Source organism: Pedobacter sp. ok626 (assembly GCF_900100435.1).
Classification (GTDB): domain Bacteria; phylum Bacteroidota; class Bacteroidia; order Sphingobacteriales; family Sphingobacteriaceae; genus Pedobacter.
Window position 1 is genome coordinate 57,672 of the sequence record NZ_FNEX01000018.1, and the last position, 57,671, is coordinate 115,342.

General features: G+C 40.2%; 44 protein-coding genes (2 of these 44 cut by a window edge). 26 read left to right on the forward strand and 18 right to left on the reverse strand.

Annotated features, from left to right (window positions below; translation table 11 throughout):
* From BLS35_RS22085 to BLS35_RS22105, 5 genes are all read right to left on the reverse strand, one after another.
* Positions 1-155 carry the 5' portion of a hypothetical protein gene (locus BLS35_RS22085; protein ID WP_090785606.1) on the reverse strand. Its footprint begins 1,579 nt before the window's first position, so the window shows 155 of its 1,734 coding nt (coding positions 1-155); the start codon lies at positions 153-155; its stop codon lies off the left edge, out of view.
* A gap of 25 nt (positions 156-180) precedes the next feature.
* Positions 181-1,332, reverse strand: a complete 1,152-nt coding sequence (locus BLS35_RS22090) for a DUF4249 domain-containing protein (protein ID WP_165973340.1) — start codon at positions 1,330-1,332, stop codon at positions 181-183.
* A gap of 4 nt (positions 1,333-1,336) precedes the next feature.
* Complete coding sequence (locus tag BLS35_RS22095; RefSeq protein WP_090785608.1) at positions 1,337-4,102, reverse strand: TonB-dependent receptor; 2,766 nt, start codon at positions 4,100-4,102, stop codon at positions 1,337-1,339.
* 8 nt (positions 4,103-4,110) lie between these two features.
* The gene (locus BLS35_RS22100; protein ID WP_090785609.1) at positions 4,111-4,797 is read right to left on the reverse strand and encodes a hypothetical protein; all 687 of its coding nucleotides are present in this window, start codon (positions 4,795-4,797) and stop codon (positions 4,111-4,113) included.
* Positions 4,798-5,187: 390 nt separating this feature from the next.
* Positions 5,188-5,742: a hypothetical protein gene (locus BLS35_RS22105; RefSeq protein ID WP_090785610.1), complete on the reverse strand. Its 555-nt coding sequence runs from the start codon at positions 5,740-5,742 to the stop codon at positions 5,188-5,190.
* Positions 5,743-6,349: 607 nt separating this feature from the next.
* Here BLS35_RS22105 and BLS35_RS22110 point away from each other — a divergent pair.
* On the forward strand, positions 6,350-7,261 hold the full coding sequence (locus BLS35_RS22110) for an Rpn family recombination-promoting nuclease/putative transposase (protein WP_090785611.1): 912 nt from the start codon (positions 6,350-6,352) through the stop codon (positions 7,259-7,261).
* Positions 7,262-7,286: 25 nt separating this feature from the next.
* Here the strand turns inward: BLS35_RS22110 and BLS35_RS22115 are convergent, their stop codons facing one another.
* Entirely contained in the window at positions 7,287-8,738 is a 1,452-nt protein-coding gene (locus BLS35_RS22115) for an APC family permease (protein ID WP_090785612.1), read from the reverse strand.
* Between the two features lie 599 nt (positions 8,739-9,337).
* Between BLS35_RS22115 and BLS35_RS22120 the strand changes: the two genes are divergently transcribed.
* Both BLS35_RS22120 and BLS35_RS22125 read left to right on the forward strand, forming a co-directional pair.
* The gene (locus tag BLS35_RS22120) at positions 9,338-11,644 is read left to right on the forward strand and encodes a sodium-translocating pyrophosphatase (RefSeq protein ID WP_254779040.1); all 2,307 of its coding nucleotides are present in this window, start codon (positions 9,338-9,340) and stop codon (positions 11,642-11,644) included.
* Between the two features lie 177 nt (positions 11,645-11,821).
* On the forward strand, positions 11,822-13,528 hold the full coding sequence (locus BLS35_RS22125) for an amino acid permease (RefSeq protein WP_090785613.1): 1,707 nt from the start codon (positions 11,822-11,824) through the stop codon (positions 13,526-13,528).
* A gap of 77 nt (positions 13,529-13,605) precedes the next feature.
* Here BLS35_RS22125 and BLS35_RS22130 read toward each other — a convergent pair whose 3' ends face one another.
* From BLS35_RS22130 to BLS35_RS22140, 3 genes are all read right to left on the reverse strand, one after another.
* Entirely contained in the window at positions 13,606-13,818 is a 213-nt protein-coding gene (locus BLS35_RS22130; RefSeq protein WP_090785614.1) for a hypothetical protein, read from the reverse strand.
* A 147-nt stretch (positions 13,819-13,965) separates the two neighbouring features.
* Positions 13,966-14,613, reverse strand: a complete 648-nt coding sequence (locus BLS35_RS22135; protein WP_207909131.1) for a carbonic anhydrase — start codon at positions 14,611-14,613, stop codon at positions 13,966-13,968.
* Positions 14,614-14,625: 12 nt separating this feature from the next.
* Positions 14,626-16,509 (reverse strand): SPFH domain-containing protein, encoded by a 1,884-nt coding sequence (locus BLS35_RS22140; RefSeq protein WP_090785669.1) that lies wholly within the window; start codon positions 16,507-16,509, stop codon positions 14,626-14,628.
* A gap of 154 nt (positions 16,510-16,663) precedes the next feature.
* On the opposite strand from BLS35_RS22140, the gene BLS35_RS22145 reads away from it, so the two are divergent.
* Positions 16,664-17,566: a hypothetical protein gene (locus BLS35_RS22145; protein ID WP_090785616.1), complete on the forward strand. Its 903-nt coding sequence runs from the start codon at positions 16,664-16,666 to the stop codon at positions 17,564-17,566.
* Here BLS35_RS22145 and cobA read toward each other — a convergent pair.
* Positions 17,557-18,294: a uroporphyrinogen-III C-methyltransferase gene (gene cobA, locus BLS35_RS22150; RefSeq protein WP_090785617.1), complete on the reverse strand. Its 738-nt coding sequence runs from the start codon at positions 18,292-18,294 to the stop codon at positions 17,557-17,559. The two genes, BLS35_RS22145 and cobA, sit on opposite strands and share 10 nt — an antisense overlap.
* A 276-nt stretch (positions 18,295-18,570) precedes the next feature.
* Here cobA and nirB point away from each other — a divergent pair, with 276 nt between their 5' ends.
* The 14 genes from nirB to BLS35_RS22225 all read left to right on the forward strand — a co-directional run bounded on the left by nirB (position 18,571) and on the right by BLS35_RS22225 (position 34,431).
* On the forward strand, positions 18,571-21,084 hold the full coding sequence (gene nirB / locus BLS35_RS22160; protein WP_090785619.1) for a nitrite reductase large subunit NirB: 2,514 nt from the start codon (positions 18,571-18,573) through the stop codon (positions 21,082-21,084).
* Positions 21,085-21,100: 16 nt separating this feature from the next.
* Complete coding sequence (gene nirD / locus BLS35_RS22165; protein ID WP_090785620.1) at positions 21,101-21,445, forward strand: nitrite reductase small subunit NirD; 345 nt, start codon at positions 21,101-21,103, stop codon at positions 21,443-21,445.
* A gap of 33 nt (positions 21,446-21,478) precedes the next feature.
* Positions 21,479-22,537 carry a HesA/MoeB/ThiF family protein gene (locus BLS35_RS22170; RefSeq protein WP_090785621.1) on the forward strand — a complete coding sequence of 353 codons (1,059 nt, stop codon included), beginning with the start codon at positions 21,479-21,481 and terminating at the stop codon, positions 22,535-22,537.
* A 3-nt stretch (positions 22,538-22,540) separates the two neighbouring features.
* A complete protein-coding gene (moaCB, locus tag BLS35_RS22175; RefSeq protein WP_090785622.1) occupies positions 22,541-23,455 on the forward strand; it encodes a bifunctional molybdenum cofactor biosynthesis protein MoaC/MoaB in 915 nt (304 codons plus the stop codon).
* 2 nt (positions 23,456-23,457) lie between these two features.
* The gene (locus BLS35_RS22180) at positions 23,458-24,654 is read left to right on the forward strand and encodes a molybdopterin molybdotransferase MoeA (RefSeq protein WP_090785623.1); all 1,197 of its coding nucleotides are present in this window, start codon (positions 23,458-23,460) and stop codon (positions 24,652-24,654) included.
* Between the two features lie 61 nt (positions 24,655-24,715).
* On the forward strand, positions 24,716-26,026 hold the full coding sequence (locus BLS35_RS22185; protein ID WP_090785624.1) for a NarK family nitrate/nitrite MFS transporter: 1,311 nt from the start codon (positions 24,716-24,718) through the stop codon (positions 26,024-26,026).
* A gap of 16 nt (positions 26,027-26,042) precedes the next feature.
* Positions 26,043-29,558, forward strand: a complete 3,516-nt coding sequence (locus BLS35_RS22190; RefSeq protein ID WP_090785625.1) for a nitrate reductase — start codon at positions 26,043-26,045, stop codon at positions 29,556-29,558.
* A gap of 1 nt (position 29,559) precedes the next feature.
* Positions 29,560-31,050: a rubredoxin gene (locus tag BLS35_RS22195; RefSeq protein WP_254779042.1), complete on the forward strand. Its 1,491-nt coding sequence runs from the start codon at positions 29,560-29,562 to the stop codon at positions 31,048-31,050.
* A gap of 2 nt (positions 31,051-31,052) precedes the next feature.
* On the forward strand, positions 31,053-31,784 hold the full coding sequence (locus BLS35_RS22200; RefSeq protein ID WP_090785626.1) for a sulfite exporter TauE/SafE family protein: 732 nt from the start codon (positions 31,053-31,055) through the stop codon (positions 31,782-31,784).
* Positions 31,784-32,746 carry a GTP 3',8-cyclase MoaA gene (locus BLS35_RS22205; protein WP_090785627.1) on the forward strand — a complete coding sequence of 321 codons (963 nt, stop codon included), beginning with the start codon at positions 31,784-31,786 and terminating at the stop codon, positions 32,744-32,746. Before BLS35_RS22200 ends, BLS35_RS22205 begins: the two co-directional genes overlap by 1 nt.
* A 3-nt stretch (positions 32,747-32,749) precedes the next feature.
* A complete protein-coding gene (locus tag BLS35_RS22210) occupies positions 32,750-32,983 on the forward strand; it encodes a MoaD/ThiS family protein (RefSeq protein ID WP_090785628.1) in 234 nt (77 codons plus the stop codon).
* Between the two features lies 1 nt (position 32,984).
* A complete protein-coding gene (locus BLS35_RS22215) occupies positions 32,985-33,452 on the forward strand; it encodes a molybdenum cofactor biosynthesis protein MoaE (protein WP_090785629.1) in 468 nt (155 codons plus the stop codon).
* Positions 33,449-34,024, forward strand: a complete 576-nt coding sequence (locus BLS35_RS22220; RefSeq protein ID WP_090785630.1) for a molybdenum cofactor guanylyltransferase — start codon at positions 33,449-33,451, stop codon at positions 34,022-34,024. Before BLS35_RS22215 ends, BLS35_RS22220 begins: the two co-directional genes overlap by 4 nt.
* Positions 34,021-34,431, forward strand: a complete 411-nt coding sequence (locus BLS35_RS22225; RefSeq protein WP_254779044.1) for a hypothetical protein — start codon at positions 34,021-34,023, stop codon at positions 34,429-34,431. The genes BLS35_RS22220 and BLS35_RS22225 overlap by 4 nt, the downstream gene beginning before the upstream one ends.
* 5 nt (positions 34,432-34,436) lie before the next feature.
* On the opposite strand, the gene BLS35_RS22230 is transcribed toward BLS35_RS22225, so the two are convergent.
* The 3 genes from BLS35_RS22230 to BLS35_RS22240 form a co-directional block, all read right to left on the reverse strand.
* Complete coding sequence (locus tag BLS35_RS22230; RefSeq protein WP_090785631.1) at positions 34,437-35,123, reverse strand: Crp/Fnr family transcriptional regulator; 687 nt, start codon at positions 35,121-35,123, stop codon at positions 34,437-34,439.
* Positions 35,124-35,197: 74 nt separating this feature from the next.
* Positions 35,198-35,704: a molybdopterin-binding protein gene (locus BLS35_RS22235; RefSeq protein ID WP_090785632.1), complete on the reverse strand. Its 507-nt coding sequence runs from the start codon at positions 35,702-35,704 to the stop codon at positions 35,198-35,200.
* A complete protein-coding gene (locus BLS35_RS22240; protein WP_090785633.1) occupies positions 35,701-37,692 on the reverse strand; it encodes a TonB-dependent receptor plug domain-containing protein in 1,992 nt (663 codons plus the stop codon). The genes BLS35_RS22235 and BLS35_RS22240 overlap by 4 nt, the downstream gene beginning before the upstream one ends.
* A gap of 385 nt (positions 37,693-38,077) precedes the next feature.
* Between BLS35_RS22240 and BLS35_RS22245 the strand changes: the two genes are divergently transcribed.
* Positions 38,078-38,647 (forward strand): MarC family protein, encoded by a 570-nt coding sequence (locus BLS35_RS22245; RefSeq protein WP_090785634.1) that lies wholly within the window; start codon positions 38,078-38,080, stop codon positions 38,645-38,647.
* 1 nt (position 38,648) lies between these two features.
* On the opposite strand, the gene BLS35_RS22250 is transcribed toward BLS35_RS22245, so the two are convergent.
* Positions 38,649-39,680: a GntR family transcriptional regulator gene (locus BLS35_RS22250; RefSeq protein WP_090785672.1), complete on the reverse strand. Its 1,032-nt coding sequence runs from the start codon at positions 39,678-39,680 to the stop codon at positions 38,649-38,651.
* A 190-nt stretch (positions 39,681-39,870) separates the two neighbouring features.
* On the opposite strand from BLS35_RS22250, the gene BLS35_RS22255 reads away from it, so the two are divergent.
* Genes BLS35_RS22255 through BLS35_RS22270 form a run of 4 tightly spaced genes read left to right on the forward strand, consistent with a single transcriptional unit; the run spans position 39,871 to position 45,392 of the window.
* Positions 39,871-41,880 (forward strand): alpha-L-arabinofuranosidase C-terminal domain-containing protein, encoded by a 2,010-nt coding sequence (locus BLS35_RS22255; RefSeq protein WP_090785635.1) that lies wholly within the window; start codon positions 39,871-39,873, stop codon positions 41,878-41,880.
* 44 nt (positions 41,881-41,924) lie between these two features.
* Entirely contained in the window at positions 41,925-43,469 is a 1,545-nt protein-coding gene (locus BLS35_RS22260; RefSeq protein ID WP_090785636.1) for an alpha-N-arabinofuranosidase, read from the forward strand.
* Positions 43,469-44,404, forward strand: a complete 936-nt coding sequence (locus tag BLS35_RS22265; protein ID WP_090785637.1) for a glycoside hydrolase family 43 protein — start codon at positions 43,469-43,471, stop codon at positions 44,402-44,404. The genes BLS35_RS22260 and BLS35_RS22265 overlap by 1 nt, the downstream gene beginning before the upstream one ends.
* Positions 44,349-45,392 (forward strand): glycoside hydrolase family 43 protein, encoded by a 1,044-nt coding sequence (locus BLS35_RS22270; protein ID WP_254779046.1) that lies wholly within the window; start codon positions 44,349-44,351, stop codon positions 45,390-45,392. The genes BLS35_RS22265 and BLS35_RS22270 overlap by 56 nt, the downstream gene beginning before the upstream one ends.
* 19 nt (positions 45,393-45,411) lie before the next feature.
* On the opposite strand, the gene BLS35_RS22275 is transcribed toward BLS35_RS22270, so the two are convergent.
* From BLS35_RS22275 to BLS35_RS22285, 3 genes are all read right to left on the reverse strand, one after another.
* Entirely contained in the window at positions 45,412-46,689 is a 1,278-nt protein-coding gene (locus BLS35_RS22275; RefSeq protein WP_090785638.1) for a rhamnogalacturonan acetylesterase, read from the reverse strand.
* A 100-nt stretch (positions 46,690-46,789) separates the two neighbouring features.
* On the reverse strand, positions 46,790-47,821 hold the full coding sequence (locus tag BLS35_RS22280; protein WP_090785639.1) for a GntR family transcriptional regulator: 1,032 nt from the start codon (positions 47,819-47,821) through the stop codon (positions 46,790-46,792).
* Positions 47,822-47,943: 122 nt separating this feature from the next.
* Complete coding sequence (locus BLS35_RS22285) at positions 47,944-51,717, reverse strand: hybrid sensor histidine kinase/response regulator transcription factor (RefSeq protein ID WP_090785640.1); 3,774 nt, start codon at positions 51,715-51,717, stop codon at positions 47,944-47,946.
* A 236-nt stretch (positions 51,718-51,953) separates the two neighbouring features.
* Here BLS35_RS22285 and BLS35_RS22290 point away from each other — a divergent pair, with 236 nt between their 5' ends.
* From BLS35_RS22290 to BLS35_RS22300, 3 genes are read left to right on the forward strand one after another with little or no spacing between them, the layout of a single operon-like run.
* Positions 51,954-52,964 (forward strand): family 43 glycosylhydrolase, encoded by a 1,011-nt coding sequence (locus tag BLS35_RS22290; RefSeq protein ID WP_090785641.1) that lies wholly within the window; start codon positions 51,954-51,956, stop codon positions 52,962-52,964.
* 16 nt (positions 52,965-52,980) lie between these two features.
* Positions 52,981-55,947 (forward strand): glycoside hydrolase family 2 protein, encoded by a 2,967-nt coding sequence (locus BLS35_RS22295; RefSeq protein WP_090785642.1) that lies wholly within the window; start codon positions 52,981-52,983, stop codon positions 55,945-55,947.
* Between the two features lie 59 nt (positions 55,948-56,006).
* The gene (locus tag BLS35_RS22300) at positions 56,007-57,278 is read left to right on the forward strand and encodes a glucuronyl esterase domain-containing protein (RefSeq protein ID WP_090785643.1); all 1,272 of its coding nucleotides are present in this window, start codon (positions 56,007-56,009) and stop codon (positions 57,276-57,278) included.
* Here the strand turns inward: BLS35_RS22300 and BLS35_RS22305 are convergent, their stop codons facing one another.
* Positions 57,279-57,671, reverse strand: the 3' portion of a protein-coding gene (locus BLS35_RS22305) for a glycosyl hydrolase 115 family protein (protein WP_090785644.1). Its footprint extends 2,490 nt past the window's final position; the window shows 393 of its 2,883 coding nt (coding positions 2,491-2,883); its start codon lies off the right edge, out of view; it ends in the stop codon at positions 57,279-57,281. It abuts the gene before it with no gap.

Genomic DNA, 57,671 nt, shown 5'->3' on the forward strand with positions numbered 1-57,671 from the left:
TAAACCACGCGGTCGGTTTGAATTGATAATTGCGGCAGGTAATAATATTTAGCATGATCGCCTGGTGATTGTTGAGTATTACTCGGTTGTTCTTGAGCGTAAGTATTACCAACGATCAGCATAAACATCCAAGCTGCAAGCAGTTCCTTTTTCATGGGTATAGCTATTTAAATATCTTAATTAAAGTGGCCAAAAGATTGGTTTTTCATTTGTACCGCCAAGCTTGGTACATTCGACGCAACTGCTACTTATATACCCTGACCCTTTTTTAGGGTCATTATCCTCGTAAACAATATACCCTCCTCCTGAAAATATCCATGCAAGTCCTATTTTTGAGCGATCATATTCTGGGTCTGGGAAACCACAGGTATTTATATATCTCCAATCCATAGGCCTAGGTATGAACTGCCTTTTTATACTTTCTGTTGATGCAGAAATAAAGCCAATTACAGGCTCCTTAGGATTGTTGATGCAAAAAATATTACCCTTTACTTCAGTGGGTAAAGGACTAAAAATCCCACCTAGCTGTTCTGTAACTTTTCTCAAATTGAAGTAATAATAATAAGCTTCTTTAGTTAAGGCATATTGTTTTAAATACACACTATAACCAACGGAAAACTCAACACTTTTGTCACGAATTATTTTTAAAGGTGCCTGAAACACTTCGTCAACTGCAAGCTGTTCTGTACTGGCAATTAAGATGCTTGTATTTATGTCTTTTTGCCAACAACGCCACATTTTATCCTGGAAGGGGAAATCAGTAGGAACTAAGGTTGAAGTGGCGGGATCAAATTTCACCAATGCCAAGAATTGGGAATGGTATTCATAAGTACCATCATACAGCCAACGGTAATACCTTGTATTATTGGTTGCATCATGTGTATTTACGTATATCTGTGCGTCTTTATTTTTAATGTAGTAATCAATACGGTCAATTGCAGGAGAAATTTTCACCGGGACAAATGCAGAAGCATATTGCGATTGATTTTTTGTACTGATTTTTAACCTGCAATTGCCACCTGCTGGCACCACAATATCTTTTCCATAATAATTACCGGGTTTATCTTCTACAAAAGCAAAGCTTGTCCCATTTTCTACTTCCACACTCACTAATGCGCCAGTTTCCACGATGAGTTTTTCATCTGTATCAAGAGGGAGCGTGCGCGAAAGCGTAATATGTGTTGTATTACCCAAACCCGGTACAATAGTGCCGTCGACCACCAAGTAATTTACGTTGCCACTTTCTATTTTAGGTGTGAATTTATCTTTACACTGGCAGAAAAATAAGCTACAAAGTACTGCTGATATAATATAGTATAGATTCTTTTGCATGGATTTAGAATTTAAAGTTATAGGTGGCAAAAGGAATGGCAGCCCCAAAAATGGAGAATTTGTATCCATTTGTTTTTCCGTTCTCAGATACAAAATAGACTGAATAGGGGTTTCTTCGCCCTGTTAAATTATATATGCCGACTGTAAAACTGCTGTGGTATAATTTTTTCACTTTGTGGTTACCTTCAATATTCATACTAAAATCTGTTCTAAAATAATCGGGTATGCGATAGGTGTTTCTGTCTGTGTATAACATTCGATAAGCGTCTGCATAATAATACTTAGCTATCGGGTAAGTAATCGGCCTACCTGTACTATAATTCGTTGTCAACGAGACACTAAATCGATGTGATAATTTATAATTGCTAATAAAGTTTACAACGTGTGGCTTGTCGTAATCCGCAGGAAGAAAATTCCCATTATTAACGGGTGATGGAACCAATGGATCATCCATTTTTAAGAATGTTCTCGAAAAAGTGTAGCTCACCCAACCCGTTAATTTTCCGGTAGTTTTTTTGATTAAAAATTCAATACCATATGCTTTACCCGAAGCATTAGCGATATCTGTTTCGATGTGTGAATTTAATAACAACTCCGCTCCATTCTTATAAGTGATCGCGTGTTGAATGCGCTTATAGTAGGCCTCAATGGATGTTTCAATACTATTATCTCTGAAATTTCTGTAATATCCAAGGGCAAATTGATCACCAATTTGTGGTCGTATGTAATTGTCACTGAGCTTCCAGGTGTCCATTGGACTGATAGCTGTGGTGTTACTTAGCATATGAATATTTTGCCTTGTTCTATTGTAAGCCAATTTGATACTCGCGTCTGACGATAAAGAGTACCGTAAAGATACTCGTGGTTCTAGCCCCATATAGGACTTGATATTTCCTGTTTTCTGAATGGTATCGGTGATACTGAGTGTACTTCTGGGCGCGCCGGGAATGTATTCGTAAATAGTTTGCGGCCCATTATAATTGAATAGATTGAAACGTACACCGACATTCAAGGATAAATCGGGTGTGATAGTATAAGTGTCACTTAAATAGACAGCGGCATCTAATCCCGCCTCAGGCTCTACAGTGTTGGTAATGGCTTGTCCTTTCCCAATGGCAAAATAATCGCCTGGTCGTAATTTATAGGAGATTGCAGCAAGGCCAGCCTCGAATTTATGTTTTACATTTGGCACATAGGTAAAATCAGCTTTCCCATGATATTGCCTCACATCAAACTTAAATTTAAAGTCTTTTATATTGTAATTTTCGCTTTCCATAGAGAAATTGTAGCTATCGTATCCAGCTGCGATTACGCTAAAAAGACGATTATTAAAAATGTGTTTCCATTTGACAACAACATTTTTATTGGCATATTTATAAAGCGAATCACCATCTAAGCTAAAACGATCAGCACTTAAATAACCGGAAAGGTAGACACTGTTTTTTTCATTCGCATCATGACTGATCCGTACATTTAAGTCCTGAAAGCCACCATTGCTTCGCCGATATTTTTCATCATCCAATAAACCAAGGAGCCAGTTGGAATAGGTGGCACGACCACCTGCGATGAACGTAGTTTTTTTTCCGATTGGGCCTTCGAAGGTAAGATGTGCATTTAAAGGCCCGATACCACCTGAGCCTGAAAACTTGTTGTGGTTACCTTCCCGTGTTACTACTTCCAATACGGAAGAGAGGCGGCCACCATATTTTATAGGAATACTACTTTTGTACAGCTCTGCATCTTTTACCACATCGGGATTAAATCCTGAAAAGAAGCCAAAGAAATGGGATGGATTATAAATTGTTGCTCCATCATATAAGACTAGGTTTTGATCTACAGCGCCACCTCTAACATTCAGTCCCGTACTACCTTCACCTACACTAGTAACCCCCGGAAGGTTTAATATCACGCGAATAATATCAGGTTCGCCTAATAAGGCAGGTAACTGTTTTACAGTTTTGATGTTTACTTTTTGCATCCCCATAAGGGTAGAGCGAATGTTCGAGGTTTTTTCGCTGGCTATATTTACCACATTTAGGGCTGTAATATAGTCCGTCAGCACAATGGTCATCTTACCGTCGCCATACAACATCAATTGTCGTTTGGTATCAGTAAGCCCAACATACTTGAGATAAAGCGTGTGTTTTCCTTTTGGTAAGGTGATCGTGAAGTAACCATATTGATCTGTGATGGCTCTAATTTTAAACCCTTCAACAGAGATAGATGCTCCGCTGATGCCTTCCCCGGTTTTATTGTGTTTTACATAACCAGCCACAGTTGCATTTCCCGTACCGAAAGAGCTTGATTTAATGCCAATGTCATAGATTTTATTTTCTTCGTAGCTGATTCGAATTAAAGGATTGACAGTTGGATCGGGAGGACTTTTTTCATTTGCTTTTACACGAGGACTAATGTATTTCTTTGTGACTGTAATTGATGGTTTTTCACCTACGACAAAGGAAATAATGGCATTGGTGGTCAAATAAATGGTATTGTTATCTTCAATGCTATAGTAGATGCCTTTACTTTGGAAGGCGTCTTGCAAAACTTTTTCAAGCGGTTGGTCTTGCACATGCATAGTGATAAATAAACCATCAAATTTTTGTTCATCAAAGTAAAAGAAGCAATTGGTTTGATGCTCTATGGCATCAACAAACTGTTGAACTTTTGCGCTATCAAGAGATAATGTGATTTTCTTATTCAATAACTTTTCCTGGGCTAGTCCTATGAGAGGAGAGCAAAAGACCATCAAGGTCCATAAATACTTCATGTCTAATTTTATTTGTTTATAAACTCTACAACAATGGGGATTGAGGAGCCCGGGGTTTCTTTGATGAACAATTCATTTCTCCGTATGAAATCTTTTAATTCATTTTTCCTGTCTGGGAATATTTCATATAAAGATTTTTCATTTTTAACGAGATGGAATTGGTTGTTCTTTTCGATGTAAAACTTGCGATCATCCTCGTTAATCATAGTGTAGAACCTATGGTTATAGTTTACACCTGTCATATAAGTTTTTCTGTGCTTGCAGAGTATCCTCGTTTTTCCTTTTTGATATAGTTCGTAATAACCAGGTGGTATATTCTGTCCTTTCGGGATATTGATAAAATCAGTATTACCAATGGAGAATTCTGTTACTTCAGATTTTCTCAATACGACTTCGGATTGCAAAACGTGGTGTAAAATGGCCACTTCATCAATTACAATATCGTATTTTAGAGCTACATCATTGTAGGTTCTACCCATGTATACTAAGGTTCCTGGTTTACAAATGGAATCTCTAAAACATGCGTGTCTTGCTTCAAAAATAGAACCCGGTATATATGCTGGGTAGGCTATACCGTTATACAAGAAGGGATTAGTCGTCTCCTTGTATTTGTTGTACACCTCAATTTGTACATTGGTTTGAGCAAGACAATTTTGCGTAATCAAAAGCATCAGGAGAAAAATTAAATATTTCATATAATATATATCTGATTGATTTTGTATAACCGTAAAGCCATACATCTTATTTCCAAGGCAGTTTTCGCTTACATCATTTTTGTAAGTCAAGCCCTGCCAATTGATATGCTCCTTATTGGGCTTTACATCAATTGATATTCACGTTTGAGTGGTAGTGTTCTTCCGCAATGATATTCATTTCAATAAGGGATGCGGAATTCATTTACAATTTACTTATGCATAACGATAAGCACCCTTCAAATCAGAATTTTTACACGAAAAAAAAGAGACGCAACACGCAGCTTTTATATTTAGGGCATCAGTGCCTTTTTAGACTCTATTTTGTTTACCGAAATTCCAGTAAAAGGGAGCCAAATTCAATTGCGGTTTCTCCTTAAGACAAAAAAGATCTTAATATATATCAATCGACAAAGCACCTCCTAAAGGACTATGAGCATATACTTTCCGAATACACTTCGTAAAAAAGGATACGTGACCAAATATACTTTCATAAATGATTTTACCTTCAAAACTCAATCTGAGTTCAGAAGTTAAAACAATTAACCTACGATCTTTGGTTGACAGATTATAATCTGATTTGTCAAAAAAAATGATATCATTTTTTTCATTTTCTAAATATTCCAAAACAGGAGCATCCTTAGGCCTGACACTTAAAAAATCTAATGTAGGTTTACACTCTCTTGCATACCAATTACTATCCTCTCCATAAAAATCCTTGTAATATTCTTCAAGAAAAGGAACTAATTGACCTTCCAAAATATCTGGTTTTAACTTCCATGAATATGAGTCTTCACCTTCTTCCAGTACAAATGATTGAGGATTGGCTACGATAACCTTAAGAAGCCGGTTTAAACATACAATTTTATCTTTTGTCTCCATTTCATCCAGATGGTCCTTAGAGACACTTAAAGTTGTAATAAGCCTAGTTTGCAAAAATTCTCCCATTGCTATTTTATATAATTTGTTAAAAATTCAATTTGTTTTCAATTCCCTTATTGATTTCCGCAATTAACTGCTGTTCGGTAGGGAGCCCAATTCAATTGCGTTCGGATTGCCGACGTAATTAGAAAAACCCGATAAACCTGATTTTTTCTCTGGTGGGATCTAATACCCCTGATGTCGAATACGACAGCTGGGTCTAACATCATACGTATATTCAGCAAACCTAATCAGATCATACGTAAAAATCCACACTCACCTTAAATTCAGCGTATTCCACAAAAAAAACAACAATAAGCAACATAAAATATCGCAATAAACAGATTACATAATCGCTTACAAAATATTATTCTTTAACATTAAACCGCTTATCTTCAGCGTCAAATAACTCCATCCCAATTAGGACGGCAATAAGAAGTTTAACCCTCTCCACATTTGCCAGATTTAGTTATTAATCCCTCATCATTTTAATTTTGTTCTAGCGTATTTTCTTACTGCCTTTCGGTATTTCATTTTGGCCAAATGTAATTAGACTGCGCTTTCAACCAAATTTCAGTACAGTAAGGTTTATCATTAATTATCTCGAGAGGTTTGCCTAAATAACCAGGGGAAAATGAGTGAAGAAACAAGCATCAGCAAATCTACCGATCCACTAGACAAGAAAAAACTTCCACGCTTTATTGATCCTTATAGCGACTTTGGATTTAAACACATTTTTGGTAAAGCGCCCAACAAGAATCTGCTCATTAGTTTCATCAATCAGGTGCTAAAAGGCAGAAAAGTAATTATTGATATACAGTATAGTAATATAGAGTTTAAAGGTTCCGGTGTGGATTATAAGAAGACTGTATTAGATTTACACTGTACCGGAGATAAGGGTGAAAAGTTCATGGTAGAAATGCAAAAAGCAAAACCTAAAAACTTTAAGGACCGAAGTATTTTTTATACAGCAAATCTGATTCAGGAGCAGGGCATCGGTGTAGCTGGCAATTGGGATTATGAGATGCCTGAAATATTCTTTATTGGGATCATGAATTTTAATTTCGATGATAGCCATCCAGATCACTTTTTACATGATATTAGGCTAATAGACAACAATACCCATCAGGAATTTTATTCAAAGTTGTCATATACTTTTATAGAGACGCCTAAATTTAAAAAACTGGAAGCTGAATTGGAAACTGAACTGGATGAGTGGCTTTACATCTTAAATAACCTGGGAAAATTATCTGAAATACCGCTATCTTTGGTAGGCAATACAGAATATGAAAAAGTATTTGAGCTTGCAGAACTTGGCAATTTAACACGAGAAGAAATGTGCGAATACAATCAAGGATTAAAAATAACACGCGATAACTTTAGCGTGATGGAGAATGCGAGAGATGAAGGAATTAAAAAAGGACTTGAAAAAGGAATTGAGATAGGACTTAAAGAAGTAGCGCTCAAATTAAAAATTGAAAACGCTCCTTTAAGCCTTATCTCTAAAACTACGGGGCTCACTATTGAACAAATCGAGGCTTTATAATGAAAAAATATAAGGTCTCTTAGTGCTACTCCGCGGAGTCCTTTTGCTTAGTTAAATAGTAAACTGGTATCCCAATCAACATAATCAATACACCCCAGCCGCAAGTATCCGTTTTATAGATCAGCAAGGCAATACAAAGCGCAGAAGCCAAAACGATGTATAAAAACGGCAATACCGGATAACCAAAAGCTCTATACGGACGCTCTGCATCAGGCATCTTTCTTCTTAGAATGAAAATACCATAAATCGTTAGGATATAAAAGATCAAGACAATAATCACTACAAAATCTAACAAAGCACCATAACGTCCGGTAAGACACAATACTGAGGCCCAAGCTCCTTGAACCCATAGCGCCCAGCCCGGTACATCAAAAGCATTTAGTTTTGCTGCTTTCTTAAAAAACAGGCCATCTTTTGCCATGGTATAATAAACCCTTGCTCCTGACATAATCAAACCATTGTTACAGGCAAACGTAGAAATCATGATCATTACAGCAATGATAATCGTTCCTGCCTGTCCAAAAATATACTGAGCAGCCACAACCGCTACCCGATCTGATTTTGCTGTCGTGATGACATCCAAAGGCAATACAGCCACGTACATCAGATTGGCCAAAACATAAATGACACTTACGATAAGTGTTCCTAAAAATAAACTTAATCCAACATTGCGTTTTGGATTTTTAATCTCGCCAGCAATAAAGGTAACTCCGGCCCAGGCATCACTTGAGAAGATCGAACCTACCATTGCCGCAGCAATACCAGAAAGCAATAAGCTACCACTAATCGGTGTCCAGGTCAATGTTTCCAGACTAAAAGAGCGAGTTTCCCATGCATTGGCCCAATTCGCATTCCAAACCTCAGCTTTTGCGGCCAAAGTAAAACCAAATATGATGAGTCCGAATAGAGATAAAATTTTGACGATCGTTAAAACCGTTTGCAAAATCTTGCTGTCTTTAACCCCACGGCTGTTCACATAAGTTAGAAAAACAATGGTAACTATGGAAACCAATTGGGCAGCACTAATCGTATAAAGTTCCGGCAGGCCCTTATCACTTACCCCGGTTTGAATTTGCCAGAGGATGTTATTTTCACTAAAAGGTTCAAACAAATAGGCGGCAAACTTAGAGAAAGCTACTCCTACTGCAGCAATGGTCCCCGTTTGTATCACCCCAAAAAGGCTCCAACCATATAAAAAAGCGATCAGTTTATTGTAGGCTTCTTTGAGGTAAACATATTGCCCACCAGCTTTTGGAAACATGGCACTAAGCTCACCATAGCTTACAGCAGCAATAACCGTAATCAAAGCTGTTACCACCCAAATCAAGGTAAGCCATCCAGCAGAACCCACTTGCCTTGCAATATCGGCACTAACAATAAATATTCCGGAGCCGATCATCGATCCGGCAACAAGCATTGTACCATCTAAAAGGCCCAGCTCTCGTTTAAAAGAGCCATCCTGATTTTCTTTATTCATATTTTTTGTTTGGTCTGGTTGGTTTAGTTAGGATACTATCTTCTAAATCAGCATCACTTCCTAAAGCTAAGATATTTAAAAATCATTATTATCTGGTAAAACCATTTTTTTTGTTCTCGTTTTATATCAACCACCCAAATTTCCGTTAGAATTTAATCGGCTTACTTTTATAGCGCGATTATTTAACTGAGACAACCCAGACATTACCCGGACACTGTTCGGCCTAACCCGAGTAATATCCGGGTAATGTCTGGGTAATCTCCGGGAATAAGCCGGGTAAGTAGCGTTAACTAATAAGAAACTTCCAAACTACCTTTTAGAATAAGTTTAAAATATTTGCTTTCCAGCTTATTACTTCATATCGATTTTTACAAAATAAAAAATCAGCATTAAATGCAACAGAAAGCACAAAACTCCTTTTTTTCAAAAAAGGTTTGCAATCAATTGATTAAAAATTTGTTAATTACGTTTACTCAACTATTTTTGTTGTAAGCCCAATTGTGAAAAAACGCATATCAAGAACCACCGCGAACCACAAAACGGAGAACCAAATGAACTAAAAAAACAAGTTAAACAACCTAAACGAGAAGAATTAAAGTATGGAGTTTTTACAAAACAATTTAATTTACATGATCCCTGTATTGGGTTTAATTAGCCTTCTGGTAATGGCAATTAAGAGTGCGTGGGTAAATAAGCAGGATGCGGGCGACGCAAAAATGCAAGAACTTGCCGGTTACATAGCCGATGGAGCAATGGCTTTTTTAAAAGCTGAATGGAGGGTACTAAGTATTTTTGTGGTGTTTACTGCTGCATTACTGGCTTACTCAGGCAGCATTCATGAGGTAAATGGTATAGTCTTACATTCAAGCTGGATCATTGCTGTCGCCTTTGTGATTGGTGCTGTATTTTCTGCAACTGCAGGATACATCGGTATGAAAGCGGCGACTAAAGCAAATGTTCGTACCACTCAGGCAGCAAGAACCAGTTTAAAACAAGCTTTAAAGGTTTCTTTTACCGGTGGTACCGTAATGGGGCTTGGTGTTGCCGGATTGGCAATTCTGGGTTTAGGAGGTTTATTCATCGTTTTTCTTCAAATATTTAATGTTGTTGCGGCCAACAGCACAGAAATGAAAACGGCAATAGAAGTATTGACTGGTTTCTCACTGGGTGCCGAATCCATCGCTTTATTTGCTCGTGTTGGTGGTGGTATCTATACCAAAGCTGCCGATGTTGGTGCAGATTTAGTGGGTAAAGTTGAAGCAGGTATTCCTGAGGATGACGTGCGGAATCCGGCCACCATTGCCGATAACGTAGGTGATAACGTGGGTGATGTAGCTGGTATGGGTGCCGATTTATTTGGTTCGTATGTGGCGACCATCTTAGCCACTATGGTATTGGGTCAGGAAATTATTGTCGAAAAAATAAATGGAATTGCAGTAGATAACCTAAATGGCTTTTCACCGGTATTGTTACCAATGGTGATTTGCGGCTTAGGTATCATCTTCTCTATTATAGGCACCTGGTTTGTTCGCATTAAGGGTGAAGATTCAAATGTGCAGACGGCGCTAAACTTAGGAAACTGGGGATCAATCGTGATCACCGCCATTGCTTCTTACTTTATCGTAATGGCTATGCTACCTACGCATTTACATTTACGTGGTATTGATTTCACTAGCTTAGATGTGTATTGCGCCATTATAGTAGGTTTAGTAGTAGGTACTTTAATGAGCATCATTACCGAGTACTACACGGCCATGGGCAAAGGACCTGTTAACTCAATTATACAGCAATCAGGCACAGGCCATGCCACCAATATCATTGGTGGTTTATCGGTTGGTATGAAATCTACAGTTGCCCCTATCCTTGTTTTGGCTGGTGGTATCATTTTCTCCTATGCTTTTGCAGGTCTATACGGTGTGGCTATTGCTGCTGCGGGTATGATGGCCACTACGGCTATGCAATTGGCGATTGATGCTTTTGGACCAATTGCCGACAATGCTGGTGGTATTGCCGAAATGAGCCAACTACCTCCAGAAGTACGTGAACGTACAGATAACCTGGATGCGGTTGGGAACACAACTGCTGCTACAGGAAAGGGATTTGCAATTGCTTCTGCAGCCTTAACCTCACTAGCCCTATTTGCGGCCTTTGTGGGTGTAGCGGGTATTTCTGCTATCGACATTTACAAAGCTCCAGTATTGGCTGGCTTATTTGTAGGTGCGATGATCCCTTTTATTTTCTCTGCACTGTGTATCGCAGCAGTTGGTAAAGCCGCAATGGATATGGTACAGGAAGTTCGTCGCCAGTTCCGCGAAATTCCGGGAATCATGGAATATAAAGCAAAACCTGAATATGAGAAATGCGTAGCCATATCTACCAAAGCCTCTCTTCGTGAAATGATGTTACCGGGTGCAATTGCCTTATTGGTACCAATTATCGTTGGTTTCGGTTTCAAAGGTGTTTTCCCTTCTGTAAGTTCCGCCGAGATATTAGGTGGCTTATTGGCAGGTGTTACTGTTTCAGGCGTATTAATGGGCATCTTCCAATCTAACGCTGGTGGCGCATGGGACAATGCCAAAAAATCATTTGAAAAAGGTGTGGAGATCAATGGTGAAATGCATTATAAAAAATCAGAACCACATAAAGCCTCTGTTACAGGAGATACAGTTGGTGATCCGTTTAAAGATACTTCAGGACCATCAATGAATATCCTGATCAAGTTGATGTCGATCGTTTCCCTGGTGATTGCTCCTTATATTGCCGTGAGCAGTTCGGCAGAAACTTCAAAAACCAAAACGTACACAAAGAAGATTGAGGTTATTGCTCAAGCGGTAAACCCAACAAAAATCATTTCCAATACCAAAACCATTCAAGTTGTAAAAGACAGCGTAATAACGAAGCTGTAGTTTAAATACCGTCTAAAAATAAAAGGGATTTCTAAAAAGAATCCCTTTTATTTTTAGATATATTTTCTTTAGGTTTGACACTACGATGATAATTGCATTTTTTACGACTATCAGATAAACAATACTTTCAAATTAAACAGCACAAAAAAACTAACTTATTAAACTAAACCACAAATTATGAATTTTAGAAAGTCAATCGACTTACTCACCAAGGAGGCGTCAGAGAGCGGTGAGGGAACACTAAAAAGAACACTTGGGCCAGTAAATCTGGTTGCTTTAGGTATTGGAGCAATCATCGGAGCTGGGCTATTCTCTATCACTGGTTCGGCGGCAGCTAACAATGCCGGTCCTGCCATCACAATCTCTTTCGTTATTGCAGCTTTAGGCTGCGGCTTTGCAGGCTTGTGTTATGCAGAATTTGCATCCATGATACCTGTTGCCGGTAGTGCCTACACTTATTCGTATGCCACAATGGGCGAATTTGTAGCCTGGGTTATCGGTTGGGATCTTGTTTTGGAATACGCTTTAGGAGCTGCAACGGTTTCAATTAGCTGGAGTAGGTATCTGGTCAAATTTTTGGGCTATTACGACCTTCATCTCCCACCCCAGGTCACCATGTCACCTTTTGAACACGTTACCCTATTAGACGGCACTGTTGTTCATGGTATGATGAACCTACCTGCTGTATTTATCATTGTTTTAATGTCTTTCATTCTGATTAGAGGTACAAGTGAGTCTGCATTTGTTAACGGTCTTATTGTATCCATTAAAGTGGTGATCGTTTTCATTTTTATCTTCCTTGGATGGAAATATATCAATACAGAAAATTATTCGCCATATTTTATCCCTGCCGATAAACCAGGTCATGAGAGTGTGTTTACACATGGATGGGGCGGCGTAATCAGGGCTGCAGGTATTGTATTCTTTGCCTATATTGGTTTTGATGCCGTATCCACTGCTGCACAGGAAGCCAAGAATCCTAAAAGAGACATGCCAATTGGTATCCTGGTATCTTTATTTATCTGCACCATTTTGTATATTCTTTTTGCACACGTAATGACTGGTGTTGCCAATTACGATCTTTTCAAAGGTCAGGATGGTATTGCTCCTGTTGCGGTTGCTATTGACAATATGGGTCTTAAAAATGCCGCCGGAGTTGTGACACCTGCTTTCCCATGGTTAAACAAACTAATCATTCTAGCTATTTTAGGTGGTTATGCTTCAGTAGTTCTAGTGATGCTATTGGGCCAATCAAGGGTATTCTTCTCGATGAGTAGGGATGGTTTATTGCCTAAGGTTTTCTCAGAAGTACATCCTAAATTCAGTACTCCAGCAAAAAACAATTTATTGTTCATGGTATTTACGAGCTTATTTTCTGCATTTGTACCAGCTACTGTAGTTGGTGAGATGACCAGTATCGGCACCTTATTGGCCTTTATCCTGGTATGTATTGGTATAGTTATTTTAAGAAAGAGAATGCCGGATCTACCAAGAGCGTTTAAAGTGCCATTGGTTCCTTTAATTCCAATTTTGGGTGTTGTAGTTTGTCTAGGTATGATGGTATTTTTACCATTAGATACTTGGGTACGTTTATTGGTTTGGATGATTATTGGTGTAAATGTTTATCTGTTCTATGGTATGAAAAACAGTTTACTATCAGACAATAAAAAAGAAACCTTGATGAAAAGCACCAAAACAGTTTCCTATATTGGAATTGCATTAACTGTACTTTTAGTGATTGTAGCCATTATTCACCACCACATTACTGATGGTGTCGATACCGGACTATACTATTTCTCCTTAATTTTTGCTGCTGCACATTTCATTCTTTATGCATTTAAAGCTGCTAATGCTGGTAACGTAACGATTAAAGAAATCAAGTAATCAACTGGTAAAAAACATCATAAAAAAGCCGCCCTGCACATATGTAGGGCGGCTTTTTTAATGAACAGGCCAGGGACCTAGGCCAATCTCAGTTCTTCTCCTACCACACCATTCTCCCATAATATAGCCTTTACCATATCCGCACAAGGGACAGAAGACATTACTTTAAGCAACTTATCTTCAAATGAAAACAACCAGTTATGTTTACCAAACAAAAGATTAAAAACTGGTTTCACAGCAATCATGTCGATTCTGTTTTGTACTGATGTTTTAAAGATGACCGTGTTCATGGTTGTTAAATTATACACCAAAGATGGGTAGTTTAACTGAACTAGTAAATCGATTTAAGGTGGAGCCGGGCAAAAACCCCGGTGAACCACAAAAAAACATCGGTAAAAACTCCAGAGCACATCTCCCTTCTGAGCTATGCAATCTGGTTAAGGGTAAAACTGGAGGAAGCCTATAGAAATGTCATACATGGCAGGAACAATTCTAATTTCCCCATGATCCGCGAGTTGTCGGATCAAACTGCTCTGCTCTAATATCTGTTGTATAGAGCGGTATACATTTAGCACCGCCACTTTATTGACAAAAGATTCATTTTCACCGTTGCGATTATGATTTTCGGTAAGCTCCTGCGGGATACTGATTTTCACCTCTCTCAATAAGCCTGAAAGGTTCTCTATTGTCACACTGTTGCAGGCACTTTTTATAGCGCCGCAACCCGTATGCCCCATCACAATGATCAGTTTCACGCCGGCGGTTAGAATGGTGTATTCTAGTGAACCCAGGATATGTTGGGAGACCACATTTCCTGCAACACGAATATTGAAAATATCACCAATACTTTGGTCGAAGATCAGTTCTGCGGCGACCCTGGAGTCCATGCAGCTTAATATGGTTGCAAATGGTTTGGGCTCATCTTTTGTTTCCTGTACTTTTTGCAATAGGTTAGCGTGGATACTATACCCATTTTGAAATCGTACATGACCTTCCCGAAGTAACAGCAGGGCTTGGTCAGCTGTCATTTCCAGCGGCGGATACAGCCTGCCAGAATCCATGATCTCGTGATGTTCGTTTAGCATGATCCTATTTTATTATTTGTTGTTTGCTGATTTTTCTTTATCCTGTTGCATCATCTGCATGAGTTGCATCCCCATCAAACCGCTAAGACTTCCATCGCTTCCATTGCCACCGGTGACGATCAGATCGGGAATAATTTTAATCCTGCCTTTTCCAATCTCCTCTGTGATTTTGAATCTGGTGAAATTTTCGTTCCCCATAGCTTTTACCTGCAAGTCATAGGCATCGGCAGTAGATTTACCAATCGCCATGATCTTTTCCGCCTCGGCCAAACCGGTTTTAGTAATCTTTTCGGCATCCGCACTAGCATTAACTCTAGTAGCTTCTGCTTGTGCTCCAGCACGCATTTTTGTTGCGGTAGCTTCTGCATCAACCTGAAGTTTTAAGCTGTTAGCATCACCTTCTGCTTTTTTAACTGTAGCATCAGCCGTACGCTGAGCAATTTCTACGTTTTGTTGCGCTTTCACTATTTCCTTCTGCATATCTGCTATAGCGGTCTCTTTTTCCATACCCTGACGTTGTTCCTGTGCCATTCGTTGTATCTGATAAGTCTTTTGTTCCTCTTCGGCAATCTTACGATCGGTTAGAGTTTTCATTAAAGATTCCGGAGGAAGAATATCCCCAATCAGCGTGTCTACTGCATTGACATTATAGTCGTCCAACACGGCTTTAATATGCTCTTTTGCAGATTGCTGCCTTTCTTTACGGGTAATCAAGAAGCTGATTACATCGCTGTCCTGAGCAGAGTTTCGGAAATAGTTGCCAATGGTGGGTTCCAGAACCTGACTGACCAGGTTGCTCATGCTGCCGAAACGGGCAATGACTTTTGGAGCTTCAGTCGCAGGAATATGGATGATCTGAGAAACATCTAAGTTGAACGGAAAACCATCTCTAGAGCGAACAGTAATGGTACTCAGGTTCTTGTCTAACTGGTGCGATTCGTTCCTGGCATTAGCCCAATTGAGCACAAGGTTGGTGGTAGGCACAAGCTCCACCTTCATAATGTATTTATTGAAGGGGTATTTCCCTGGCCCATAGGCTTCCATCCAAACCCCGCGCTGACCTTTGCTGACAATATTACCATGTTTAAAGCTCTCCCCACTGATATCTTTGCCATCCTCTCCAATATAACTGATAACCACACCAACGAAGCCAATGGGGACATCAGTCATCGGTATTTCTTCAATTTGGATCGCCCATGGATTGATGTTATAACTTCCTGCCAAAATAATGCTGGGTTGTAAACCACGGTTACCGTCATGTTTTAAAAAAACATCTATGTCCTGAAAGTTATTGTGTCCCGCAATTAGCTTACCTGCAATTTGTCCACCTTCTATAGGCAGGCCATCGAGTGTGGTAACGATACCCACCATATTTTCACTGATGCTCACCATATCCGCAATGGTAACCGTGAAAGCGAAAAGGTTAATGCGGTAGGTTCCTGCTGTGATGTAGGAAGTCTGACGACCTTTTTGTCCATTGTTATTCAGAAACTTCTCGGCATCCTGGAAGTTATCTGATTCAACCCTGCGTCCGAGAATGGCGCCTGTTGGGATTTCTGCGCCGTCATTGGCAAGTATCAATCCTATCTTACCTTCAGGAATAATGGTGAATCCCTCCATGCCTACGGAATACTGCCAAGGCCACATGCCCCAGTAAAGACCGGGAGCAAGGGTTTTTGCCTGGAAACCAGCCTCACCTTTGGTAGCGATAATACGACCATCAGGTAGTTCTTTGTCCCGGCCGAAAAGCACGAATTTTTTAGTAACCATTCCCACTTTGTTTTCAGGCACAATGACCATCCCCAGGAAAACACGCAAGATAAATTTGTAAAACAAAAAGGTGAAGAGAGTGGCGGAGATCCACCAATAGTTCAGAAAGATTTGATAATAGTCCATGATCGTTGGTTTTAAGTTTTTGTTAATGGGATTATTTAAGTCTGTAACATTTGTTTTGATCTGATTTTCTTTCAAATCAAACCTCAGGAAATAAGAAAATATAGTCGTCTTATAACAGTATTATTATATATTATTTTAATCTTATATTAGTATTATGAATAAAGAAGACTTAGGACATCTGGAGAAGCTGATGAACTTTCTAGCGGGAACTTTTCTAAAGAAAAAGAGTTGGAAAGATGTTTCGAAATCTGAATGGACATATATCGTAGAAGAATTAAACGGGCTGTTACAGGAGCGTAACCGAAAGCAACGCATTAAAAAAGAGAGCGACCTGTTTGGAGCAAACTATCTGTATGAGCATCTGATTATCAATAAACTAAAAGCTTATGAAAACAAGAAAGATTTCAGTGCATTAAGCAAGCCTAACCTGGGCAAACTGAGTCGCATCGTACAGGTGCTGGGCTATGATAGCTACATCGATTTTATTAATTCTCATAATGAGGTTTTCAGTTTCACTGATTTAAAGATTGATATTCCTAAAGCTACGATTAACCATAAGTTGCTGGATGAGCTAGTCGGTTTATGGTATTCCTATAACCGGAATCTACCTGATAATCCGGAAAGGATTAATGAGGAAAGGATCTGGCGTTCTTCGGTTGAAATTTATAAATCCGAGTCGACAGGCGAGTATTTTATAGAAAGGAGTGGAGGGGACAACCATAAATATTATGGAAAAGTAACTTCCTATGCCGATTATATCTTCATCATCATGAACAGCAATACATTTATTCGTCAGAGACACTTTATTTCGCGACTGAAAGATATTGGCGAGAAATTAAAACAGCCAAATTACAGAATTGAGGAAGTGCACTTTATCAGTACCTGCATTAGTTTTAATCAGGAGCCGATAGCCTTATTTGAGATTTTCCAGAAGGTAAATACTACAAAAAACTATGTAGCGGATTCGGTGAGTTTTCCGATAGAAAGCAATGAACTTCCTGCAGGGGTAGTTGCTTATTTAAGAGACACTGAAGGAAACAGGATCAACTATCGATAAATGCTCCCCGCTTCCACAACCTTGCCAATCACAATGATTGCAGGATAAGTAAGTCCGCCCAGAGCAGCAGCTTCAGAAAGATTCTGCGCTGTGCAAACCACTTTTTTCTGATGCGGTAACGAAGCGTGTTGTATAATTGCCGCCGGCATATCGCCCAGACCAGCGTCCATATAAATCCCTGCAATTTCTTCAAGCTTTTTCATCCCCATATAAATCACAACTGTCGCAGAACTATTTATTGCGCAACGAAGATCTTTAGATAAGCTCCCATCTTTTTTAGTTCCAGTTATGATCCACATGCTTTCACTCGCACCACGGTGTGTCAAAGGAATTCCACTTAAACCTGTAGCCTGCATACTGCTGATACCCGGTATATAATAAGCAGGAATCCCATGCTTTTCCGCAAACAATACCTCCTCAAAGCCACGTCCAAAAATAAAAGGATCACCTCCCTTTAAACGGACCACAACCCGATGTGTTAAACTATATTCCTTTATTAAATCATGTATAACTTCTTGAGGAGTGTAATTTCCATAGGGTTGTTTACCTACGTAGACCAATTTACAATCCTTCGGAGCGATTTCCAGCAGTTTTTTATTGATTAAATTATCATAAAGTATCACTTCTGCTCTTTTTAATACCTTATATCCCTTCATAGTGATCAATTCCGGATCTCCAGGACCTCCTCCGACTACAAATAACCCAAAATCACCAATTTTTTCAGACATAAACACATAATTAACAGACAAAAAACAATAAATAGGTAAATAATTAAGTCAAAAATATAATATTTAATGATAAATATCACAAAAAATTGAATTTTATGTTTTAAAAACATACATTTGAATAACATAAATCATATTTAAATCAAAAACGTGATTAAAAAACATAAAAAACAATAAATAAAACACAACAAAAAATAATAAAACAAAAAAAATTAACAAAAAAGAAGAATAAAACACAAGCAAATTCACAAATCCATAAAACAATAAAAAATAAAGATCATGAAACAAGAAAAAATAGTCATAATTGGAAATGGAATGGTCGGATATAAGTTTTGTGAGAAAATAATTAGTAAAAAAAACGATTTCGACATCATAATTTTCGGAGAAGAGCCAAGAAGAGCCTACGACAGAGTTCATTTAAGCGAATACTTCAATGGCAAAAGCGCAGACGATTTATCTTTATCGACATCAGAATGGTATACGCAACAAGGAATAACACTTTACTTAAATGATCCGGTAAAGGAAATTGATAGAAATAATAGAACTGTACACTCATCAAAAGGCCTTACGGTAAAATACGATTACTTGATCATTGCCACCGGCTCTGCTCCTTTTGTCCCGGATATTCCCGGAATAGACAAAGAAGGTGTTTTTGTATACCGTACAATTGAAGACCTCGACCTCATTAGAAATTATGCTACTCATGCAAAAACCGGAGCTGTACTGGGCGGAGGCTTATTGGGTCTGGAAGCTGCAAAAGCATTGATTGACCTAAACCTTAGTGAAACAAACGTAATAGAATTCGCTCCCCGTTTAATGCCCAGACAAATTGATTCTGCCGGAAGCGGAATGCTTCAAAGCAAACTAAAAGCCCTGGGACTAAACATTTATACCAATAAAGGAACAAGTAGTATTGAAGGAACAGATCGCATCAGCGCTTTAAAATTTAATGATGGCACCGAACTAAAAACAGATATGCTGGTGATTTCTGCAGGGATAAGACCCAGAGATGAACTGGCTAAACTTTCTGGCATTGAAGTAGGCACAAGGGGCGGCATTATTGTAAATGAATATATGCAAACCAGCGACCCATCTATTTTTGCTATAGGTGAGTGTGCGCTTTTTGATCATAACATCTATGGACTGATTGCCCCTGGTTACGAAATGGCCGAGGTGGCTGCAGCCAGGATTTGTAACGACATCAAAACTTTTAAAGGTTTTGACATGAGCACCAAACTAAAACTTATTGGTGTGGATGTAGCAAGCTTTGGAGATCCTTTTACCACTGAACCAGATGCAAGAACCATCCTTTTTGAAGATAGCCACAAAGGAATATACAAACGCATCAACATCAGCAACGATGGAAAATATCTGCTTGGCGGAATATTGATCGGAGAAGCAGAAGCTTATAACATGTTGCTTCAAACCGTAAACAATAAAATCCTGCTCCCTCCTAACCCAGAAGACCTGATTCTTGGATCAAGGGGCGGTAGCGCTCAATCAGAAAATGCTGGTCTGGCCGGACTACCAGATGAAGCATTAATCTGCAGCTGTGAGGGTATATCTAAAGGTGCAATCTGCAATGCCGTTTCAGAAGATGGCTGCGAATCGATTGACGCCATAAAGAAATGTACAAAAGCAGGAACAGGCTGTGGCGGTTGCATCCCTATGGTTAAGGACCTGATGCTACATACTATGAAACAAAATGGCAAATATGTTAGAAACGTAGTTTGCGAGCATTTCCATTTAAGCAGACAAGAACTTTATGATCTGATAAAAATACACAACCTAAAGAATTACGAGCAAGTACTGGACAATCTGGGCAAAGGAGATGGCTGCGAAGTATGCAAACCATTGGTATCATCGCTATTGGCAAGTTTATGGAATGACATGATCTTAAAAAAAGGCAATGATACTGCCCAGGACAGTAACGATCGTTTTTTAGCAAATATTCAAAAGGGAGGTACCTATTCTGTCGTACCCCGAATACCAGGTGGAGAAATTACCCCAGAAAAACTGGTCATTATAGGCCAGGTTGCAGAAAAATACGGCCTTTACACCAAAATAACCGGAGGACAACGTATAGATATGTTCGGTGCACACCTGAGTGATCTTCCTTTAATATGGGAGGAATTAATCAATGCAGGTTTTGAAAGCGGACACGCTTATGGCAAAGCTCTTCGTACGGTAAAAAGCTGCGTAGGTAGTACATGGTGCAGGTTTGGATTACACGATAGCGTAAGCTATGCCATCCGAATAGAGGAACGCTACCGGGGTCTGCGAGCACCTCACAAATTAAAATCAGCGGTTAGCGGTTGCATCCGCGAATGCGCGGAGGCGCAAAGCAAGGACTTTGGAATTATAGCCACCGAAAAAGGCTGGAACTTATATGTATGTGGCAACGGCGGTAGCAAACCACAACATGCCTTACTACTAGCAGCTGATGTGGATAGCGACACTTGTATTAAATATATTGACCGCTTTTTGATGTTCTATATCCGCACGGCTGATCCTTTAACGCGAACAGCTCCATGGTTGAATAAGATGGAAGGCGGCATGGAATACCTGCGAAATGTAGTGGTAAACGATAGCCTAGGCATGGCCGAGCAATGGGAATTGGAAATGCAGGCACTTGTGGACAGCTACCAATGCGAATGGAAGACTGCGATAGAAGATCCGGAGATCAGGAAACGCTTCAATCACTTTGTAAACGCCCCAGAAGAAAAAGACCCAAGTGTAAAATTTGATGAAATGCGCGGTCAGAAAAAAGCGGCTGACTGGACATTAGCTTAACCCAAAGACAGAAATCATGATAGAAACAACAACAAACTGGTTTGCAGCCTGCCGCGTAGAAGATGCGGTAGAGAATGGTGGTGTATGTGTAAAGTGCGGAGATGATCAAATTGCACTATTTTATTTCACGCGCCGGAACGAGTGGTACGCCACACAAAACCTTTGTCCACACCGTCAGCAAATGGCCCTTAGCCGCGGCATGATTGGCTCTGCAGGAGAAGATCCCAAGATCGCCTGCCCCTTTCACAAAAAAACATTTTCACTGGCAACTGGTGAATGCCTGAGCGGAGATGAATGTGCAATACAAACTTATCCAGTAAAAGTAGAGGATGGGTTAGTATACATAGGTCTAAACAACTAAGCATAAATTGTAGTAATAAAAAAATGCCTGAACATGAATAAGCAATATTACAAGAGCCATTTAAAATTGGATTTTATAGCCATTACCGGTCAGCACATGCTGAACAGGTCGAAGGTTCTTGTAATCGGCGCAGGAGGCCTTGGCTGCCCATGTTTAATGGCCCTGACTGCATCTGGCATAGGCAATATTGGTATTGCAGATGGCGATATCATCAGCACCACCAATATTTCAAGACAAACGCTTTTTAATTATACCGACACCGGAAAATCCAAAACAACTGCTGCAATTCATGCACTCAGCACCAGAAATCCTTATCTACTTTATCATGAACACCGCTTTTTTGTAGATGAAGAAAACATTTTACAACTGATTGAGGCCTACGATGTGATTGTGGATGCCACCGATAATTTTGAAGCCCGATATTTAATTAATGATGCCTGTGTAGTCAAGGATAAACCATTGGTTTATGGGGCTATATTTCAAACAGAAGGACACTTAACGGTATTCAATTACAAAAACTCAGCTACACTTCGCTGTCTTTTCCCTGAACCGGATCAGGGAGCCTACATCCCCTCTTGTTCAGATACCGGTGCTTACATGATTGCGACCAATATCATTGGAACGATGATGGCCAATGAAGTCATTAAAACTATCCTGGGCCAGGAAGATATATTGAGTGGAAAACTACTCTCCTATGAAGCCTTAAGCAACCATACAATTCGAACGACCTACTATCCTGATAAGCTTTCGAAAAACATAAGCCACTCCAGATTTAAAGCCCTGCAAAAACCCATTGAACTGACCGCAGAAGCATTTATGGAAAAAGCACAGGCGACAGATGTAGAACTAATCGACGTAAGAACAACAGCAGAAAGAATCATCCAGCATATAGGTGGCAAGCATATTCCTTTACCCGAATTGAGCTTAGTCAATTTAACCAGATTTCCATCTACACAGCATTTTTACCTCTATTGCCAGACTGGGGCAAGAAGCCTCCAAGCCGCAAAATGGCTACGGGCTAAAGGCTACAAAAATGCCTTCAGTCTAAAAAATGGCATCACAAATTTTAATTATCAATTTCAAAACTCCTAACGAATGCGCGATATCACCAGCAAACAAATTACATTAAGAACAGCAAAAGCTGTAGCGGTGATTTATTGCACAAAGGAAACCCTCGCGCTCATCAAAAACAATGAACTGCCTAAAGGTAATCTTTTTGATGTAGCCAGAGCAGCGGGATTTTTAGGGGCCAAACTTACTCCACAACTCCTTCCACATTGCCATCCTGTAACCATAGACGGCATGGACATTAGTTTTGAGATCAATGAAACAGAAAGACCGGGCATTACCATCAGTGGAAATGCAAAATCTATAGGAAGAACAGGCATAGAAATGGAAATGCTGACAGCAGTTTCTATAGCGGCTTTAGAAATCTACGATATGCTTAAACCCGTTGACACCACATTAGAGATAGGCGGCATCAAGCTTTTACAAAAAACAGGCGGTAAAAGCGACCGTAAAAAATACTTTTCAACCCCTCCTACCTGCGCAATTTTAGTCTGCTCAGACTCGACTGCAGCAGGGAAGCGTGAAGACAAAAGTGGGTTGATGATCAAACAAATGCTGGAACAGGTAAATGCAAATGTTGTGGCTTATGAAATCGTAGCAGACGACAAAGCGTTGATTCAGCAACAATTACTCAAATGGGTTGCAGAAGATGTTCATTTTATATTTACCACCGGCGGAACCGGATTAGGACCACGCGACAATACCGTTACCGCAGTTAGCGAAATACTGGAGCGTGATGCAGATGGAATTACCGAAGCCATGCGCAATTTTGGACAAATGCGTACACCTATGGCCATGATGAGCCGAGCTGTTGCAGGATCCATTTCACACACTTTAATACTCACCCTCCCAGGCAGTACCGATGGTGCCAAAGAATCCTTAGAAGCAGTGTTACCGGGTATATTCCATGCCCGAAAAATGATGAAGGGAGGTGGACATTAGCTATGAAAACTTTTGAAGAAGCTATTGCAATCATTTCAGCCATATCCAGTCCTTTTGATGTGGAAACTATTAGTCTTGAAGAAGCCAATGGTAAGATACTGGCAGAAAACATTTACGCAGATCGGGATTATCCACCTTTTAACCGAGCAGCAATGGATGGGTACGCGATCATGCAAAACGACTGGGAAAAAGGCATCAGAAAATATAGCGTTATAGATACCATCTTTACTGGTCAGGCAGCCAAGTACCCTTTAGTTTCAGGGGCATGTTATAAAATAATGACAGGTGCAGCAACCCCAAAACTGGCAGACCTGATTATCCGCAGAGAAGATGCTGAAGAGCTTGAAGACAAGGTTCTATTACACGCTGATACAATTAAAACCTATCAAAACATTGCCCGACAAGGAGAAGATACCCTCAGCGGAACTTTACTTCTATCTGCTCCGCTAAGATGCACACCGCAAATCATTAGTTTACTAGCGACGGTAGGCAAGGCCAGATTACAGGTTTACAAATCACCTAGTATAGCCATAGTAACAACTGGAGATGAAGTGGTTAGTCCCGCTACCCAACTGAACCCTTTTCAGATTCGCAACAGCAACCAATACCTTTTAAAATCCTTACTTGAACAATGGAAAATCCTTCCCGTTTTATGCGAACATGTAAGTGACGATAAAGATAAACTAACTACCATTTTAACAGCTGCACTGGAAGCCGATTTAGTCATCATTAACGGAGCTGTTTCTGCGGGTGACGCCGATCATGTACCTGCAGTACTTAAAGAACTAGGGCTTAAAACACTGTTTCATAAGGTTAGCATCCGTCCGGGCAAACCTTTACTTGTAGGCAAAGCAGACAGCGGAACTGTCGTTTTTGCACTACCAGGCAACCCACTCTCCTGCCTTACCACGTTTACCATATTTGTTGAACACTACCTATATCGCAGCTTTGGATTCGAAAACAGACCTTTTCAAAGGATACCTCTTTTAGAAAGCAGAACTAAAAAACACCCTTTAACTGAATTTTTCCCTGTAAGCACAGGACATTCGGGCGGACTAAACCTCTTGCCCTTTAACGGATCAGGCGATGTCACGGCCGCTATCAATGCGAATGGCCTTGCAATGCAACCAGCCGTTTCGGCACAACTAAATGAAAACGACGTAATCAATTTTTATCCATTTAACAACTATATCAAATAACCATTATAAGTAAAAACCGGCGCCATAATCAATCATTTTAGAAACTTAAACCTAAACCAACATGACTGCTGACTTTAAACCACTAAGTAAACTAAACATTTTTTCAGCCAAAGGCATTCAAATGCGGACCTTTCACATCACATGGGTCACCTTTTTCTTTTGTTTCTTTGGTTGGTTTGGAGTTGCCCCATTAATGCCACTCATCAGAGAGCAGCTGCATTTAAGTAAAGACCAGATCGGGAACATTATCATCGCCTCCGTTTCTGCGACAATTATTGCCCGTTTAATTATAGGAAAGCTCTGCGATACCTTGGGTCCCCGGTTGTCCTACACCATACTACTTGCTGTAGGTTCTATCCCTGTAATGTGTATTGGATTAAGCAATAGCTACGAAAGTTTTTTATTGTTTCGCTTCGTCATAGGGATTATTGGTGCTTCATTTGTGATCACCCAATTCCATACATCGATGATGTTTGCACCCAATGTAGTGGGCACAGCCAATGCAGTAACCGGGGGCTGGGGCAACCTGGGTGGAGGAGTCACCAATTTAATTATGCCACTTATTGCAGCTGGTTTTGCAGGCTTAGGCTTTGTGAGTCATGGCGACTCCTGGCGCCTGGCTATGGTTGTTCCTGGTGTAATCCTGTTGATTATGGCCTTCATTTATTATAAATACACTAAAGATACTCCTGCTGGAAATTTCAAGGACCTGGAAGTCTCAAATGTCAAAACAACTAAAAAGAGTTCTTTTGTCGAGGCACTAAAGGACTACCGCACCTGGGTACTCGCACTTGCCTACGCAGCTTGTTTTGGAATTGAAATCACAGTAGACAATGTTGCAGCCACCTTTTTTACGGATCAGTTTGGGGCATCTATGATCATGGCCGGTGCGATGGCCAGCATATTTGGCGGCATGAACATTTTTGCAAGAGCACTTGGGGGCTATGTGAGCGATAAAGTAGGTAAATCTTACGGTTTGCGCGGAAAGGGATTACTACTTGGTGCATTATTGCTATTAGAAGGCATAGGAATTAGCCTTTTTGCCCAGTCGCACACCCTGGGTATGGCCATTGCAGCCATGTTGTTTTTTGCACTTTTCCTTAAAATGGCCAATGGCGGAACTTATGGCATCGTCCCTTTTATCAATAAAAATTCAATTGGAACCGTAAGCGGCATTGTGGGTGCTGGCGGAAACATTGGCGCAATGCTGGTAGGTTTCCTCTTCAAATCAGAACACCTAACCTACGCAGATGCCTTTCATTACATCGGTATTGGCGTAGCGATCATCGGCCTACTTGTATTTATTACAAAATTCCAAATCAAAGGGGTTGAAAAGACCGAAACGGTAAATCCTGAACTTCTACAAGCTTAACATTAATCATCAGCTTATGCCAGTGCACAGAAATAAGACATACACCAGTACCTGCTGTTATTGCGGGGTGGGCTGTGGCGTAAAAATCACACTGGATAAAAATAAAAATATAGCTGTTGAAGGCGATAAAGATCACCCGGTTAACCATGGCATGCTTTGTAGCAAGGGACTTAATCTACAATATACAGTTAACGACAAAAGCGACCGACTGCTGTATCCCCAAATGAGATACAGCAAAAGCATGCCATTACAAAGAGTAAGCTGGGATGATGCATTGAACCGTACAGCAGCTGTTTTTAAGACATTTATAGATAAATACGGGCCTGACTCTGTCGCGTTTTACGCATCAGGTCAGTGCCTTACCGAAGAGTATTACGTCATCAACAAACTCATAAAAGGCTTTATTGGCAGCAACAACATAGACACCAATTCCCGACTATGCATGAGTAGTGCCGTTACGGCCTACAAAATGGCCTTAGGAGAGGATAGCGTACCAATTTGTTATGACGATATTGAATTGGCGGATTGCTTTTTCGTTACAGGAGCCAATCCGGCATGGTGCCACCCTATTCTTTGGCGCCGTGTAGAAGCCCACAAAGCTGCCCATCCAGAAGTAAAATTGATTATTGTGGATCCAAGGGTAACAGACTCCTGCGGACTGGCTGACCTACACCTTCAGATTAACCCTGGAACGGACGTTACCCTTAACCATGCCATCGGAAGGGCACTTATTGAACGAAACTATATTGATAAAAGCTTTATTGACCAACGCACAGAAGGTTTTGAAACTTATCAAAAAAAGGTGTTTGAAAGAACATTAAAAGAATCGGCGGCAATATGCGGGGTTACCGTAGCTGAAATAGAGCTTGCGGCCAGCTACATCGGCAATGCCAAAGGGTTTTTAACCATGTGGACCATGGGATTGAACCAAAGTTCTATTGGTGTAAATAAGAACCTGAGCCTGATTAACCTAAATCTGATCACAGGTCATATTGGCAAGCCCGGGTCTGGCCCATTTTCGCTAACCGGACAACCCAATGCCATGGGCGGCCGGGAAGTTGGCGGTTTAGCAAACCTGTTGCCAGCACACCGCGACTTACTGAATGAAACCCATCGCAAAGAGGTACAACAATTTTGGGGCGGCACAACCATTTCCGGTAAAACCGGACTTACTGCAACTGAAATGTTTGAAGCCCTAAATGATGGGCGACTAAAAGCGATATGGATTCTTTGTACAAATCCTATAACCAGTTTACCCAATGCCCGTTTTGCAGAGCAAGCCTTAAAAAAGGCAAAATTTGTAGTGGTTCAAGAAATCACAGATAAAGCCGAAACGCTAGCCTATGCTGACGTGATTTTACCCGCCGCAGCATGGACAGAAAAGGAAGGCACTATGACGAACTCTGAAAGGAGAATCAGTCACCTTCAAAAAGTAATCGATCCTCCTGGTGAAGCTTTACCTGACGCAGAGATCATCTGTCGCTTTGCGACAAAAATGGGTTATAAAGGTTTTGCCTATAAGTGTACGGAGGACATATATAAAGAGCACACAAAACTTACTTCTAAATCCAGCATCAATATAAATGGATTGGACTACAAACAGATTGATGATTGCAAAACTGTGCAATGGCCATACAATAAAAAAACAGAAAGCGGAACAAAACGATTATTTACCAACCATTTATTCCATACCCCCTCTAAAAAAGCAATTATACATAGTCCTTCGGACGAACTGAAAAGTGAATTACCGGATGAAGATTTCCCTTTTATTTTAACTACAGGAAGGGTTCGAGACCAGTGGCACACCATGTCGAAAACCGGAAAAGTAAGCAAATTAAAACAGCACATTAAACATGCTTTTCTGGAAATCCATCCTATTGATGCGGCATTGCTGAACATTTCAGACAATCAAGTATTGGTAGTTAGATCCAGACGCGGCGAAGTACAGGTAAAATCTAAGGTATCTGCTACGATAAAGCAAGGCGTTGTGTTTCTTCCGATGCATTGGGGCAAAATTTTAGGTAGCGACCTGAACCGCGCCAACAACATCACCAGCACTATTATAGACCCCATCTCGAAAGAACCTGATTTTAAATATTGTGCGGTTAGTGTAGAAAAATACAAAAAGGATTTCCAGCGGATTGTGGTTATTGGCGCCGGTGCCGGTGCACATGGTTTTGTGAGATCGTATAGAGAGATCAATAAAGCCGATCAGATTACGATTTTCAGCAAGGAAAACCTTCCATTTTATAACCGGGTAATGCTTCCTGATTACATCAGTGGGACTCAAAAATGGGAACAACTGGTAAAGATGAAAGATGAAGAAGAACCGGAATATAACATCCGACATTTAAGGGGCATTGGGATTGAGAAAATTGACAGGGAGAAAAAATATGTAACAGACGTTACCGGTCGAAAAACGCCTTATGACATTTTAGTTATGGCTACAGGCAGTCGGGCAACCTTACCGAAAAACGCCCCTTCATTACCAGGCATTTTCACCATGCGAAATCGTAGTGACGCAGATGGTTTTAAAAAGCACATTCCTAAAAATGGCCACGTGGTTATTGTTGGCGGTGGCTTGCTTGGCTTAGAAATGGCTGCATCCTTACGGGAGATTGGTATGCGTATTACGATTGTACAACGGGTATCCAGGTTTCTGAACCGGCAACTGGACCCATTGGGCAGCCAGCTTTTACATGAAGAAATGGTAGATCAGGGTTGCGACATTTACTACAATGACGAAGTACAGCTTTATTACGGTCGCTCCAAACTATCTGGAATTGAATTAAAAAGTGGGAGACGCATCAACTGCGATGCAGTAATACTAGCCATTGGGACTACGCCAAATATTGAGCTGGCCCGAGAATGCGGATTGGATTGTAAACGTGGGGTATTGGTAAATGAACGTTTACAGACCAGTGATCCATCTGTATATGCCATTGGTGAGATCGCAGAATTTGACGGCACCTTATATGGAATCACCGCAGCCGCAGAACAACAAGCTGAGGTAGTAGCCAAGTTTCACAACGGCGACATTAGTACTTATTACCAGGGCAGTCTGTTCATGAACATTATAAAAATCCATGGTTTTGATCTTTGCAGCATTGGCCTTTCTGAGTGTCCGGATTCTGTAAACTATGAAGAGATTGTATTTATTGACAAAGCCAAACGGTACTATAAAAAATGTATCATCCATCAGGACAAACTGGTAGGCACCATCTTAATAGGCGACAAAAGTGAATTTCTTGAATTCAGGGATTTGATAGCCAATAAAACAGAGCTCAGCGACAAAAGACTGCATTTGCTTAGAAGCGGCAAAAAAACAGAACCTGTGAGCGGTAAACTGGTATGCAGTTGCAATAATGTCGGCGTAGGCAACCTGGAAAAGAAAATCGCATCAGGCTGCACAGACCTTGCACAGCTTTGCGAATCAACGGGGGCAGGAATGGGCTGCGGCTCATGCAGGCCGGAAGTTAAGCTAATTCTTCAGGAAGCATTACAAAACAACCCCTTAGAAAAAACACTTTAGTATGGAAAGTAGCGCAATTAAAAACCATCAGATCAAAGTTAACCTTCCAGGAGGAATCGTATCTGTTGGCGACCTTTCAGTAATCCTGGAAACACTTGAAAGCGCAGGCATTGAAAATGTAAGGTTTGGCACCAGGCAACAGCTTTATTTTTCTGCAAACTCAGCCCAACTGGAGGATATTGAACATGGCTTTTTGATGTCGGATACCGACTTTGAAACAGATGCAGATCGACATCCAAATATTGTGAGTTCGTACGTAGCAGAAGAGCTATTTAACAATTCAAACTGGTTACGGGAAGGTGTGTACAAAGACATATTAGATTCGTTTGGCCATAGCCCTGGACTCAAAATAAACCTGATCGACGACAGTCAGACTCTTGTTCCTTTTTTTAGTGGGAACTTAAATTTCATTTCATCTGATATTGGAAATTACTGGCATTTATATGTCCGCTTTCCCAAAACAAATACGATCTACTATTGGTCGTCATTGGTTTGTTCGGAAGACATTGCTCCATTGAGCGAAATGATTGAATCCATGATCCTTGGTCATAAGCATTTGTATTACGACCAAGCGGAAGCTGATGGACAACAATTGGAAAACACCATAAAGACCAAGGGAAATTTTCTATTTCAATCGCCACAGTCCTTACTTAGAGCACCCGACTTTCAAGTACCTTATTATGAAGGTTTCAATAAATACAACGAAAAATACTGGTTGGGTATTTACCGCAGAAACGAATTATTTCCAGTTGCCTTTTTAAAGGAGCTTTGCGACATATGCCGCAAAACACGTATTGGACAACTATACACTACGCCCTGGAAATCCATTATCATCAAAGAGGTAGCGCCTACTGACCGAAAATTATGGAATGCAGTATTGGATAAAAACAGGATCAATGTTCGTCATGCTTCCAATGAACTGAACTGGCAAACTGAAGATCTGTGTGAAGAAGGGTTAGCCCTAAAACACGAGCTGATCCGAGAATTTAATGAGTATGACCTTAGGACCTTTAAACTTTGTTTTGCAATCAAGATCAATCCAAAAAGTGGTCTCTTCGGTGCCGTTATCATCAGAAAACAGACGATTACAACAGACTCGGGTACACCGGCATTATTTGACTTACTCCACACAGTTGATTTTAATCCCAATTCAAAACATTATTTCAGCTACGCCCAGGGCCTCAGCAAAACTGATTTATTTTCTAGCCTGGTACAGCTTTGTGAAGATTACCACCAGCTGCAAACCTTAGCGGCCGGAAAGCAACCTGATAATTATTACGAAACCAGCAACACTATTGAATCGGAAATAACTTACGTACACCAATGCGGACATTGCTTAAGTATTTATGACGAGCTATGGGGCGAGGAAAGCCAGGGGATCCCTGCAGGCACTCCATTTTCTGCACTTCCAACAGATTATTGCTGTCCGCTTTGTGAAGCAAGCCTTGCTCAGTTTACACCAATTATTAAAGAAACCTTAAATACATTTTAAAAATGGAATTAGACATCTACATCGCATTTTCTTTATACCTGGTAGGTTTCCTTTACGCTTCTGTGGGCCATGGCGGGGCAAGTGGGTATATAGCCGTACTTTCCTTATTTGCCATTCCGGTTAGCACCTATAAACCGCTTATACTAATCTTAAATATCTTGGTTGCAGGAGTAGGATTTTATCAATTCTGGCAAGCAGGCTATTTTAGATGGAAATTATGCAGGGTATTTCTAGTCACCTCCATCCCCGCAGCATTTATAGGCTCTAAATATTCTCTGGAAGGTAACATCTATCATTTACTGTTGGGATTAGCTTTAATTCTGCCCATCATTAAATTACTGGGCATCAAACCCAACGAAGATAAAGCAACTAAACCTGTAAAACTTATACCCGCCTTATTGATTGGTACAATCATAGGTGGACTTTCTGGAATGCTGAACATTGGGGGTGGCATATTCTTAAGCCCCGTGCTCATTCTCTTAGGCTGGGCCAATGTGAAAGAAGCAGCAGCAGCCTCTGCCATATTTATTGTCTTAAATTCTCTAAGCGGCTTACTTGGCAGCGCTGCAACGCTCATCATAACCCCTTCGGCGATTACCTGGTTTATTATGGCTGCTGCCGGTGGCATTACCGGGGCTTATTGGGGCAGTAGCAGATTTCAACACATTACGGTACGTTATCTTTTAAGTGCTGTATTAACTATAGCATCTGTTAAACTTTTATTTTTTATGTGATGGACCTGATTAAAGATCATTTGGGAAGGACTTTTAAGACGCTAAGGATTAGCTTGATCAACACTTGCAACCTGGCCTGTACTTACTGTAGTTACAGCAACGAGGAGAGTCGCGAAAATCATTCGGCGGCTAAAGGCAATGCACTAAAGCCAAAAGAACTGATGAACCTCATTGTCAAATTACATGAGCGTCTGGACTTTAGCACCATTCGTTTTACAGGTGGCGAACCACTACTTTATAAAGAACTTCCTGTACTAATTAAGGGAGCGCGAAGTCTGGGTATTACGGATCTTAACCTCACCACCAACGGGCTGTTACTACAAAAACAGGTACCCGCATTAAAAGCCGCGGGATTGACAGCCATTAATGTATCGCTGGACGCAACGGACCCGATGACATTTTTTATGATGGCAAGAAGGCACGGGCTCGACCAAACACTAAAAGGCATAGACGCAGCACTGAATGCCGGCATAGCCGTAAAAATAAATTCGGTGCTCATGAAAGGAATGAACCACAGTCAGGTTATTCCCTTGTTAAAATATGCGGCGGACAAACAAATTATCATCCGTTTTTTGGAGATCATGGCAATGGGGCATTTACATGGAAAGGCTGATGAATACTTTTTCTCGCAACAGGAAATACTTCAGCTCATCAGTACCCAGTACCGCTTTAGCCCAATCCAAAGAAAACCTGGAGCAACTGCCAATTACTGGCAAACGGAAGAGGGGAATATTTTTGGCATCATCGCTAATGAAAGTCAACCTTTTTGTACGGATTGCGATCGCTTGAGATTAGATGTATATGGAAACGTTTACGGCTGTCTGAGTAGCAACTACCCTGTACCAATAAACGAAAATTTAGAAAGCGCTGAAATGGATAACCGTTTAAGAGAAGCGTTGGCACAAAAACAATCAACAAAATTTACAGGAAGCAAACTGAGCATGCTTCATATAGGAGGATAAAAAATGAGAATACAGGTATTTGCCATATTAAAGGACTTTTTTAAAAAGGAATTTGAGCTTAATGCAAAGCTCTATACCATAGCAGATTTAAGGACACACCTAAGTTTACTGAACCCAAATGCGACACCAGTTTTAAATCGCTGTCGCTTTGCTGTGCAGGACGAATTTGTAACAGACGAATATACACTAACTGGAAATGAGCATATCGTAATCATTCCACCTAGCAGCGGAGGTTAATATGGATTTCATTACTAAAAAAGAAATAGATCTGGTTGCCCTTCTTCAGAAATCGCACTGTCCATCTGCCGGAGCAATAGTGTTGTTTAGCGGGGAAGTTAGAAATCATAATGTAGGTAAATCAGTAAGGTATCTGGAATATGAAGCGCATGCCAGCTTGGCCGCTAAAATGATTGCCGAAATTTTGCTGGCCGCCAGAAACCGCTGGAGCCTGAGTATTGCGCATGCGCAACACAGAATAGGAAAAGTAAAAGTTACGGAATCTGCTGTGGTGGTGATTACAGCGTCCGTACACCGGGGAGAGGCTTATGCGAGCAACCGTTATATTATTGACAGAATTAAGCATGAAGTTCCCATCTGGAAATGCGAACATTTTGCAGATGGCAGCAAAGAATGGGGTGGCAACTGCAATTGTGATAAAGAGACCGGAGATGTGAATAAGCACATTTATGAATTTGAATCCGTATGATAAGAGGCGTAGTATTATCTGGTGGAGAGAGTAAACGAATGGGTAGCGATAAAGGATTGCTTACCATTGGTCCCTGTACCTGGGCTCAACTTGCAGCTCGTAAGCTTGAACGCTTATATATCCCTGTTCTGATTTCTATCAATGAAACCCAAATAGCAACCTACCATGGATTATTTCCTTCTGAACTATTAGTCATCGATCAGGTAAAGACGAAAGGTCCTTTAACTGGCTTATTGAGCGCACACCTCAAACATCCTGATGATGACCTATTGTTACTAGCCTGCGACATGATCGACATGGATATCAGCTCATTAAGGTTCTTACGGGATAGCATAGCAACATTTCCAGGATTTGATTACTATGTATACTGCAGGGAAGATTTTATGGAGCCTTTATGTGCCGTTTATACTTCATCACAGTTAAAAAAAATCCACCATGAGTTCAAAAAGGGAAGTTTATCCAACTTTTCTTTGCATAAACTCATTAAACAGGCGCGCTACAAAACACTTACCATAAGCAATATTAAAAATTTCAACAACCACAATACCGCAACCCTTAAAACCAACATATGACAAACCACTACAAAAAAACCATCTATTTCTTCGCAGGCCTTTCAATTTTGGCCCTAACAGCCAAATCGCAAACCAATGTTATCCAAACCAAGGCTACCTTTTTTGAAGGTGTAATTGTTGCGGGCTATGTTGACCAGGGTGCCTACATCAACTGTACCGGTCCGGCCATCAAATTCTCTAAAAAACCGTTGGCCATATTGGTAGGGTTGTTACCTAGCTTACGGATTAAGAAGGACAAGGTAGCGACAGGTGCAACACAAAATTCTGTGATCACGCCTAACCTGGGCGCAGGCATTACCGCTACTTACAAGCACCTGGCCATTCAAGTCCCAGTGTATTACAATGCCAAAACAAGCACTAAAGATGGCAAATGGAATCCGGGTATAGGTATCGGGTACAAGTTTTAATTAAATTAAGATTCCTGCGTAAGGAATCTTAATTTTTCTTCATCTATGATATTGATCTGCTTACCTGATAGGGAAATCAGATTTTCATTAACCAGCTCTGTCGTCATCCTGAATACAGTTTCATAAGCGGCCCCTGTAAATGCGGCCAGATCTTGTTTGCTGAGTTCTATATTTAATCCACCTGTTTCATTCAGTCCAAACTGTTCTTTGAGTTGCAACAGAGCAACTGCAAGTCTGCTTTTCACGGACATCAGTGCCAGGTTTCGCATCTTTTTCTCGGATTCCTGTAGTTCATCGGCATAAAACAACATCAGGTTAAAAGCAAAATCATGATTTACCTTTAAGGTAGCCATAAAAAATTCGAGGTCTATAAAGCAAAGCGAGGTTTCTTCAAGCGCAGTAGCCGAAATGGGATAAGCTGAACTGTGTGTACCTAAGCCTCTATGGCCGAATATTTTACCGGGATTAGCAAAACGTACAATCAATTCTTTATCTCCCCAATGTTTATGCACTTTAACATTCCCCTTATACACGAAATATACACCTGCAACAGGGTCCCCCTCTCTAAAGATCTGCTCTCCTTTTTTCGCGATAAAGTTTTTGCGATGGCTATCAATAGCCAGTTTCCATTCTTTAAGGACCAAGCTGCACATCAAGCAGCTTTCAAGATCACAGCATTTACCTTTTTTCATATTTTCCGCAGCTTTTAAGTTGCGGTTTCTAATATCCTAAAAGTTTTTGACTAGCAATTCTATATCCTCTTTTTTTATTTAGCGTACTTAACCTCAATACTAATTACCTGTCTGATAAAACGAGGTTTTCTTTTTTCTCCATCTATGATAATATGGAAAGGTCCCTCTTCGGCGTTAAGTAGCTCGCCGTCTTTTCTGTTTGCCAGCACAATCTTCTTATCGGAGAACTCAGGATCTACTTCCGCCAAAGAAAAAACCACCTGATAACCATCACTGGCTTTGATCAGCAGGTATTTAGTCAGATTTTCACCCATTAATTCAGGCCATAAGGTAACTCCAGCCTCCTCTAACAGAACGTATAACTCAACGCCAGTATAGGTATGTTCCTTTTCATTGTGATCTTTGGCGACAATCTCTGTTTTCCCCATTTTATCCATCGCCAATGGGGCTAAACTAATCGAAGTTTTTACTTCGCCGATTATATTTACATTCGTGTTTTTCGATACGGTTTGCGCCTTTGTCGATGATAAAGCAATTAGCATGATAAAGGTCAAGAAGAAATAAACGCTATAAGTTTTCATAAGTTATTGAATACAAGGTTCACAAAATAGTTCCGCCCCTGTTCCGGGAAGCCTTCAGTAATGGTATAATTTTTATCGAATACATTGTTTATACCACCTTCAATGGAAATGCCATGATATACCTTTATGTGAGCACTTAAATTTGCCAAAGCAAATGCGCCGGATTTAATCCCATAGCTGGTACTGTAACGCTCCGAATTATACGATCCACTAGCCATAACAGAGAGCCGGCCGTTGTATCGATACGTTGAAGTAAGTAATACTTTATGATCCGGCACATCCGTAAATTTAAGGGCGCTGTTACTGAGGTTTGTACGGTGAATATAACTATACTGCCCTCCAGCTGCCCATCCCTTCAATACCGCATAGTTTAATGAAAGTTCGGCTCCATAAAATCTAGCCTTCCCAGTATTTTGCAATTGATAAATGTTTGGCTGAACATTATTAACCTGCTGTATTGCATCAGACAAACGGCTATAAAATAGGCCTGTTTCAATTTCCAACTTATCAAAAAAGCGCCCAGTATAACCAGCATCGAAGTGCATAGCCGTTTCAGACTTCAGATCAGGATTAGGGATCGCCGCCCCCATTCTATACGAATACCGATCTTTTATAGTTGCAAAGCGCGACTTTCGGGCAACAGACAAACTGATCCTATTTGATGCATTTAAGCGATAAACAGCTCCTAGCTGCGCATTAAATGCATAGTTTTCATTTTCGGGTAAGTTCGTAACTTCCTTAGTGGTCGAATTGTAATTCTGCGCCTGCAGACTATGGCGCAGATTTATACTGATACCAGGAAGCAAGCTTAACTTATCGGTCACAGTATAGGCATCCTCCACACCAACTGATGCTGTATAATCCCTAAAGGTCCGCACAGGCTCTCCAAGATTGTATTCTTTATGGCGGTCTGTTTTTAATTGCGCGGATGCTTTTAACGAATGTTTTGTATCAGGCTGAATATTATATTCCAAAGCTCCACCATAGGTATCATCATTGTAAAAACTCTGGAAGGATGAGGCTTTCTTTTGTGTGGTATAAGTATTGTCGTCAAAAGCGCTTAACAAATTGCTAAACTTATCATAAAACAGCCGGGTTTTTATAGCACTTTTTGCATTAATCCCTGTGGTTGAAATAAAATACAGACTTTCCTTATTCCAATATGGCCACTGCCAAAAGCGGGCTTTCTGCAAGGGATCATCCCCTACATAAGGTGGATTTCCTTTTTCTCCCTTTTGGTTTACGTAACTTAAGGCATATTCATCATCACCTTTAGGTGTAAAACCTACTTTAAATGTATATTTTGAGTCCTCCCTAAATGCATTGTCCCTTTTCCCGCCATCTTCATATTGCTTTGGTTTAAAATCATCTGACAATGGAAATCCATTTTGCTTTAATTGTGACGCACTTCCCTGTACATAGAACTTCCCAATCCTCGAACCTACATTCAGATTTAAACGATGCCCTTGCCCACTTAACCAGCCTGAGCGAGCGTCCATTTCGAATTGCTTTACTGGCTTTCTGGATATGATATTAATTGCGCCCCCCATTGTATTTGCACCATAAGCAATCGATGAGAATCCCTTTTCTACACTTATTGTGGAAACATCAAAAGTGGTAAATCGCGCCAAATCAACATAACCATCATAGGGCACGTAAATCGGAATACCATCAATAAAAACAGGCACTTGCCTTAAATCAAAACCTCGAACAAAAACTACAGATTCATTTCTAGCACCTACGCTGGAAAGCGTGACTCCCGGCAGCAGATTTAGTGCCTGAGCAACATCAAGTTTGTTAAAGGATTCTATTTGTTCACTGTTGACCGTTGAATTGGCGTTGCCATTTTTTCCGGTTACTTTAACTTCTCCCAATTTAAAGATTCGTCTGCTAATGGGTAGCGAATCGGGATGAGTAGTATTATTATTTTGAGCTTTGACACCTAAAAACAATAAAGCTGTGAATAAGAACAAGTAAATTTTTCGCATAATCTCAATTAAAAAGTGAATACTATGCTCGTATTTAATTTACTTTGGCTTAACGATATAAATATATGCTTTCATCGCAGTAAAAGCAACAAAAACAACTGCATAAATCATATAATATCAACAAAAACATAAAAATAATTCAATATTATATGATAAATATCATACGATATGCGAGAAACACAAAAAACCTACCCAATAGATCTAACCATTCTGCTTTACAAAAAAAATCATCTTCTCTGAAGAGCCTCGGAACTTTTTTCAGTAGCATCTATTGATCTTGGTCTTCAAGAGTGCTTCGCAGTTTTCCTTTCTTCAAGGCAAAAGATTCCAGCGATGAAGAGAACGATTATTTTTTTCCGTTACTTTGCAGCATAAATCTACTGCTATGGAGTTTAATTACAGTCAAATCCTTTCCACTTCGATGGTATTATTCGCCATCATTGATATTTTGGGTGCTATTCCTATTGTAATAGAACTTAGAAAAAAGGCAGGGCATATCCAGTCGGAGAAGGCAACCATAGTAGCTACCGTTTTAATGGTGATCTTTTTATTTGCAGGAGAATCTTTATTAAAGGTGATTGGTTTAGATGTAGCTTCTTTTGCCATTGCAGGTTCCATGGTGATCTTTTTCATCGCAATGGAAATGATATTAGGCTTAACCATATTTAAAGAAGGCGATGCCCCGGAAACGGTATCTATTGTTCCATTGGCATTTCCACTAATTGCAGGTGCAGGAACCATGACCACTCTCCTATCTTTAAAAACAGAATATGCTACTCAAAACATTATTGTCGGCATTCTGATCAATATGATGTTTGTTTACTTTGTGTTAAAGAACACCGAACGCTTAGAAAAGCTATTCGGAAAATCAGGACTAAATGTTTTAAGAAAAGCCTTTGGAATTATCCTGTTGGCCATCGCCATTAAGCTGTTTAGAAACAACACAGGCTTATAACCTATAACGAATCACGCAATGTTAAATGAAAGGGAACATCAATATGTTCACGGGCATTTTCGCGGATTAGATTAGCAGCAAGATTTCCCATTCTGGCAAAATCCGTTGAGATTGTGGTGATGCCGTTCAATATCACCCGTTTTATAGGCGCCTCATTATAAGATATGATCCCTACCTGTTCTCCAATTTTCAAATTAAGCAATTGGATCCTTTCAATTAGAATCACCAGATCATCCTCTAAAAGATTAATATAGGCTTCACCTTCATTGATAGACTCTTCGTATATGTTATTCACCACATGATAGGCGAATGCATAATGCTGACAAAATCTGGAAAATCCCTTTACAATCTCCTTCGGATAATAACTATTAGCCGGAAATATAAGTTTTAAAGTATGATACTTACTTAAGGAAGGACAAGCTTGCTCCAGCGCTTTATAGATATCGTTTTCAAAATCTTCATATACACCTGCATAATCGCCTATAATACCAGGTATTCTCTTATCCAAAATGATGAGCTTTTGCTTTGGAATGGTATTGATTGCTTCATAAGCATGATCTTTTCCTTCTATAAAATGCGGAATAATTACAAAATGAGAGTAACGATCTCTTTTATCTTCCAGAAATTTTTTAAAGATGGTAGAGTCATTATTGTAGATAAATAAATCTGTTGCAGCCCCTTCTCCTAAAGCAGCTAAGAAGGAATCATAGACTATTTTCTTGTAAACGCTCAATTTGTTAAAAAGCAAGCAAACCTTAAGTGTTTGTCTGAATGCAGTATCCAAAATATAAAATCCTCTGCCTGGAATAGACGTTAATACGCCTATATTCTTTAAATTTTTATAAGCTTTTTCTACGGTATCTCTTGAAATCTCTAACTCGGCGCTGATATCGCAAATAGAAGGAAGGATATCATCTTTATGAATATGGCCCGCTTCTATGGACGCCAAAATGGAGTTGGTGAGCTGGATATATTTGGGTGTAGCCGAGTATTCATCAATACTAATGTATTTATAAGATTCGGTTAATTTCATAATATTTGGCTTTCCTTTCGGACTCCTAAGATTACCAAAGAACGGCAAAATACCAATTTTATTTACGCAATCGTTGCCGGAAATGCCGGTCAAAATAATTATTCAATAATTAAACGTTAAATTGACTATTATTATGTATTTTCAAACTAATTTTTGATACAACAAAACCAAGTATAATAAACCTTTTTTCATGCATCGTTATTCCAAATTCCAAAAGATATGGGTGATTTTCCCCATCTTCCTCTTCATACTTGCTAAAACTTCTAATAATTGTTTAGCGCAATCCAACCTGTTGTTCAAAGTAAAAGCAGATCCATCTGTCACAAAAATACCGTCCAGTATGTGGGGTGTGTTCTTTGAAGACATCAACTTCGGTGCTGATGGTGGCATCTATGCGGAACTCATTAAGAACCGTTCCTTTGAATTTGCTAAACCATTAATGGGTTGGACCATACAGCGCAAAAAAGCTACAGAAGGCGAATTATTGGTTGTGAACCGTAAGGATGATCATCCGAACAATCCAAGATACCTGCAGGTGACTGTAACTAATCCCCAACCCGGAAGTCTGGGCATTACCAACGAAGGATTTAAAGGAATGGGCATTAAAAAAGGCTTGCGTTATGATTTCTCCATGCTGTACCGACAAGCTACCAAAGGAGTTACGCTTCGCTTTGAACTAATTAGCAACGACAATAGGGTTATTGGTAAAGGTGAATTAACGCCTAATACGAGTGGTCAGAGCTGGACCAAACAAAGCACTAGTTTTTATGCAACTGAGACCGACCCTAAAGCCAAGTTGACCATTTGGTTTGAAGGGACCGGCAAAATTGATTTGGATATGCTTTCTCTTTTCCCAGAAGATACCTGGATGAAACGCCCCGGTGGATTAAGGGCTGATATGGTGCAAATGCTAGCAGATATGAAACCTGGTTTTGTGCGTTTCCCTGGCGGCTGCATTGTAGAAGGCATGGATCTGGAAAACCGCTACCAATGGAAAAAAACAGTTGGCCCGGTGGAAGAAAGACCAACCATGATCAACAGGTGGAATACCGAGTTTCCACACCGTTCGGCGCCAGATTATTACCAAACTTTTGGTCTTGGATTTTTTGAGTATTTCCAATTGTCAGAAGATATTGGTGCAACACCATTGCCTATATTGAATTGCGGAATGGCTTGTCAATACAACACAGCCGAGGTTGTCGCTTTAGACGAATTGGATCCTTACGTTCAGGATGCTTTAGACCTGATTGAATTTGCCAATGGCGACATCGATAGTAAATGGGGAAAGGTACGTGCAGAAATGGGGCATCCAAAAGCATTTAACCTAAAAATGATGGGTGTGGGTAATGAAAACTGGGGACCTCAATACCTGGAACGCTTAAAGGTTTTTACGGATGCCATTAAAGCCAAATATCCTGACTTTAAAATCATCGCCAGTTCTGGTACTGATCCTGATAGTGAACGTTTCCATTTCCTCAACGATAAACTGAGAGCGCTGAACACCGATATTATTGATGAACATTATTACCGTCCGGCAGATTGGTTCTTGAAAAATGCAGGACGATATGACAGCTATCCTAGAAACGGAAGCAAAGTTTTTGCAGGAGAGTATGCCGTACATGCGGACAAAACCATAGTTGGCAATGAAAAAAACAACTGGCAAAGTGCAATTGCTGCTGCTGCTTTTATGACCGGGCTGGAACGCAATGCCGCAGTTGTAGAAATGGCATCTTATGCTCCTCTTTTTGCACATATTGACGCCTGGCAATGGGCTCCGGATATGATTTGGGTAGATAATCTGAAATGCTACGGTACACCTGATTACTATGTTCAAAAACTATTCTCCTTAAATAAAGGGACTGAGCTTGCTTCAATTTTATTGGAAGATAAGCCGCTAACGGGCCAAAATGGGATCTATGCTTCTGCGGTTATGGATCGGAAACGCAAAGAACTGATTGTTAAAATCGTAAACCATTCGGACAAATTGCAAAATGCCAATTTCCAGATAGACCATGCTGGTAAATTTAAGAGCAGTGGATTGGTAGAAGAAATGACTGGCAATTTGCTCACCGAGACAAATTCGTTTAAGCTACCAGCCGCAGTTAGTCCGAAACAAACTCCAATTAAAGTAAAGAGTGGACAACTCAACTTGACACTAAAACCTTATTCATTTAATGTGATTAAAGTCCCCATTAATTAGGCTTCATCACCAACCATAAACCGAAAATATAAACAGTATTTGAAATGAAATCATTACGTTTTACCCTTTTAGGCTTACTGATCCCTTTTATCAGCAATGCGCAAAATGCCACACAATTAAATATTAAACCTGCAGATAAGCAGATCATCAGCAAACATATATACGGGCATTTTGCCGAACACCTTGGTCGTTGCATTTACGATGGTTTTTGGGTAGATGAGAATTCTACCATTCCTAATAAGGGTCGGATCAGGCTAGATATAGTGGAAGCCCTAAAGAAAATAAAAATCCCTAACCTGCGATGGCCGGGGGGGTGTTTTGCAGATGAATACCATTGGCGGGATGGTATTGGCTTAAGAAGCCAAAGACCCAAAATGGTAAACACCAATTGGGGTGGTGTAACGGAAGACAATAGCTTTGGTACACATGAGTTCCTCGAGCTTTGCGAAATGCTGAAAACTGAACCTTATATTGCCGGAAACGTAGGTAGTGGTACGGTTGAGGAAATGGCGAAATGGGTAGAGTACCTGAACTTTGATGGGGTAAGTCCGATGGCTACCCTACGTAAACAAAATGGTAGGGAAAAACCATGGAAAGTTTCTTTTTGGGGTGTCGGTAACGAAAGCTGGGGTTGCGGTGGTAACATGACAGCACAATATTATTGCGACCTCTATAGAAGATATGCCACTTATGCCCGAAACTATGAAGGTGCGCCGCTTAAAAGAATTGCCAGCGGTGCCAATGCGGAAGACTACAATTGGACGGAAACCTGCATGAAAAACATAGGGACCCGCATGTGGGGCTTAACCTTGCACTACTATACCTTACCTACCGGAAACTGGAAAGACAAGGGATCGGCCACAGCTTTTGATGAAACACAGTATTTCAATACGATGAAAAACTGCCTCAGAATGGATGAGATTGTAGCTAAACACTCAGCCATTATGGACAAGTATGATCCTTCGAAAAAGGTAGCGCTAATTGTTGATGAATGGGGAATATGGACAAATGTAGAACCGGGTACCAATCCGGGTTTTCTTTATCAGCAAAACAGTCTACGCGATGCATTGATTGCTGCCACAACACTAAATATTTTCAACAATCATTCTGACCGGGTTAAAATGGCCAATCTGGCACAAACCATAAATGTATTGCAGGCACTAATCCTTACCGAAAAGGACAAGATGTTGCTTACCCCTACTTATCATGTTTTTGATCTTTTTCAGGTGCATCAGGATGCCAAGTATTTGCCAATTGACTTTGTGAGTCCTGACTATGTTTCAGGAGATAAAAAGATCCCTGCACTCAATGTTTCTGCTTCACAGGATGCCTCTGGTGCTATTCATATTTCGTTAGTTAACCTTGATCCAAAAAATAAGATTAAACTGAATACTTCATTAAATGGCTTAAGCTGGAAATCGATTACCGGACAAATCATTACTTCAAAAAATGTTACGGATGTCAATTCCTTTACTGATCCCAATAAAGTGAGTATCTCCAAGTTTAATGGGGCTAAAAAAGAAGGAAGTAATTTGAGTGTTGAGCTTCCAGCCCAATCTGTAGTGGTTTTGGAATTAAAACAATCCTAATGAACAAGTTTTTATACCTAACAAGCCTGTTTTTAGGCATCATGTTATCTGCAGATGCCCAATCTTCAAAAGACCCATTTCTATTCGCTTATTTTAAAGGCAATGGAGAGGATGGACTTCATTTGGCTTATAGTGAGGATGCTTATCACTGGAAAGCATTAAAAAATGATCAATCTTTTTTAACGCCAACAGTAAGCAAAGACAAACTAATGCGAGATCCCTGCATTATTCGTGGCGCTGATGGCTTGTTCCACATGGTCTGGACTGTGAGCTGGAAAGATAAGGGCATCGGTTATGCCAATTCCAAAGACCTGATCAATTGGTCGGAGCAACAGTTTATACCAGTAATGGCCAAAGAGGAAGGTGCAAGAAATACCTGGGCACCTGAAATTACCTATGATCCTTCGACTAAAACCTATATGATCTATTGGGCTACCACGATTGTCGACAAGTTCCCTGAAACGGCTTCTACAGCAGATAATGCATACAATCACCGAATGTATTATGTGACGACCAAAGATTTTAAGACTTATTCTGAAACCAAGCTTCTTTACGATCCAGGTTTTAATGTGATTGATGCTTCTATTGTAAGGGATAATGGCCGATTTGTGATGTTTTTAAAGGATGAGACCAGGGAACCAGCTCAGAAAAACCTTAAGATCGCCTTTAGTGAGCAGTTAACCGGCCCCTACTCTGCTGCCAGCGCTCCGATTACGGGGAACTACTGGGCCGAAGGACCTACCACCCTAAAAAAAGGTAACGATTGGCTGGTGTATTTTGATAAATACAGAGATCATAAATATGGGGCAATCCTATCTTCAGACCTGAAAAACTGGAAGGATGTATCTGATCAAATCTCTTTACCTAAAGGTTTGAGACATGGCACCATTTTACAGATCAAGCAAAAAGAACTTAAAAAATTACTCGCTCAATAAAAAGCACATGATCCAAAACCTAAAATACGCTTACTTAACACTATTGCTTGGCACAGTTTATTGCGCTGCAGCTCAAACTCAGGAAATTAGCACATTTAAATCCGCTGGTAATCCCATTATCAAAGATAAATATACGGCCGACCCAGCCGCTTTGGTTTATCGGGATTCTGTTTACTTGTACACTGGTCATGACCAGGCTCCAAAAGGTAAAGAGCGATATGAAATGCATGAATGGCTATGCTATTCATCTGCTGACATGGTGAATTGGAAAGCACATAAAGTTCCTCTAAGTGCAAAGGATTTTTTATGGGCAAAGGACGACGCCTGGGCTTCGCAAGTGATTGAAAGAGATGGGAAGTTTTACTGGTTTGTGTCGATTTCACACAATACCATTCATGGTAAGGCTATTGGTGTTGCCGTATCTGATAGTCCAACTGGCCCTTTTAAGGATGCCATTGGCAAGGCCCTGATCACAAACGACATGACTACGGAAACAACGATTAGCTGGGATGACATTGATCCTACCGTTATCATAGATGATGATGGCCAGGCTTATTTGTTCTGGGGCAATACAAAGTGCTATTATGCCAAGTTAAAGAAGAACATGATTGAATTGGATGGTCCCATAAAAACTGTGGATATCCCTGAGTTTACCGAAGCGCCATGGGTCCATAAGCGTAAGGGCTGGTACTATTTATCCTATGCTTCTCAATTCCCAGAGAAAATTGTCTATGCCATGAGTAAAAATATTAATGGACCATGGACCTATAAGGGAATCTTAAATGAGATTGCAGGAAACTCCAACACCAACCATCAGGCCATCATAGATTTTAAAGGCAAATCTTATTTCATCTACCACAATGGCTCTATCAATAACGACGGTGGTAGCTTTAGAAGATCGGTGTGTATTGATTACTTATATTACCATAAAGATGGAAGCATGAAACGAGTGGTTATGACTACTGAGGGTGTAGGAAAAGCCAAATAGTTAAACAGCCTCTATCAATCTAATTCCCATCAGGTTTTACCACGCTACTTTTAGGGCTTTCCGGCCAATGCCAGTCTTCGACCGCATCTGGTTTAGCTGGGTCAAATTTAGCCTTTGGATCGATCAGGTATTTTGCAAGATCCAGCTTAGCGGCTTTGATCCCTTCAATTACACATTTGGCAATCTCGTAAGCCCCATAAGTATTGAAGTGTGTATTGTCTGCCAATGCCTGCTTCTGACCTGAGTATGAATTTGCGGGATAGTGCACAAAAGCCTTCTTAGAAGGCTCTTCGCCCAATGCATTGTACAATGTTGTAGTCAGCGCATTCAAGTCAATCAGCGCCACGTTTTCAGAAGCAGCAACCTTACGCGCTGCATCTGGAAAATCGCCTAGAGAGTTGACAATCTTTCCGTTTTCAAAAGACCGGCGACTGGTGGAGGTTATGATGACCGGAATTCCTCCTTTTTTCTTTGTTTCGCTTACAAACATTTTTAAACGTTCGGTATAAGATTTATAGGCTCCATCATTAGGCCCTTTATCTTTCTGATCATTATGGCCGAACTCTATAAACAGATAATCTCCGGGTTTCATCACACTTAATATTTTCTTTAATCTTCTGCTCCCTGCAAAAGAGCCTAATGTAAGTCCAGATTCTGCATGGTTGGCAAATGACACCCCCGGTTTAAAAAAGCGCGGGATCATTTGTCCCCAGGATCCCCAAGGCTCGTCTTCCTGATTAACGACAGTCGAATTTCCTGCCAGGTAAACCGTAATCTGATCTTCTACTTTAGTAATTTCTATAGCGGTTACTGCATACTGACCGGCAAACTCCAAGGTCAGTTTATCGTCCCAATCCAACTTTGTCAATTCGCGGGGTTTAAGTCCTACCACTTCTCCATTGTTAATGTTCCTATCCTTTACATTGACTATAAAAGTCTTTTTTTTGGTTTCTCCTGCTTTAGTTGGAATGGCTTCCAACATCAGTCTACGCGACTCTGCTTTCACTGTTGTTGTAGATGCCCTTTTAGGCTCTCCCAACGTTACCGTTATTTTATAATTTCCTTCGGGTACCGCAATTGAAAAATAAAATGGACGCCCCTTGCCAGTCATGTCAGTATTGAAATCAAAGCCATATCCCTTTTCTTTTGAATAGGCCTGATCGGGTAAAACACGGGTATAGTCATCAGCCACTTTACCTGTCCCAAAATCGAACTTAAAAGTGGCTACCTGTGCATAGGTATAGCTGTTCCACAACACAAAGGCTAAGATTAATGTTATAAAATATTTAAAGGTCATATATAGTTGGTTTTGAGGTTAATTGAATGTATTTCGGCGTTGCCGAATACTCATCAATACTTATGTATTTATAAGTCCCCGTTAATTTCATTGCTATCGATTAAACTGTAGCCCTTAAAGTTAAGTAAAAAGGAACTTTCAATTGCATCTTTGATCCTCCGGCAATCAACTTAGCAGCCATTTTACCCATTTCGCTAAAGTCGGTTGAAATGGTACTTATACCATTCAATATAATTTTCTTTATTGGTGCTTCGTTGTAAGAAATTAGACCAACCTGTTTCCCTATTTTAAAATTGGTAGACTTCATACGTTCAATAAAGGTCACCAGATCATCTTCTTTCAAGATCACACAAACCTCACCTTCGTTAATTGGTTCGACCTCTATATCCGGCACCAGCGAAAACTTAAATGCGTATTGCTGACAAAACCGAATAAATCCTTTGGTAATCGCTTTAGGATAATAACTATTATTTGGAAATACCAATTTAATGGTGTGATATTTGGTCAGCTCGGGAACAGCCTTTTCCAATGCGCCATAAATATCGTTTTCAAAATCTTCATAAACGGCGGCATAATCTCCTGTAACACCGTCTATCATTTTACTAAGGATAACCAGTTTATGTTTAGGAATTGTATTTATTAACTGGGCCACAATTTCAGCACTTTCGGTAAACTGGGGCATTATTACAAAATGTGAATATTCATCTCTTTTACTATCGATTAGCTTTTTGAACTGTGTAAAGTCATTGTTATAAATACAAAGATCAGTAGTTACCCCTTCACCTACTGTTGTAACGAAGGAGTCGTAAACCATCTTTTTATAAGAACTTATTTTATTAAACAACAGACAGATCTTTGACTTCTGACGAAAGTCCGTATTCATAATATAATAGCCTCTACCAGGAATAGATTCCAGTACCCCAATTTTTTTCAAATCTCGGTACGACTTTTCTACTGTATCTTTGGAGATTTCCAACTCGTTACTCATCTCGCAAATGGAAGGCAATGTATCGTCCTTATTTACGTACCCGGCTTCTATTGCCGATAATATTGAATTTGTCAGTTGAATATACTTAGGTGTAGGTGCATATTCATCGATAACAATGTACTTGTTTGAATCCGTTAACTTCATTATATCTGGTTATTATTATGAAGTTAAATTTAGCACACCTACATAAAAAACAAAGGGTACGAGCGTCTCAAAATGCACGCTAACTGTATCGAAAAGACCAAAAAAATAGTCTTAACAGATGCTTATTCATCTTTAACGGCTCCTCTATCTTGTATTTTCCTATATTCTGTTGGAGACAATCCGAACTCTGCTTTAAAGCATTTTCTAAAATGGTTACTATCGGAAAAACCTACCAGATATGAAATTTCATTTACATTGAAACGGCGATCCTTGATCAATTGTTTTGCTCGTTTTAACCTGATCTCCTTGATCACTTCCACAATACTCAACCCTATCATAGTCTTAACCTTTCGATATAGGTTAGCCCTACTGGTACCCACCTCTTTGCAAATATCATCTACACTAAGATCTGGATTGGCTAAACACTCTTCAATGTACAACAACATTCTTTTTAACAACTTTTCATCGGGAGACGAAGGGAGGTCATCCGGTGCATTCAACGAGATTTCCCGACGATATTTCTCCTTTAGTTTCTCTCTTAACTGCAACAGGCTTTTAATCCTTGCCGCTAAGAAATCCAGACTGAAAGGCTTAGTGATATAATCTTCGGCCCCTGTCTCAATCCCCTCTATCCGATCTTGTTCATGGGATCTGGCTGTTAATAGTATAACAGGGATATGGCCGGTTTTAAGATCTGATTTTAGCTTTTTGCAGAATTCAAAACCATCCATCTGTGGCATGGTCACATCAGAAATCACAAGATCCGGAAGTTCCTGGCCTGCAACCTGTAAACCCAGTAATCCATTTTCTGCTTCCAGGATATTATACAGATTCTCAAAATGTTCTACCAGATACTTTCTCAGATCAACGTTATCTTCAACAATAAGCAAAACCGGTATCTTGTCATTCACAAGCACACGCTTCTCCTGAGCAGCTGTTGTTGCTTTGAAATCTGCTGCTGAATCGACAGATATACCAACAGCAGCAGATGAAACCGTTTCGGTATTATTATTTTGAATATTTAATACTTCAGCAGGATTTTCAGGCAGTTCAACCACAAAGACTGTTTCTGCAAAACCATCTTCTTTTTCAAGACTATTCACAGTGATTTTACCACCATGAAGTTCTATTAAACCTTTACTAAAAGCAAGCCCTAGCCCCGTTCCTGCCACATTATGTCCCGAGCCCCGATGGAAAGGTTGAAAAATATCTTCAAGATCTTCAGTTCTGATTGGGCGACCTGAGTTGATCACTTCGATGACTGCTATTTTTTCCGCTTCTATATTTCTAACACTAAACCGGACTTTAATCCAGCCCAACTCGGGGGTAAATTTCAGTGCATTTGATAATAAATTCGCGATAACCACTTCCAACTTGTCCTCATCATAGCAGCATTCGAAAGCAGTTAAAGCAGTTTCAAATTCCAGTTTCAAATTCTTTGCCTCAGCCAATGGTTCAAACTGGGTAATTGCTTTGCTTAAAAAGGCAATCATATTGCCCTTCCCCAAGTGGAGTGCTTCATTTCCGGTTTCCAGTTTCCTAAAGTCCAGCAATTGATTGATCAGCTTCAGCAATCTGTCTCCGTTGGATTTCATCGTTGTCAATTGCGAAGCCGCAAGCGCATTGCCAGGTAACATTTGAAGGAGCCTTTCAATTGGAGCAAGAATTAAGGTTAATGGTGTCTTTATCTCATGTGAGATGTTCGTGAAAAATTGCAGCTTAATTTGGTGAAGTTCATTTTCCTTCATTCTTATCAACGATTCGTAGGATAGCTTGGACTGCAAACGGGTAAATTCTGTGGTGTATTGATGATAAGTATAAAAAATCAGCAAAAGCACAGTTACGTAAAAAATATAGGCCCAGATACTTGCCCAAAAAGGAGGTTTTACAACAATATTTAAAGTAGCCGGTTTTAAATTCCATATTCCGTCACTATTGGATGAAATGACTTTGAACGTGTATTTACCAGGTTCAAGGTTTGAATAGGTAGCAATCCTTCTCCCAGCATCTGTAGACACCCATTCTTTATCGAAACCTTCGAGTTTATAGGCATATCGATTACCTTGCGGGTTTGAATAATGCAGGCCTGCAAACTCAATGGCTACGCTTTTATCTCCGTAATTGAGCTGTATTTTGTCTGTTAAGTACAGAGGTTTCGTGAGGACCACCCTTCCATTAACAATCTTATTGATATCAACTTTATGATTTAATATCTGCAATTCCGTTAAAACAGTATTGGGCAAAGTTTTCTCAGGATAGATCGAATCCGGGTTAAAAGAATTTAACCCGTTATTTCCTCCAAAAAACAATCTGTTCTTGTAACGGCTTTTGAGTACGGCGCCATCCGAAAATTCGTTACTTTGCAGTCCATCCTGAGCGGTATAATTCCTGATCTTAAATGTCTTCTTATTTAATCTTGAAATGCCCTTTTTATGGCTTATCCACATAAAACCATTTTTATCTTCTGTGATTCCGGCTATGGTTGCATCAGCCAAACCACTCTGACGGGAAAAATGTATAATGATATTTTTAGATGGATCATAAATATCAAGGCCATTGCCTGTTCCTATCCATATTAAACCTTCGTTGTCTTGGTAAATACAGTAAACCCGGTTATCACTAATGGAGTTTCCTTTATCCTGATGGAGCAGGTGTTTGACTACTTCAAAGGTATCTTTGTTTAAAACAGGCTTTAAAATACTTATCCCACCACCCTCTGTTCCAACCCATAATTGTTGCTTACGGTCCTGGATGATTGTTCTGACCCAGGGATATTTTAAAGTTTTGTCTGGATTAAAATGTTTCAATTCCTTCTTTATCGGATTGTACTGGTATATCCCTTGCCATGTTCCAATCCAGACGTTATGTTCGTTGTCTTCCGTAACAGAATAAACACTGATATTTTTTAACCCCAGTCCAGTAATGTGCTGAAAGGAATTTGTTCTCGAGTCATAATTATTCAGCCCCAACTTTGTCCCAATCCAAATGGTCCCTCTGCTGTCGCAAAAAATAGACCTGATCTGATTATCGACAATGGTAGTAGGGCTTTTTGTGATGTGCCGATAACCATTTTTACCGATTACGCTGATCCCATTGTCACGTGTACCAACCCATAACTTACCGGAATTATCCTCGCAAATGGCACTCACATTATTGTCAATGAGCGAAGCCGATGTAAATGGGTCGTGATAATAGTAATCGAAAGGTTTCCCATTCAAATTGGCTTTATTGATACCGTAGCTATAAGTCCCCACCCAAAGCAGATTATCATTATCCATATAAAGATCTGAAACATTCGATCCATTTAAAGACCAGGGATTAGCGGCATTATATTTATACTTTTTAACCTGACCTGAATTCAAATCCAGTCTAGCGAGGGAAATGGATGAGGTATCAATCATCCATTTATAATTTTTGTAGGAATAATTTACTGTTAAAAGGTGATTCCTTCTGTTGATCATTTTTAAAAAAGACGGAGAAAGGCGACTGAGGGGAATTCGATCAAAATCATCCCGTTCGTAATTATAACGACACAACTCATTTTTTGAAAATGTCAGCACCCAAATACGATCATCCGTATCTTTGATAACATTATGTATCATATTGTTGTTGATGCTTTTGTTGTTATCGGGATTATACCTGTAAGTTTTGAAAGTATAACCATCATAACGACACAATCCTCCCCAAGTACCGAACCACATAAATCCGTACTTATCTTTGGCTATTCCATGAATGGTACTTTGAGCAAGGCCTTGTTCTGAAGTGATATTTTTAAATTTAAGGTCGGCATCTTGGGCCCAGGCACCCAACCTTATAAAAGTCAGGAAAAATATGATCAAAATACTGCCAAATAGTCTATATCTATCAAAATGGCTTTTTTTGAAAATTTTATCCATAAACACTTCTCTTTGCGATAATTCGGTCACTAATTATTTGGCAAGTAAACATAAGGAACCTATGTCAATAAAAGAATATTATTATAGCATATCGAGCTCAGCTCGAAAATATAAATGTAACATAGCCCATCCTATAATTGGGAAATAGCATTATTCAGGATGGAACAGGTTGCAGGATGGTTAAAATGGGCTTAATTTAAGGCTTATTTCATTATTAAATTTCGAAACCCAACCAAATGTATCTCCTCAAACGGCTATTGTTATTGTTCTTATTTGTTGTACCTTTTTTTGCTGGAGCGCAAACCAGTAAGAAAGCGCAGACCGTACCTAAACCGCTTTACAGAGACCCGGTATACGATGGTGCCGCTGATCCGGTAGTGATTTGGAATAAAGCCGAAAAAAAATGGTTCATGTTCTACACCAACCGCCGGGCTAATGCAAAAGGTTTGGATGGCGTAACCTGGGTACATGGAACCAGAATTGGAATTGCAGAGTCGAGAAATGGGGTTGACTGGAAATACAAAGATACTTGCGACATTCAATACCGCTTTCCCGATTACACCCATTGGGCACCGGAGGTGATTGAAAACAAAGGGATATACCACATGTATCTAACTTATGTCCCCGGAGTTTTTGCAGATTGGAGACACCCTAGAGACATTGTCCACTTAACCAGTACCAACCTGATCAACTGGAAGTTTGAATCGAAGCTCAATTTAGCCTCCGAACGTTGTATAGATGCCTGTGTATTTAAAATGCCCAATGGTGGTTGGCGCATGTACTACAACAATGAGTTAGCGGGAAAATCCATCTATTATGCGGATAGCGAAGATCTCTATCATTGGAAAGACAGCGGGAAACGCGTAATTGGCGATAAAGGTGGTGAAGGCCCTAAGGTTTTCTTCTGGAAAGATACCTATTGGATGATTGTAGACAATTGGAAGGGTTTGGGTGTATATGCATCTAAGGACCTCAGCGAATGGAAAAGACAACCTGAAAACATCTTACAGCTACCGGGAAAGGGTCTGGATGATCAAGTCATGGGCGGACATGCAGATGTAGTAGTGAATAATGGAAGGGCCTTTATCTATTACTTTACTCATCCTGGAAAAACACCTGCCAATAAAGGCATCGACAACTATGAAACCAGACGCAGCAGCTTACAACTGGCAGAACTAGAATATAAAGATGGCGTAATTGTGTGCGACAGGGACAAGCCTCTGAAAATAGCTTTAACCAAATATTAATCAGCAAATCCTTATCATGAAGTTTAACTTTACGTTTCTATTATTTTGCTTGATTCAATCCTTTGCCATCGCTCAATCGGGGGAAACAGCAAGGATAACCTATAATTTTAACCCTGGTTGGAAATTATATGTGGGCGATGACAGCACTGCGAGATCAGCAAATTTTGATGACACAAACTGGAAGACAATTACCCTACCACATGCCTGGAATGAAGATGAAGCTTTTAAGCAATCTATTGAGAATTTACCTGTCTCAATTTCCTGGTATCGTAAGCGCTTTAAAATTCCGACATCGGATGCTGGCAAAAAAATATTCCTCGAATTTGAAGGGGTAAGACAAGCCGGAGCGTTCTATTTAAATGGAAAGTTTATTGGGCTTCACGAAAATGGCATCACGGCCTTTGGCTTTGACATTACGGATGTACTGAATCCACAAGGGCAGGAAAACGTACTGGCTGTCCGTATTGACAATGCCTGGAACTACCGAGAAAAAGCAACAAATTCTGGCTTTCAGTGGAACGATAAAAACTTCAATGCTAATTATGGGGGTCTTTCTAAAAATGTACGTTTACATGCTACGGCTAAGTTATACCAAACTCTGCCTTTGTACACAACTTTAAAAACAACTGGTACTTATATCTATGCAGCGGATTTTGATATCCCTGCCAGATCTGCAACGGTGGTGGCTGAGTCGGAAATTAAAAACGATGAAAGTACAGCTAAAACAGTTCAATATGAAGTAGAGATCAGGGATGCTGACAATAAGCTGGTGAAGACTTTTACTGGAAATCAGGCCACCCTTACCCCCGGCGAAACGAAAACGCTTACTGCCCGGTCAGTTGTAAACAACCTAAATTTTTGGAGCTGGGGCTATGGTTATCTGTATACGGTAACCACCAAGTTAAAATCGGATGGTCGTGTGATTGACGAGTTAAGTACTAAAACAGGCTTTAGAAAAGCTGAGTTTAAAAATGGCATGGTTTATTTGAATGACCGTGTGCTGATGATGAAGGGTTATGCACAACGCACGAGCAATGAATGGCCAGCTATTGGACTGTCTGTACCTGCCTGGATGAGCGACTATAGCAACCAGCTTATGGTCAAAAGTAATGCAAATCTGGTCCGCTGGATGCACATCACCCCATGGAAACAGGATATTGAGTCTTGTGACCGTGTAGGTTTGATTCAGGCGATGCCTGCTGGTGATGCTGAAAAGGATGTACAAGGCACGCGATGGGATCAGCGAAAAGCGGTGATGCGCGATGCGATCATTTATAACCGTAACAACCCAAGTATCCTATTTTACGAATGCGGTAATGAATCCATCAGCGCGGCACATATGCAGGAAATGAAAGACATCCGCAATCAATACGACCCGCATGGTTACCGTGCGATTGGATCACGCGAGATGCTGGACATTGACCAGGCCGAATATGGCGGAGAGATGTTGTATATCAACAAAAGTGCAGTAAAGCCTTTGTGGTCGATGGAATATTCCAGAGATGAGGGCTTAAGGAAATACTGGGATGAATATAGTCCTCCATTTCATAAAGACGGTGCAGGTCCACTGTATAAAGGCGCAGATGCCAGTGATTACAACCGCAATCAGGATTCTCATGCGATAGAGAGCATTGCGCGCTGGAATGATTACTATCTGGAACGCCCTGGAACGGGCGCACGTGTAAGCTCTGGCGGTGTAAACATTATTTTCTCTGATTCCAATACGCACCATCGTGGGGAAGAGAACTACCGCCGAAGTGGTGAGGTAGATGCCATGCGTATCCCAAAAGACGGTTATTATGCCCATCAGGTAATGTGGGATGGCTGGGTAGAACCTAAAAAAACAGGGTTGCATATCATGGGACACTGGAACTATAAAGCTGGTATAAAAAAAGATGTCTATGTGGTTTCTCCGGCAGATAAAGTTGAGTTGGTTTTGAACAATAAGTCTCTAGGTTATGGAGAATTGACTGAGGGCTTTCTATTTACTTTTAAAAACATTCGCTGGAAACCGGGTATTTTAAAAGCAATCTCTTATAGTTCGGATGGTAAGAAACTAGCTGAAACGGAATTGAAAACAGCGGGCGCTCCGGCTGCGTTGCGCTTAACTGCAATTACAAACCCCACTGGATTTAAAGCCGATGGAGCTGATGTAGTTTTAGCAGAAGTTGAGGTCATTGATAAAGATGGAAACCGTTGTCCAACTGCACTTAATTTAGTAAAATTTACACTTTCCGGTCCGGCTGAATGGCGTGGTGGTATTGCTCAGGGACCAGACAACTATATTTTATCCAAAGAACTTCCTGTAGAATGTGGTGTAAACAGGGTATTGATCCGTTCGACCACTACAGCGGGAAGAATTGATCTAATCGCAAATGCAGATGGATTAAAACCCGCCTCTATTTCTTTTCAAACCTTGCCATTTAAAGTAGAAAACGGACTGGCCATAATACTTCCCTCAGATGGTCTTAAATCAGATTTGATACGAGGTGCTACTCCTGCGGGTCAATCTTATACGGTAACCCGCAAAACTATTAAAGTTGTTGCTGCCGATGCTGGAGCAAATGCGGACAAGGCAAAACTAAGTTACGACGACAATGAGCTTACAGGTTGGGCCAATGATGGCCAGGTTTCTACGGCCTGGATAAAATATACTTTGGATAAAGAAAGCACGGTCACAAGTGTAGGTTTAAAGTTAAATGGCTTCAGAAGCAAGATCTATCCGATTCGGATTCTGGTTGACAACAAAGAAGTTTTCAACGGCAATACAAAACCGGGACTGGGTTATTTTACGGCAGCTTGTAAACCGACTAAAGGGAAAACAGTAACCGTGTTGCTGAACAATAGCGGCGCAGTTAAAAATGAAGGTAATTTTGGAGTAGAAATGAATGGCAAGAACCTGGATGACGGTATTAAAACAGCCAATTCAAACGCTAAAGGAGCATTGAGTATCATTGAAGCTGACATATTTGAGCGTCCTTAATTAAAGCAGCAAATCATTTTTGCCTAAATAATGTTAAATTACTTTTCCAAATAGAAAAAATGAAAAGACCTCTAATTCCGACACTGTTGATAAGCTGTTTATTCATTGTATTTCAAAGTCGTGCCCAGGCACCGCTTTCTAATATCGATGAAACAAAAGTTCCAGCCTATACTTTGCCCGATGTATTAAAAATGCAAAATGGCAAGACCGTAAAAAACAGCTCGGAATGGGAGAAAACACAGCGCCCTTATATCTATAATTTGTATCAGACCATTCAGTTTGGCAGATATCCTCTTCAGCAAATCCCGATTAGATTTGAAGTGATGAAAACTAACCAAACTTTAGATGGTCTGGCAACACGGAAACAAATTCGCATTTATCTGCATCCAACAGACAATAAGATCTATACAGATGTGCTTTTATATCTTCCCAGTAAACTTAAAAAGCCAGTACCTGTTTTTATAGGATATAACTTTTCTGGCAATCATACCCTACAAGCGGATAGTGAGATTCTACTTTCGCAGGGCTGGGTTACAGCCAGAGCCAAAGGTGTGGTCGATAACAAGGCTACAGATCTATCCAGAGGGACTGATACGGCCCAATGGCAGCTTAAAGAGATTTTATCGCATGGCTATGCATTGGCTACGGCCTATTATGGGGATCTGGAAGCCGATCACGTTGATGGTTGGAAAACAGGGATTCGTACGACATTAAAAGATGAGTTGAAAATACAACCCGAAGAATGGGGTGCTATGGGCGCTTGGGCTTATGGCTTAAGTCGCATCTATGATTATCTGGAAAAGGACAAAGCTATTGATGCCAAAAAGATTGCACTTATTGGTCACTCCCGATTGGGTAAGGCAGCCTTGTGGGCAGCCGCATCAGATCGACGTTTCGCTTTAATTGTATCCAATGAATCCGGAGAAGGTGGAGCTGCACTATCAAAACGTTGGTATGGTGAAACCGTAAAAATTATTAACGGAAAGTTTCCGCATTGGTTTAGCGTTAATTATAAAACGTACGGCGATAACGTAGGCAATTTACCGATAGACGCACATATGCTTTTGTCTTTAATGGCGCCTAGACCATTATATGTCGCCAGTGCTGAAGGTGATACCAACTCAGATCCAAAAGGCGAGTTTCTAAGTGCCAGAGCAGCCAGTCGGGTTTATGCCTTATATGGCAAAAAAGGTATTGAGGTAGATGAGCTACCTGCCTTACATCAACCAGTTGGCGATGTTATTCGTTATCACATTAGGGCCGGCAAACACGATGTTACCTTGTACGACTGGCAGCAATATTTGGCCTTTGCAGACCGCCAATGGAAATAGCTATTGGATAAATATCCGATCTAAAATAACTCCCGGATCGATCATATAAATGCGTAGTGTATGTTTACCCGGCTTTAAGTCTTGTGTCTTTATTTTTCTAATAGCGCTATTCCTCAAAACATTCTGTTTCCATTCTTCAGACCTGCCCTGGGTCTTAAAATCCAGCACCTTTAAAGTTCCATTATCAATAGATACTGCGTACCGCATCTTGTAATTATTGTTAATTGGATGGGTTGGCAAGGTGTAAATACTAATTTCTGGACTACTGAGCGTTGAGGTATTAAAACCATATTCAACATACGCGTTTTCCTTTAAGGCTGCAGTGTTTTGCAGATCAGGAATTTTAACACCTTCCAATGGTAAAGCCATTAAACTTTTACCGGTATATCCCAA

Excerpts from the sequence above, each read along its gene's own strand:
- BLS35_RS22090 (WP_165973340.1), bottom strand. The coding sequence starts at position 1,332 with ATGCAAAAGAATCTATACTATATTATATCAGCAGTACTTTGTAGCTTA.
- BLS35_RS22095 (WP_090785608.1), bottom strand. The coding sequence starts at position 4,102 with ATGAAGTATTTATGGACCTTGATGGTCTTTTGCTCTCCTCTCATAGGA.
- BLS35_RS22100 (WP_090785609.1), bottom strand. The coding sequence starts at position 4,797 with ATGAAATATTTAATTTTTCTCCTGATGCTTTTGATTACGCAAAATTGT.
- BLS35_RS22105 (WP_090785610.1), bottom strand. The coding sequence starts at position 5,742 with ATGGGAGAATTTTTGCAAACTAGGCTTATTACAACTTTAAGTGTCTCT.
- BLS35_RS22110 (WP_090785611.1), top strand. The coding sequence starts at position 6,350 with ATGAGTGAAGAAACAAGCATCAGCAAATCTACCGATCCACTAGACAAG.
- BLS35_RS22115 (WP_090785612.1), bottom strand. The coding sequence starts at position 8,738 with ATGAATAAAGAAAATCAGGATGGCTCTTTTAAACGAGAGCTGGGCCTT.
- BLS35_RS22120 (WP_254779040.1), top strand. The coding sequence starts at position 9,338 with ATGGAGTTTTTACAAAACAATTTAATTTACATGATCCCTGTATTGGGT.
- BLS35_RS22125 (WP_090785613.1), top strand. The coding sequence starts at position 11,822 with ATGAATTTTAGAAAGTCAATCGACTTACTCACCAAGGAGGCGTCAGAG.
- BLS35_RS22130 (WP_090785614.1), bottom strand. The coding sequence starts at position 13,818 with ATGAACACGGTCATCTTTAAAACATCAGTACAAAACAGAATCGACATG.
- BLS35_RS22135 (WP_207909131.1), bottom strand. The coding sequence starts at position 14,613 with ATGCTAAACGAACATCACGAGATCATGGATTCTGGCAGGCTGTATCCG.
- BLS35_RS22140 (WP_090785669.1), bottom strand. The coding sequence starts at position 16,509 with ATGGACTATTATCAAATCTTTCTGAACTATTGGTGGATCTCCGCCACT.
- BLS35_RS22145 (WP_090785616.1), top strand. The coding sequence starts at position 16,664 with ATGAATAAAGAAGACTTAGGACATCTGGAGAAGCTGATGAACTTTCTA.
- cobA (WP_090785617.1), bottom strand. The coding sequence starts at position 18,294 with ATGTCTGAAAAAATTGGTGATTTTGGGTTATTTGTAGTCGGAGGAGGT.
- nirB (WP_090785619.1), top strand. The coding sequence starts at position 18,571 with ATGAAACAAGAAAAAATAGTCATAATTGGAAATGGAATGGTCGGATAT.
- nirD (WP_090785620.1), top strand. The coding sequence starts at position 21,101 with ATGATAGAAACAACAACAAACTGGTTTGCAGCCTGCCGCGTAGAAGAT.
- BLS35_RS22170 (WP_090785621.1), top strand. The coding sequence starts at position 21,479 with ATGAATAAGCAATATTACAAGAGCCATTTAAAATTGGATTTTATAGCC.
- moaCB (WP_090785622.1), top strand. The coding sequence starts at position 22,541 with ATGCGCGATATCACCAGCAAACAAATTACATTAAGAACAGCAAAAGCT.
- BLS35_RS22180 (WP_090785623.1), top strand. The coding sequence starts at position 23,458 with ATGAAAACTTTTGAAGAAGCTATTGCAATCATTTCAGCCATATCCAGT.
- BLS35_RS22185 (WP_090785624.1), top strand. The coding sequence starts at position 24,716 with ATGACTGCTGACTTTAAACCACTAAGTAAACTAAACATTTTTTCAGCC.
- BLS35_RS22190 (WP_090785625.1), top strand. The coding sequence starts at position 26,043 with ATGCCAGTGCACAGAAATAAGACATACACCAGTACCTGCTGTTATTGC.
- BLS35_RS22195 (WP_254779042.1), top strand. The coding sequence starts at position 29,560 with ATGGAAAGTAGCGCAATTAAAAACCATCAGATCAAAGTTAACCTTCCA.
- BLS35_RS22200 (WP_090785626.1), top strand. The coding sequence starts at position 31,053 with ATGGAATTAGACATCTACATCGCATTTTCTTTATACCTGGTAGGTTTC.
- BLS35_RS22205 (WP_090785627.1), top strand. The coding sequence starts at position 31,784 with ATGGACCTGATTAAAGATCATTTGGGAAGGACTTTTAAGACGCTAAGG.
- BLS35_RS22210 (WP_090785628.1), top strand. The coding sequence starts at position 32,750 with ATGAGAATACAGGTATTTGCCATATTAAAGGACTTTTTTAAAAAGGAA.
- BLS35_RS22215 (WP_090785629.1), top strand. The coding sequence starts at position 32,985 with ATGGATTTCATTACTAAAAAAGAAATAGATCTGGTTGCCCTTCTTCAG.
- BLS35_RS22220 (WP_090785630.1), top strand. The coding sequence starts at position 33,449 with ATGATAAGAGGCGTAGTATTATCTGGTGGAGAGAGTAAACGAATGGGT.
- BLS35_RS22225 (WP_254779044.1), top strand. The coding sequence starts at position 34,021 with ATGACAAACCACTACAAAAAAACCATCTATTTCTTCGCAGGCCTTTCA.
- BLS35_RS22230 (WP_090785631.1), bottom strand. The coding sequence starts at position 35,123 with ATGAAAAAAGGTAAATGCTGTGATCTTGAAAGCTGCTTGATGTGCAGC.
- BLS35_RS22235 (WP_090785632.1), bottom strand. The coding sequence starts at position 35,704 with ATGAAAACTTATAGCGTTTATTTCTTCTTGACCTTTATCATGCTAATT.
- BLS35_RS22240 (WP_090785633.1), bottom strand. The coding sequence starts at position 37,692 with ATGCGAAAAATTTACTTGTTCTTATTCACAGCTTTATTGTTTTTAGGT.
- BLS35_RS22245 (WP_090785634.1), top strand. The coding sequence starts at position 38,078 with ATGGAGTTTAATTACAGTCAAATCCTTTCCACTTCGATGGTATTATTC.
- BLS35_RS22250 (WP_090785672.1), bottom strand. The coding sequence starts at position 39,680 with ATGAAATTAACCGAATCTTATAAATACATTAGTATTGATGAATACTCG.
- BLS35_RS22255 (WP_090785635.1), top strand. The coding sequence starts at position 39,871 with ATGCATCGTTATTCCAAATTCCAAAAGATATGGGTGATTTTCCCCATC.
- BLS35_RS22260 (WP_090785636.1), top strand. The coding sequence starts at position 41,925 with ATGAAATCATTACGTTTTACCCTTTTAGGCTTACTGATCCCTTTTATC.
- BLS35_RS22265 (WP_090785637.1), top strand. The coding sequence starts at position 43,469 with ATGAACAAGTTTTTATACCTAACAAGCCTGTTTTTAGGCATCATGTTA.
- BLS35_RS22270 (WP_254779046.1), top strand. The coding sequence starts at position 44,349 with ATGGCACCATTTTACAGATCAAGCAAAAAGAACTTAAAAAATTACTCG.
- BLS35_RS22275 (WP_090785638.1), bottom strand. The coding sequence starts at position 46,689 with ATGACCTTTAAATATTTTATAACATTAATCTTAGCCTTTGTGTTGTGG.
- BLS35_RS22280 (WP_090785639.1), bottom strand. The coding sequence starts at position 47,821 with ATGAAGTTAACGGATTCAAACAAGTACATTGTTATCGATGAATATGCA.
- BLS35_RS22285 (WP_090785640.1), bottom strand. The coding sequence starts at position 51,717 with ATGGATAAAATTTTCAAAAAAAGCCATTTTGATAGATATAGACTATTT.
- BLS35_RS22290 (WP_090785641.1), top strand. The coding sequence starts at position 51,954 with ATGTATCTCCTCAAACGGCTATTGTTATTGTTCTTATTTGTTGTACCT.
- BLS35_RS22295 (WP_090785642.1), top strand. The coding sequence starts at position 52,981 with ATGAAGTTTAACTTTACGTTTCTATTATTTTGCTTGATTCAATCCTTT.
- BLS35_RS22300 (WP_090785643.1), top strand. The coding sequence starts at position 56,007 with ATGAAAAGACCTCTAATTCCGACACTGTTGATAAGCTGTTTATTCATT.